Source organism: Microvirga calopogonii, from assembly GCF_003347665.1.
GTDB classification, from domain to species: Bacteria; Pseudomonadota; Alphaproteobacteria; order Rhizobiales; family Beijerinckiaceae; genus Microvirga; species Microvirga calopogonii.
This window is the reverse complement of the sequence record NZ_QDGA01000004.1, coordinates 57,524-113,771: the sequence shown is the minus strand read 5'-3', so window position 1 is coordinate 113,771 and position 56,248 is coordinate 57,524. Positions and strand designations below refer to the sequence as shown.

Sequence of the window (56,248 nt, the reverse complement as noted above, 5' to 3'; positions counted from 1 at the left end):
CCAGCGGAGTGGCCTCATGCCTCGAGGGAAATCTCGATCCGCTGCTCACATGACATCCGGGCTTTACCGGCAAAATGGATCGGCATCATGCCTGGCCTTCAATCGAAGGCGTACCATAGTGCTTTCTTGGCACCCGAAGCGAAAGCGCTTCGTCTGCGGTGCTTGTGCCTCATTCTTTACGGGCACCCGTCCGTTGCGTCAAGCACAAAAAACATCGCCAATCGCAAAAAACGTCGTGTTTACAATTTGTTAACCATATTCGCCCGCACCCGATAAAAGAAAACGCCCAGCCACGGGGCTGGGCGTTTTCAGAGACGGCAGGATCAGCCGCCAGCAGCTCAACGGGCCCCGATGGCCACCATCTTCGGTGTCCTGGCGAGCGGCGTCTTCGTATAGAGACCACGATGAGCCGGATCGAGCGTCAGGGCATCGGTCACGCCGAGAACGGTCTCCGAGGCGCCGAGCAGGAGCGAGCCGTCCGCCGCCATCAGGTTGGCGATCCGGCGCAGCACGTCGGCCTTCAGGGCGGCATCGAAATAGATCAGCACGTTGCGGCAATAGACGATGTCGAAGGGTCCCAGGCGGCTGAAATCGTCGAGAAGATTGAGGTAGCGGAAATCCACCATGGCGCGGATCTCGGGCGAGATCTGCCACTGTTCCCCTACTTGCGTGAAGTACTTCACGAGAAGCCGGATCGGCAGCCCGCGCTGTACCTCGAACTGGTTGTAGACGCCGGCCTTCGCTTTCTCCAGCACGTCCGTGGAGATATCGGACGCGACGATGTCGATATGCCAGCCGGGCATCCGGGCGGACGCCTCCTTCAGGATCATCGCAAGCGAATACGGCTCCTGGCCGCTGGACGCCGCCGCGCACCAGATGCGAAGCCTGCGGCTTGCTGCCCGCTCCTTCAGGTATTTGGGCAGCAGGACGTCCTGGAAGAGATCGAAGGGCGTCTTGTCCCGGAAGAAGAAGGTCTCGTTCGTCGTCATCGCCTCGATGGTGGCCTTTTCGAGCGCCATCGCGCGGCCTGTCCTGATCTCGCGGATGAGGTGCGAAAGGCTCTCGAACTTGTACCGCGTGCAGACGGAGGAGAGGCGGCTCTCGACGAGGTAGCGCTTGTCCTGCGAAAGCGCCAGGCCCGAGCGGGCCTTGAGGAACACGCGCAGGGCTTCGAATTCGGCCTCGGTCATGTCGAAGCTCCGGTGATGAGGCCTTTCAGCGAACGGCCGATGGATTCCAGCGGAAGGACCTCGTGGGCGAGGCCCGCCTTCACGATGCTGCCCGGCATGCCCCAGACGATGCTCGTCGCTTCGTCCTGGGCGATCACGGTCGCGCCCGCCTTCGTGAGGTGGCGCGCGCCATGAGTCCCGTCAGACCCCATGCCGGTCAGGACGACGGCGAGCGCCGACGCGCCGTAGACGGCCGCAGCCTCGCGGAACAGCACGTCGACGGCCGGGCGGCAGAAGTTCTCCGGTTGCCCGTCATTCAAGCGGACCATCGCCTTGCCTCCCGACGAGACGACGCCCATGTGCCGCCCGCCGGGCGCCACGAGGATCGTTCCGGGCGCGACTGCGTCGCCATCGCGCGCCTCCCGGGCCGGAACGGACAGCAGGGTTTGAAGATGGTCCGCGAAGACGGCCGTGAACATCGCCGGCATGTGCTGGACGATCAGCACCGGGATCCTCGACAGCGCAGGCTTCATGTCCATGAGAACGCGCTCGACGGCTCGCGGGCCGCCCGTGGACGAGCCGATGAGCAGGCATTGCGGCTTCGTGGCGCCTGCCCGCGGAAGCGGCAGCGGCGCGGGAGAGGCCGGTTTCGGAGCAAGCGCCGCGGACACTCGGGGTGGCCGGGCCGTCGTTTCGCTCAAGGCCCGCATCTTCTCGACGAGCTCGCGGCGGAACTCGTTCGCGGCGCCCGGAGCGCGGGCGCTTTCCGGCTTCGCCAGATAATCGACCGCGCCGAGCGAGAGGCACTTCAGCGAGATCTCCGCGTTCCTCTGTGTGAGGGTCGAGATCACGATCACCTTGCTCGCCGGTTGCGCCTTCAGGATCAGCGGCAGGGCCGCAAGGCCGTCGACCTCGGGCATCTCGAGATCGAGCAGGATGATCTCGGGCGTTGCGCGAGCCGCCGCATCGACGGCCATCCGGCCGTTCGACGCCGTCGCGACGATCTCGAAGCCGCCCGCTTCGGTGAGCCATCGGCCGATCATGCCGCGAATGACCGCGCTGTCGTCCACGATCATCACGCGGGTGAGACGGCCGGGAGCCGGTCTCGTCCGGGTTACGGGAGAAAGAGCCATGATCTCACGCCGAATGCGATGCCGGAAGAACGCCCAGCTCTTGGAATTTTGCCGCGAGAATGTCCCTGTCGAAGGGCTTCATCACGTACTCGTCCGCGCCTGCTTCCAGAGCGCGCGTGATATGGTCGAGGCCGTTCTCCGTCGTGCAGAAAACGACCTTCGGCGCACGACCCTCCGGTGTAGCCCGAAGCGCCTTGAGGAAGCTGTAGCCGTCCATGACGGGCATGTTCCAGTCGAGGAGGATCACGTCCGGCATCTCGGTCCGGCAGGCTGCAAGACCTGCTTCGCCGTTCTCCGCCTCCGAAACGCGGAAGTCGAGGCTTTCGACGATGTCGCGGGAGACCTTTCGGATCACGCGGGAGTCATCAATGATCAGGCAATAGTTCATGAAAATCTTTCCAGGCCTCATCGCCCGGCCACTTCGGAACAGGCGTGGGTGCTATGAACGGATGTCGGATTTGTCGACGAAGTTGAAGTTCTCGACCAGGATCTCCTTGACGATCTCGGCCCCCAGCCGTTTGTTGATCTTTTCCCGGACGCTCGCGATCATGCCGTTGACGTTGTATCGGGAGAGCCTTTTGAAATCGAGCGTCTCGTCGGCATAGACGTGGCGGAAGACCTCGTCCTGGATGAAGGCCTCGGGCGGAACGGAAATCTCGCGCAGGGTCTTGGCGTCGGCCGTGAAGACCAGGTTCGCGACCACGTAGCCCCGCACGGCCCCCTCGGCAACGATCGGGATATTCATCGCGGGCAGCTTCTTGTACTGAAGCCCCTCGTAATTCCCCTTCTCCTCCGCGGGCGGCTTACCGACGGCCCAGGTCACGGCCGCATAGCAGGAAGCCAGCGTGACCGCGCAGACCCAGAATCCCGCCATGACGTTCTTGATCATGCGCCGAAGCCCGCCTTGTTCATGTAGGCCGAGTACGTGCTGTCGGACTCGGCCTTCTGAATGGCCGTCGAGATGATGCTCGCAACTTCCTGCACGGCCTGCATGTGCCGCCGCAGCATGTCCTGGTTCGTTTCGATCTTGGCCTGAAGACCCTGCAGGCGCTTCGTCGCCTTCTGATCCAGGGCGTGGATATCGGCCGTCCGGACCATCCGGCTGATCTCGAGAAGGCATTGGCTCTTGCGCCGGTTGAACTCGTCCAGATTGGACAGGTCGCGCGCCATGAGGGCAGCCGTTTCCAGATCCAGGGTTTCTTCAAGGCGATCGAGGGACTTCATCAGCATCGTGTTGCTTCCTGCTTAGGGACGATGGTCGGCACCGGCCGCGTCATGTCTTCTTGGATTCGATCTGGCCTGAAAACGAGGCAGGCGTCGGAGGGACCCGGATGTCGGACGAACGTGCGCCGTCCTGCGCGTCGAGAAGCCGCTTTGCGATTCCGATTCCGCCCGCCTTCGAGATCTGCGCGCCGATCTGCTCCGCCATCATGGATTTCCAGATGGAGCCTGCATTGCCTTTGCCGTACGTGTTCTCCGCATCCTTGGGCAGCATGGATTCGACGAACGTCTGGAGGATATAGGCTTCGAATTCCTGATGAGCCTTCTTCGCCTTGGCCGCGCCTGTTGACTCGGCGTCGTTACGAAGCGCGTTTCGCAGCATGTAGATGTCGGCGCCGGGCGCCATCAGAGGCTGGCCTGCCATGGACTTCATGGCGTCGTCGAAGCTGGCGCCGTCCAGAGCGGATGCGCCATCGGCAAGCTTTTGGGTCGCGGCCTGATAGCGTGCGGGATCCGCGGCCCTGGCGACGTCGTTGATAATATCTGAGGGCGGGCTGATCGCCATCTCGCATCTCTCACATTTCAGACTTGGGAGAAGGTTTAACCCGGCTAGCTTACGGGAAGCTTGCGCCCTCGCCTTTTGCAAGCAGCTCGATGATGGAAGCGAGATCCTTCTTCTCGCTGTCACGGCGTTCCTGCTCCTTGAGGCCGGACAACATCTTCTCCGCCCGCTTCGCCTGCATGGCCTTGTCGATGGCAACGGCTTTCTGGGCGACCTTGGCCTTTTCCACGACGCTGGCCTGGGACGCGAGCGCCTGCAGGCGCTTGGCCGCGACATCGACGAAGAGGCCGTGAAGCGTCTCATGATCGTTCATGGTGTGGATCAGCGTTTCCTGGGCAAGCTTGAGCTCGGACGCTTTCCGCTCGAGGGTGACGAGCTTCAGCTCGGCCTCCTTCTGGAGATGCTGCTGCACCTTCAGGATACGATCGATTTTCCGGATCCGCTGCTTCATCGGATTATCCGTTCCGAAGCCAGGCGGAGAACGCCTCCATGAAAAGGAGCACGTAGTCGGTCGCGGCGAAGTAGATGATCAGAAATCCGCCGAGCATGATGAATGGTGTCGCCAGGAAATAAACCGGGATCTGTGGCGTGAGCTTGTTGGTGAGCCCGACCGCCAGATTGACGATGACCGAATACAGAATGAAGGGGCTGCTGATCCTGAGCGCCAGCACGAAGGCAATGCCGATCTGATCGACCAGCTGCGTCAGCGAGAGGTTCATGGCCAGCCCTTCGCCCACGGGCAGCCGCGAGTAGGAGGCAATGAGTCCACGAAAGAACTCCCAATGCAGGTCGGACAGGAAAAGAACGGCCGTCGCCACCATCATGATGAAGGAGCTGATCGGCGGAAGAGGCTCCGCCTCGTCGATCGGCGTTCCCGGCATGCCGCCGAGGCTCAGGGCCAATGCAACGGCGCTCAACATGGTCTGCAGGGCGAGGAAATAGACGCGCCCGAGGAGACCGATCAGGAGACCGGTCAGGGTTTCCTTGCCGATATAGATGAGGATGGCCGCAGGAGCCTGCGACGTGATGCCCGCCTGAACCTTCTCGAGAAGGACCGGCGCCAGCGCCAGGCTGGTGGCGAGGCCGATGAAGAGCCGCACATGCACCGGGATCCGGTTGCTCGAGAAGCCCGGAGCGATCATCAGGCATCCGCCGATCCGGCAGAAGATCAGGAAGATCGCCAGCAGGATCTCGGGCGTGACTTGGTTCACGAGATCGTCCCGAGCGAATTGACCTCGACGCCGCGGGCGATTTCCAGATGCGACAGGACAGGCAGGGACGAGAACATGCGCTCGATGATCATGCGCACATAGGGGCGCGCGTCCGGCGCGGTGACGACGGCAAAGGTCTGAACCTGGCCCATGCGCGTCTTGATGGCGTCCGATGCCTCGGCGCCGAACTGTTCCACGAGACGGGGATCGATGTCGAACTCGACCACGTCGCCTTTTGGATCCCGCTTCAGGCTCTGATGGAACGCGATGTCCCATTTGTTGCCGAGCCTCAGCACGTTCAGGGCTCCACCTTCTGCAAGGTCGCCGCAGATCTGCTGGGCAATGCGAACCCGCACGTGCTCTACCAGCTGCTCGGCCCGGCGCGCATGGGGAGCGATTTCGGCGATCGCCTCCAGGATCAGACTCAGGTTGCGGATGGACACCCGCTCGGCGAGCAGGAGCTTCAGAACGGATTGAAGGCCGGAATAGGAAATCTGCGAGGGACAGATGTCGTCGAGCAGACGCTTGTACTCCGAATCGAGGCCGTCCAGAAGATTGCGCACGTCCTTGTAGGACAGGAGCTGGGGCAGGTTGTTGCGGATCACCTCGCTCAGATGCGTGAGGAGGACCGATGCTCCATCGACCGCCTGGAAGCCCTGCCGCTTGATCTCGCTCATATAGACGTCTGACACCCACAGGGCCTTCATGCCGAAGGCCGGCTCGCGCACTTCGTCCCCCGGAACGTCGGGGATCGGTCCGTCGCCGAGCACGACGAGAAGATCGCCGGGCCGGACTTCCTGTGTCGCCACGACGGTCCCGTGGATTTTGATCTGGTAGCTTTTCGGCGGGATCATCAGGCTGTCGGAGAGCTTCACGTCCGGCAGAACGAAGCCGTAATCCTGGGCGAACTTCTTGCGCATCTTGCCGACGCGGTGCGCCAGATCCCCGTGTGAGCTCGCAAGGTAGGAGGCCAGATGCTTGCCGAGGCACAGCTCGATCTCGGCGAGCTTCAGGGTTTCCTTGACCGATTCCCGCGATTCCAGGAGGTTCTTCTGCTGCTCCTGCGCCAGCTTGGCCTGGACCTTCGCCTCCTCCTCGGCTCTCTGCTTCGGAATCGTGTAGGCGATGAAGCTCATGCAGCCGCCGAGCACGAGGAACGGGATCATCGGCAGGCCGGGCACGATGGAAAAGACGAACATCAGGGCGGCGGCCACCATGAGGGCTCGCGGATAGGCGCCGAGCTGCCCGAGCACGGCCTGCTGGGCTTGTCCCCTCGTTCCGCCTTTCGAGACCAGAAGGCCTGCGGCCAGGGAGACGACGAGAGCCGGGATCTGGCTGACCAGACCGTCGCCGACCGAGAGTTGGACGAAAACGTCCGCCGCCTTGGACAGGGGCATTCCGTGGCGCGTGACGCCGATGACGATGCCGCCGAAGATGTTGACGGCAATGGTGATCAGGCTCGCGACGGCCTCGCCGCGGACGAATTTCGAGGCGCCGTCCATGGATCCGAAGAAGGCGCTCTCCTCCTCGAGCTCACGCCTCCTCTTCTGGGCTTCCTTCTCGTCGATCAGGCCCGCAGACAGGTCCGCATCGATGGCCATCTGCTTGCCGGGAATGGCATCGAGCGTGAAGCGGGCGCCGACCTCGGCGATACGGGTCGCACCCTTGGTGATGACGAGGAAGTTGACCGTGATCAGGATGATGAAGACGACGATGCCGATGACGAAATCGCCGCTCATCACGAATTGGGAGAAGCCGCTGATCACGTGGCCCGCGGCATCGACGCCTTTGTGACCATCGGACAGGATGAGACGGGTCGACGCGATGCTCAGCGCGAGCCGCAACAAAGTTGCGATGAGAAGGACGGTAGGAAAGGCCGAGAATTCGAGGGGCTTCTGAATCCAGAGCGCCACCATCAGGATCAGGACGGACAGCGCGACCGAGAGGGCAAGGCCCATATCGATCGCCATCGGCGGAATGGGGAGAAAGAGAATGGCAAGGATGCCGACCACGGCACCGGCGAACGCCAGATCCCTGCCGCGCCCCTGGGCTGTAACTTCACTTGCTTCCATGTGCCTGCCAGCTCAACGGATGAACGATGAGACTGACACATGAACCATGAAGCTTGCGCGAGGGTCGCCGCTCTGGCCCAAGCCCCATTCGGCAGGCTAGAACCCTGTTACAATCTTGCCGTAGACGAGTTCCGTGAAGGCGAAGATCTGCGAGCCGACGAACGAGCCGGTCACGAGAGCCACCACCAGGATGGCGATGATCTTTGGGATGAACGTGAGAGTGACCTCCTGGATCTGCGTCAGGGCCTGAACCAGGGCGATGACGATGCCGATGATCATCGCTGCGGCGACGGCCGGTCCCGCGGCGATGATGACGGTCCAGATGGCGGCCCGAACGAGTTCCAGGGCGTCGACTTCGTTCATCGTCAGCTCACGATGACGCCCGGGCCCAGAAGAACCTGATCCCCGTTGGTCAATTTGGCGACGGCGCCTTCGCTGACGATCGTGACGGACGTGACCTGACCGGAGATCTTGCCGTCGGCCGTCGAGATCGTGCGGCCGATGACGCTGTCAGCCTGCGAGAGAGCCGACGAGGCCAGGAGGGCGTCCAGCTTGGAATTGCTCTTCACGGTCTGCTCGACCTGGGAGAAGGTCGCGAGCTGGGCCATGTAGTCGGTCGACTTCATGGGCTCGGTCGGATCCTGATTCTTCATCTGCGCCATCAGCAGCTTCAGGAAGTTGTCGTAGCTCGCCGTGGAGGACGTGTCGCTCGTCGACGTGGACCGCTGAGCGGCGACGGGGCTGGAAACGGAGGAGACGTTCATGATGAGGCTCCAGGATTACGCCGCTTGAACCGCGGCTTCCACCGGTGCGGCGGGGCGAGCCTCGACCGGCTCGAACAGGGTTCGGATGAGCTTGAGAGCCTCGAACGTCCGATCGGCTTCCACCAGATCGGCGACCTTGCTCAGGGCTTCTTTGGCCGGTTCATCGGTGGCGACCTGGATCAGCGCCTCGTGCAGCTTACGGAAGGCTCCCATGACCTTGCCCGCCTCCTGCGGGTTGATCAAGAGGGACTGCACGACGAAATAGAGCTGGCGCATCGGAGTCGTCGCCTCAGAAACCTGGAGGACATGGCTCTCGAGCAGAAAGCGCGCCTCGTTCAAAAGGCTCAACGTCACCTTCTGGCTGACCGTCAGGACGGCACCGTTGATGAAGATGCGCTCGCCGGCCTTAAGGGAGAACCGCATTTTGGCTTTCATTTCAGCCCCTCCTGGATCATGGAATTGATGTCGATCAGCGCGGTCAGATTGTTGTGTTCACCACAGGCGATGCGGCCGGTCTCCCGCATCACCCAAAAGCCTATCGAGATGAGCTGCGCCTTGAGTTTATCAGGAAGCTCGTTGTCGGGATGCGCCAGGTCCTTGACGAAGACCGTCCAGAGCCGCTGGAGAAACTCAACGGCGTGGTTCATCTCGGGAGAATTGGACGGAAGGCCGTCGGCAGCCTTGAGGAATCCGATTGCCTGCCCGAAGATTTCATACTCGCGTTGCCGACATTCCCTGGGAGCGTCTTCGACAACTTCTGCATACGAAAATCGATACATGGATAAGATCCGGGACTAGAGATAGTTGATCAGACTCAGCTGCTTGAGCTGGGCCGTGAGCGAATAGGATGTTTGGATCTGGGTCATGAGTTGATCGACGCGGATTTTTGCCTCCGCAGGATCGACGGCTTCGAGCTTGCCGATGCGCTCCTCGAAGATCGACTTCTGCAGATCCATTCTCACGTTGGCGCTCTCGGCCTTCGCCTGCGAGGTGCCGACGCTTGCCTGCACATCGATGACGCCGCTGACGGCGCTCGACAGGATCTGGACGGCTTTCGTGATCACCACATCTCGCGTCGCGGCGCTGAGCGACTCGATGCCGAGATCGAAGATCATCGTGTATGCCATTGCGATCTGACGAATAGGCGTCGTATTCGCGTTCGTGGATGTCTCGACCTTTTCCGTGGGCGAGATCAAGCTCTGGATATTCTGGTCGGAGGCATTCGAGAATGCGTCCCATCCCGATCCTTCGAAGATCTGCTTGAAGGGGCCGTCCAGAAAGGCTTCCATATCGGCCGGAGAAATCCCGGAGACGAGCGGGTCGCTCTGCGGGAAACCGAAGCCGCCGGATGTCGCCGGTGCGGAGAATGCACCCGCGACCAGGTCCTTGAGCGAAGCCGGTGTCCCGTTGGCATAGCCGTTGGCGGGCGCCGTCGTCGTATTGATGCCGCCGAAAACGTATCGTCCGCCGATGGAGACGTTGAGGTCGCCCACCAGGCTGCTCATGTAGGCGGCGGCCTGCCCTTTGATGGTTTCCACCGGAGGATTTGCGGGCAATCCCACCAGGGCATCCCTGAACTTGGTCGCGGTCTCACGGATGCTGTCGAGAGCTGCCGTCGTCGTCTTGAGACGCTGAAGGGCCAGACTGTTGCTGTCGGTGAGCGTGTCGATCTCCGCTCTCTGCTGGCGCAGGGAGAGCGATTCCCCGACCTTGTGCCCGAGAGCAAGCCCGATATCCGCGTGCCGGCCCGTCGTCAGCTCCGTGTTGGCTTTCGTGAGGCCGCTCTGGAGCTTGTCGAGGGTCGATTTGGATGAATTCCAAAGCGACATGGTTGAGACGAATGTCGTTCTCATGGCTTAGCCTATCGCGTTAAGGAGATTCTTGAGCATCTGGTCGATGACCGACAGCAGCTTTGCCGATGCCGAATAGGACTTTTCCAGTTGCAGCATCAACGCCGTCTCGTCGTCCATATTGACGTCGGTTGCGTTCGACAGGGCCTCCGAGGCGTGCCCAAGAAGCGTCGTCTGATACTCGACGCTCTGGCTGGCGCTCTGGCGTGTGGCTTCCAGCCAGCTCCCAGTCAGGGAGGCGAAGCCCTGCAGGGACGCGCTGGGACCGAAGCCGAAGGACGGATCGAACGGGCGCTCCGCCACCATGCCGTCCGTCAGGGCATAGAGCCGCCCGGAGAAGGCCGCGTTGCCAGTCACATTGTAGCCGTAGTTGGCACCATTGATCCCGCCATCCCGGATCGCCTCGAAGGTGCCGCCCTTCGTCGGATCAATGGCGTCATTGACGCGGATCAGCCCGGCCAACCCGGCGGAGGCTGGCATGGTGGGGACGCTTGTGGCTCCCGCGAAGGTGAAGACGCCTGGCTTGTCGACATCTTTCGGAACGCCGATCTGGTCGCTTTCGGCGAAGGCCTGGATCAAACCTCGGGCGAGTTCGTCGAGCTGCTTCTGGTAGGTCACGGCGGCGCCGTCGCGCACCTGTGCGAGCCCGACGAGATTGCCGGAATTCAACGGCATGAGAGCCCCGGGCCCCGTCACGCGGATTCCGTCGATGAAGACGTCTCCTCCGGTGGTGGCCGGTCCGAAGGCCGTGGTCGGGCTGAAGGTCACCGGCCGCGCCGTCCGCTCGAACAGCGGCACGCCGCTGTCCGTATAGAGTGCGATGTCGTTGCCAGCGCGCGGCACGACCGTGATTCCGATCTCCTCGGACAGTTGCGCGATGAGATTGTCGCGCGTGTCCATGGCATCACTGACATCGGCTCCAAGGGCCGATCCGCTCATGACCTGCTGGTTCGCCTTCTCGAACTTGAGAAGAAGATCGTTGATGCGGTCAACCGATCCGGCCATGCCCTTGTCGGCTTCCAGGCGCACGGACTGGATCGCCGTGGTGGCGCGGTTCAAGGTATCGGCAAGATCCGTTGCAGCCTTGACGAAGGCGCGCGCCAGCGTCGGATTGTCCGGCGCATTGGCATATTGCTGCAAGGCGCTGTGCAGAGCACCGACGCGGGCTGCCGCGGACTGGTCCAGCTGCGTGTCGCCGATCGTCTGACTGAGCTTTTGCAACCCATCGAGCAGCGCCTTCTGGGTCGCGGAAGCGGAGGTCGTTTCCAACATCTTCGTCAGAAGCGCCTGGTCGCTCGCCCGAAGAACCGTGACGCGGGCGTACCCGCCCGTGGTGGTGAGGACGCCGATCTTGCGCGAATAGCTCGGGTCGGTGGCCCCCGATGTGTTGCGCGACACAACGGCCATCTGCGATTGCGACGCCTGCAACGAGGAACGCGCCGTGTTATAGGCTACGGACAGAGACATGGATCATGGACCCTTGAGCAGAAGGACGCGCATTACCGCTTCAGGTTCATCAGAACGTCGAGCAGTTCGGATCCCGTCTGGAACACCTTGGAGTTCGCCGTATAGCTGGTCTGAGCCTCGATCATCGCCGTCAGTTCGGTGCCGATATCGACGTTCGATCCTTCCAGGGCACCGGACGCGATGGACCCGAAGCCGGACATCTCCGGGAAGCCGACCTGATAGCCGCCGGACTGAGCCGTCGTCTCGTAGACGTTGCCGGCGCGGGGGCTCAGGTTGTCCGGGCTCGCAACATTGGCGAGCGGGATCCGATAGGCTCCGACCCGCGTTCCGTCCTCGTAGACGGCATAGACCGTTCCGTCGGATGCGAACTCGACATCCTTCACCGCCGACGGCGCATTGCCGTTGGCCTCACCCGTGACGTTGTATTCGCCAGCGAGTTGCGTCATGCCCGCCATATCGAGAGCGAAGGGCTCGCCGCCGGGAACGCCGAAGTTCAGGACGGACGGGCCTGTCAGCTGGCCATCCGCGTTGAAGGTCAACGTCATAGATGTCGTGGGTAAGGGAACGAGAGGATCGGCCGTCGTTCCGTTCGCTACACTGATGTTCCACTGCGTATCGCTGATCTTCGACAGCTCGATGTCGATTTTGATCGGGTTGCCGACCTTGTCATAGACCTGGAGCGAGGACTGCTTGCTGACGGCCGGAAGTGCGACGACAGCCTCACCGTCCGGCAGGTTTCCCTTGAAGGTGCCCTTGGTTGAGCCGCTGGCCTGCATGGCGAACGAAGACATGTTGACCGGCTCGACACCGTCGAGGCTGTTCAGCGATGGGCTCACCGCCCCTGCTCCCAGCTTGTACCCCATGAGCGTGAAGCCATAGGCGTTGACGAGGTTACCCGTTCGGCCGTCCTTGACGAAGTTGCCGGCGCGGGTGAGGTAGGGGGATCCGCCCGGATCGGTCACCACGAAGAACCCGTTGCCGGAGATAGCGAGATCCGACGAAGATGTCGTGTAGGCGATCGGCCCCTGATCGGCGATCGTGTAGCGAACGCGGCTCGTGACGGAACCGGAATTGTAGTTTCCTTCGCTCGACGGCAGGATCAGAGACGAGAACTCGGTCGAGGCGCGCTTGTATCCAGTGGTGCTCGAGTTCTGGATGTTCTCGGCGACGGTACCCAACTTGTTCGACTGGGCGTTCATGCCGGAAACGCCACTACGAAGAACGCCATAAAGACTCATCTGAAGCTCCTACGGTTTCAAACTGGACCTAACACCATGACGCTTGTGCGAAGCTGTGTTCCGTTCCAGGGATGATGATGTTGCGATACGTGAACGGCTCTATTGCTTGAGGGCCTGAGCCAGATCCATGAAGGCGTCGCGGCTCGCAGGCATGGACGGGTCCTGTCGCAGCGCCTCGTAGATCTTCGGGACGAGAACGACCGCCTGGTCCAATTCCTGATCGTTGCCCGGATGATAGCCACCCATCAGCCTGAGATCGCGCGTATCCTCGAAGCGCGCGATCATTCCGCGGAGACGGCGCACCAGTTCCTTCTGATCCGGCGACCACACATGATCGGCCAGTCGCGAGATCGAGCCCAGAACGTTGATAGCAGGATAGCGCCCCTGATCGGCGATCGCGCGATCCAGGACAATATGGCCATCGAGCGTTCCGCGAATATTGTCGGCGACAGGATCGTTGTGATCGTCGCCGTCGATGAGAACGGAGAAGATGCCCGTGATGGAGCCCCTCCCCTCCGCTCCGGGACCCGCTCGCTCCAGCAGACGAGGCAGGTCGCTGAAGACGCTGGGCGTGTAGCCGCGGGCCACGGCAGGCTCTCCGGCCGCCAAGGCCACGTCGCGGGCCGCATGGGCGTAACGTGTGACGGAATCCACGATGAGCAGGACGGAGTCCCCGCAATCACGGAAATACTCCGCGATGGACACCGCCGTGCGTGGCGCTTGGCGCCGCATCATCGGGCTCTCGTCTCCCGTCGACACCACCATGACCGACTTATGCAGGTTGGCGTGGATGGGCCCTTCGAGGAATTCCCTCACCTCGCGGCCGCGCTCACCGACCAGCGCGACAACGATGGTGTCGAAGCCTTCGCATTTGGCCAGCATGGTCAGGAGAGTCGACTTGCCGACGCCCGAGCCCGCGAAGATGCCGATACGCTGCCCCTGGCAGAGCGGGGTAAACAGATCGATGGCCTTGACGCCCGTTCTCAAAGGCATCGTGACCCTTGCCCGCGTCATGGCGGATGGCGGCTCGGCGTCGTTCCGGACCGGATCGTGGCCCGGCATGAGAGGCCCGAGATCGTCAAGCGGCTCGCCGAGAGCATTGATGACGCGCCCGCGCCAGGTCTGATCCGGCCGCAGACCCGTATCGCTCACGATGAAGACGGGCGTTCCGATTCCAGCTTCGATGCGGCCATTAAATGGTTTGACCGTGACGCCGCCGTCGTCGATGCGGACGACCTCTCCGATCTGCGTCTTTCCATCGGCGGAAAAGCCTACACGATTCCCGAGCTTCACGAATTGCGACAGACCCGCGACGCGGTAGTAGCTTGGGTTGACTTCACGGATGGTGCCGCTGACCTGGATCTTCCGGCGTCCAACCGCTTCGGACAGAACGAATTCTTCAAGCCTCTGGAGCGCGTTCATTGCGGCCGTCAGGTGCTGGGGCCAAGGGACCGGATGGCATCCATGAAGGTCGATTCGCTCTCCTGGATGGTCGTCGCAGCGCTATCGAAGTTCCTTTGAACCGCGATCATCTTCGTCATTTCCAGAACGGGATTGACGTTCGATCCTTCGCTGTAGCCCTGCTTAATGCCGTTGGAGTTGAAGTCCTGGACGACTTCACCCGGAATGCTGGACATGACGCCGGAATTTCCGAAGCGGCTGAGCCGGCTGTCGTTGCGCAGATTGAAGAGACCGATTGCCCCGACCTGATTGGTCCCCTGCGTGATCGTTCCGTCGTGGCCGATGGTCGGAGCACCTCCCATCGGATCGAGCGCGATGGGTGAACCGCCGGCGTCGAGAACCCGATAGCCCTCGACGGTGAGAAGATCGCCGTTCTCGTTCATCTTGAAGCGGCCGTCCCGGGTATAGACGGCGCCATTGGGGCCATCGAACGCGAACCAGGCCTCGCCTTGAACCGCGACGTCGAGCGGATTGTCGGTCTTCACGACGGGACCGGTCCGCCGGGACACGTAATTGTGTCCGGAAGACGCGAAGGACACGTTCTCCTTGGCCGCGAGCGAGAGGATTTCCTCGAATTTGACCTCGTCGGCCCTGAAGCCGCCCGTGTTCATGTTGGCAACATTGTTCGCAATCGTATTGAGTCGCTTTTCCATGGCCACCTGGGCGGACAATGCGACATAAAGCGAGGATTGCATCGAGGAGCTCCGGCCTTTTCTCTCATGAGGGTGGACAGTGGAGCCAGCCCTGATGGGGCGGCTTCCGTCTGCCGCATGAACCTGGCCGAGGGGTAGCCGAACAGCCTTGCATGAGGCTTGCCCCATCGTTTCCAGCTTCACGCAAGCCTCCGCGATTAAGACTGGTTCAACAGGTTGGACTTTCGCAAAAGGGACCACAACGTTGGGCGTTTTGATCGGATTGGCAGTCGCCATTGGCTCGCTCGTGAGCGGCTATGTCGCCATGGGCGGTCACTTGGCTGTGATATGGCAGCCTTGGGAATACGTGATCATCTGCGGCATCGCGATCGGCACGTTCATCATCGCGAACCCCATGCCTCTGGTGAAGGACACCGGCCGGGCCGCTCGCGAGGCGATCTCCGGAACAGTTCCGAAGAGAGACCATTACCTCTCTATCCTGGGCCTGCTCTACGCTCTCATGCGGGAACTGAAGAACAAGCCGCGCAACGAGGTGGAAGGGCATATCGACCAGCCGGAAGAATCAGAGATCTTCAAGGCCTTCCCGAGCGTGCTGAAGGACAAGGACCTCACCCTGTTCATCTGCGACTATGCGCGCCTCATCATCATCGGCAATGCTCGCCCCCATGAGATCGAAGCCCTCATGGAAGAAGAGATCGCGACCCTCAAACGGGACCGCACGAAACCCTATTACTCCATCAACACCGTATCCGAAGCGCTCCCGGCCCTCGGCATCGTGGCCGCTGTCCTCGGCATCGTGAAGGCTCTCGGCGCCATCGACCAGTCGCCCGCCATCCTGGGCGGCCTGATCGCCTCGGCGCTCGTCGGGACCTTCGGCGGCATCTTCATCTCCTATGCCTTCCTGTCGCCACTTGCGAACAAGGTGAAGGCCACCCGCGAAAAGCAGACCCGCGTCTACGTCATCGTCAAGCAGGCCCTTATCGCCTACATGAACGGCGCCCTGCCCCAGATCGCCGTGGAGCATGGCCGCAAGGGCATCTCCGTGGATTACCGCCCGACCATCGACGAAGTTGAAGCCGCCACGACCACCGGTGGCCGCAGCGAAGACTTGAAAGAGGCTGCGTGATGACGAGCGGGACACACAGCGCCACCGATATCCGCGATATGCTGCTGGACGCGGCGGGCCTTTCGCTCGACCGCCTGCCGATGCTCCACGTGATCTTCGACCGCATGTCGACCAGCTGCGCGGAGCATCTGCGTCACATGGCGGCCTCGCCCATGTACTACTCGCTTAGCGGGCTTGAAAGCGGACGCATCACCGAAATCCTTGAGATGTACGAGTCGAACGCGGTAGCGGGCATTTTCCACGCTCCGGAGTGGGACAGCCACATCCTGATCGGCTTCGACCGCGACTTCATCTACACGATGGTCGAGGTTCTCTTCGGCTCCGACGGCTCGGAGCCGCCGGTCGAGGAACCGCGGGGTTTCTCGAACATCGAACTCAAGATGGCCCAGACTCTCTTCGAGCAGGTCGCTAAGGCCCTCCAGGCCTCCTTCTCGCTGGTGGTCGATACCAAGTTCAAGCTCGAGCGCATCGAGACCCGCATGGACTTCGCGGTGATCGGCCGGCGGAACAATCAGGCCGTCGCGGCGAAGTTTCTTCTCCAGGCGCTCAATCGTGGCGGCGAGATGTTCGTTATCATCCCGCAATCGGTTCTCAACCCAATGCGGAAGGCTCTCTCGCAGGTGGTCACCGGCGAATCCTCGGGCCGCGATCCGCGCTGGATGAAGCAGATCGCCACCGAGGTGAAGAAGACCGAGGTGACGCTCAAGGCCGTTCTCGAAGAGCGGTTCCTCTCACTCGGCGAGATCGCGGATCTCAAGATCGGCGACGTCATCGAGCTGCAGGCGACGCCGCGCAGCCGCGTCAAGCTCGAGAGCAATCAGCAAGGACTCTTCTGGTGCCATATCGGGCAGTCGGAAGGATCCTACGTTCTCAAAGTCGATGAGCTCATCGATCAGGAAAAAGAGTTTCTCGATGACGTCCTCCCTCGCTAACGCCATTCTCTTCCTCGCGCTCGTCATTACCAGCGTCATGGTCGCGGTGATGTACCGGAAGCTGAGAAAGCTCGACCGTTATCATGCCGAGTATCAGCAGATCTTCGACAAGACCGGAACTGCCCTTCTGACCGCTCAGAACGCGGTGACGAACTTCGGCAGGGAAGGCAAGGAAACCCTCGTTCTCCTCAGCCAGCGCATCGAAGAGGCGCGGGCCATGTCCGAGCGCCTCGAAGGCCTCATTCGAGACGCACGTCAGCAATCACAGCCGCGCCCCGGCACCATCAACTCGTAAGGTCCGCTCCCATGACGAATCCATTCGAACCCAAGCAAGACAAAGCCGTGTGGCAGCAGGAAAATGCCTTCGAGGGCGCAGGCCTGAACGACGACAAGCTGGGAGGCGGGAAAAATCTCGACTCGATCCTGCGTATTCCCGTGACGATCCAGGTCGTCCTCGGCTCTGCGACCATGCCGGTCGCCAACCTGATGAAGCTCGGACGCGGCGCGATCGTTCCTCTCGACCATCGGGTCGGCGAGCCGGTCGATGTGGTCGTGAACGGACGCATCATCGCCCGTGGCGAGGTCGTGGTCGTCGAAGACGACAACTCCCGATTCGGCATCTCCTTGACCGAAATCGTCGGACCTCCCACCAACGATCTTAACGGCTGAATCGGCTTTACCGCATGGTCGCTCACATTCCCATGAAGTCGAATGGCACGAAGGTCCTGAAAGGGCCCGAGCGCGTCGCAACACTTCTCTTCGCCATGGGGAAGCCTGCCGCGAGCAGGATCCTCAAGCATTTCAGCGAAGAGGAGATTCGTCTCGTCACGAAATCCGCCGCGCAACTCGGGCCAGTCTCCCCGACCCAGATCGAGCAGCTCGTCGAGGAATTCGCGTCGAATTTCTCCGACGGGGCGGACCTGATCGGCGGTGCCGCCCATATCGAGAAGCTGCTGACCGGGATTCTGAGCCCGGAGCAGATCTCCAGCATCATGAGCGAGGTCGTCGGCAATGCGAACCGGAGCATCTGGGAACGCATTTCGACAGTCAGTGAAGGCGCGATCGCGTCCTATCTCATGAAGGAGCACCCGCAGACGGCGGCTCTCATTCTGTCGAAGGTCAAGCCGTCCTGCGCCGCGAAGGTGATGACCCAGCTGCCGCAGCCGTTGCGGAACAATCTCATGCGGCGCATGCTGAGCATGAAGCCCATCGTCGACGAGACGATGAAGAACATCGAGAAGACGCTGCACGACGATTTCATGGCGAACTTCTCGAAGAATGCGGGCTCCGACACGCACGCGAAGATCGCCGACATCATCAACAAGATGGAACGGGATCACATGGAGGATGTGCTGAGCAACCTCTCGTCCGTTCGCCCGAAATCGGCCGAAATTCTCAGAGGCCTGCTCTTCACCTTCGATGATATCGTGAAGCTGACGCCGAAGGATCGTACGACCCTCTTCGATCAGGTTCCGCCGGATCGGGTCGTCCTCGCCCTGAAGGGCACGAACGACGAGTTCCGCAAGGTGGTGCTGTCGGCCCTGTCCTCGCGCGTCCGCCGCATGATCGAGCACGAACTCAACAGCAAGGAGCCCTCGGCTCATCGCGACATCGCCGAGGCCCGACGCACCATCACGGATCTCGCGCTGGAGATGGCCGGTCGCGGAGAGATCGTCATCAACTCAGAGAACGAGGATGAAGCGTACTTCTAGCGAATCGCGCAGATCCGACGGATCGCCCGAACGATGCACTGCTTTAGGGATTGAGCATCGGATACTTTCCCGGAGGCGTATTCCGCTTCCGGGCCCGATACTCTAGCGGCCGAACCTCGGATCATGTCTGACACGGACGACCAGGACAGTAAAACAGAAGCGCCTTCCGATAAGAAGGTCAGGGACGCCATCGAGAAGGGGAACATCCCCTTCTCGAGAGAAGCACCCCTGTTCGCTTCCATCGTGGGGATCCTGATCGTCCTGGCATTCGCCGTCCGCGGCACCACCAAGACGCTGACGGAAAATCTGTCGCTCTTCGTCAACCGCCCGCAGGACTTCCGGCTCGATTCCGGTACGGACGCCATCGCGCTGATTCACGCCGTCGCGCTCGAAGCCGGTCAGTTCCTGATCCCGACGATCATCATTCTGGCAGCTTGCAGCCTTGCGGCGTCGATTCTGCAGAATGTGCCGTCACTCGTCACGGAGCGGATTAGGCCGCAATGGAACAGAATTTCGCCCGTGAGCGGCTGGAAGCGGATTTTCGGCCGGCAGGGGTTAGTGGAGTTTGCGAAATCGTTGTTCAAGTTCGCGACGATGACGCTCGTCAGCCTCCTGCTTCTGAAGTCGGAGCAATACAAGGTCCTGAATGCCATGTTCACCGATCCCTCCCTCCTTCCGGAGCTGATGCTGACCATGGCCATGCGGCTCGTCTCCGCCATCGCCATCGCGACGATCGTCCTTGTCGCCGCGGACCTGCTCTGGGCGCGCTTCAAATGGCACAGCGACCTGAAGATGACCAAGCAGGAGGTCAAGGAAGAGTACAAGCAGATGGAGGGAGATCCCATGGTCAAGGCGCGCATGCGCTCCCTGGCCCAGGATCGAAGCCGCAAGCGCATGCTGGCTGCCGTGCCCAAAGCCACCTTCGTGATCGCCAACCCGACCCATTTCGCCATCGCCATGCGCTACGAACGAAGCGAGGCCAACGCTCCGATCGTCGTCGCCAAGGGCAAGGACCTCATCGCTCTGAAAATCCGCGAGATCGCTGAAAAGAACGGCGTGCCCGTCATCGAAGACAAGCCTCTCGCAAGGTCCATGTATGATCATGTAGAAGTCGACCGGATGATTCCTCCCGACTTCTACAAGGCCGTCGCTCAGATCCTGTTCTACATCCTCACGAGGTCTAAATGAGAAGCCTTCGCCCCGTCGAAGCCGCTGCGCCGTCGAGAGAGCATTGGGATATTCAAGCGTTCGAGGAGGTGCTCGCCTGCAACCTCAAGGATGTCATCGCCGACTTCTGCCTCACGGATCCTGAGATCATCCGTTTCTATGCCGACAATCAGCTTCATGGAAACATGGACGAGATGCTGACCTCATCGGCCGAGCTCTATTTCAAGGGCAGAACGTTGTCGTACGGCTATGTCGCCCATGTCTGCTCCAGCCGCGAGGAAGCGTCCTGCATCGTTCTCGACATGGAATTCAATCACGAGTCGGTTACGGTCTTCTTCCAGCTGATTTTCGGCGCCTATTACATCGGCGTCAAAATCAGCGAGGTCCTTCTGGAAGCGGCTCTCCGCAAAGCGGATTTCGACCCGGCATCGTTCGGAAGAATTCTCTCGTCCGCCCGCCTGAGGCCGCTGCCGGCCCGGTTCAAGTCGCCGTACTGCTCTGCCAGCGCCATGCGCCACTGAGCATCAGAAAACGCGCTCCGATGCTGCACAAATTCTTCAACGTTGCGGGTCCGCTGACGATTACGGCCGCGATCTCGGCCTGCAGTTCCACCGACACGTCCTACCGCCCGGGGCCATGGGGACAAGGATATGTCCGCAGAGCTTACCCGGAATACGCCGCGCCTTGGGGCCGGCAGCTTACCGCCTCGCCGGTCTATATGGTTGCGGAACCTGACGTGCCCCCGATGGAAATCGTCGAGATCCCCGGCGCACGGCCTGGGAGTCGCCGGGAGCATCGCTTCGAACCGGATATGGGGCCGCTTCCCCCGTCGCCGGACATCTCTGTCGTGACGCCTCCCGAGCCCGAGTCTTTCGCGACGCCGCTTCCGGCTGCACCGAACCAGCCGTCATTTGCGGCAGGCTCAGCCCGCGCTGAACCCCAATCAAATCCTCCGGGGGTTTTCACCGCGCCGCAACGCGCCACCTCCTATGCCGGGACCTGGAATGCCAATGTCGGTGCAACCTCCTGCAAGGTACAACTCACCAGCGTCCCTTCCCTCGATCTCTACAAAGCATCGGCACAGGGATGCAAGGACGAGGCCGTCCGCAGCGTCAATGGGTGGAGCTTCCGCGAGAACCAGGTGGTACTCTTCTCGCGAGGGACCGTCGTCGGCCGCTTATCCGGAGCGGAAGCAGCGCTTGCCGGAATCCTGAGCGGCTCAGGATCCGAGATCAGAATGACGAGATAGCAGCTCGCCGTTTGGCGCATCGAGCCAGCGCAGAGAGCTGCATCGGCTCGATGCGCCGGCGAAAAAGAAGTGGCATGGGGCGGGATCCCGAAAGAGGGTCCCTTTTTTGCACCTGAAGCGTCAACCGTCCGAAGCCGTCTGCCCTCTGCTCAGGCCCGGCGCGTCCTCACAGAAGGTCTTGGCTGCCGGGGTCCATTGACCGAACCCGGTCGCGACCATGTTGGCGATCACGCGGCAAACATAGCGCTTCTGGGCCGGATCGTTGTTCGGGCCGGCGTGATAGCGCGCGACGGCCATCGTCCATGTCTCGTGACGGGTCTTGAGGTCCCTGAGAAAGCGGGCCGCATATTCCACGTTCATGCGGGGATCGAGCATGCTCGCCAGAGACGCGAAGTTCTCGCGATGATAGAGATGGTTGATCTGCATGCAGCCGAGATCGATCAGCTTCGCGCCGCTGCGGCTCGCCTCCTCGAATCGCTGCATCGCCTCCGCCGCGCTGTTGGAGAACACTGCCTTGCCTTCCACATTCATCGCGTAAGGTTGCAGGCTGCCGCGTCGTCCCGTTTCAGTCAATCCGACCGAGTAGAGCATGCCGATCGGCACACCGTACTTCGCCGAAGCGCGCATCATCTCCCGTTCGCACAGTCCAGACGGGGACTGAGCAACGGCCGAGGCCGTCATCCAGGCGTTAAAGGTAAATCCCGCCAGTGCGGCTGCCGCCAGAAGCCGAACCCTCGCCCCCGTCCGGATGGATCTCGGGTCCGCTGCCGCCATAACGGTCTCCCTGATGACGGGACGATTGGCCCTGCCCCGTGGCGGCACCCTGATCGAAGGACTGGCCCTGCGCCATGCTTCCCTGTTGCGGACGGTGGAACGATGAGCGGTCATGGGAGGCGGTTTCAGCAGATTGGATGGTGATCACGTCCGGACGATAGCCGGACACTTTGAGGAGGCTGGACAGCTTGTCCGCATCGTTTCGCAGAAGCTCGGCGGTGTCCTCGTGCTGAGCCTGGATCTCCATTTCGATGCTGTCGCCCGAGAGGCGCATTCTGATGGTCACGAGGCCGAGCTCGGCCGGCTTCAGCTGGAGATCCAAGACCCTGAGTACCCCGGCGGAGGCTCTTGCCGTGGCAACCCGGTTCAAGCCGTCATGCTGGAAGGAGGGTTGCTGTATCTCGGATGATGCCTTGGCATCCTCGATAATGGATCCTGCAAGATGCTGAAGCGTGGAGGACGGAAGAGAGCCCGGTTCGGCCTTCACCCCAGTCATCGGCGCCTGTTTTTGGACGTCCGAGCGATCGATCATGCGATCCGGGGATGCGGCTCTGACGGGTCCGCGGTCTTCACCATTCTCTGCGGCCTCTATATCGGCGGCTATCTCGGCTGATGCCTGGAATGCCTGATCGGCGTCGGGATGCAGGCCCTTCACTCCGTTGCTCTTGAGCTTCTCCTGAAGCATGTTCACGGGTGCCTGCCCGGCTTCCTCAATGGGAAGAGGCATTCCCGGCTCCGCTGGAGAGCCACTCAGGCCCTCGATGATGGGCTTGAAATGGGCCTCCTGATTCTGAACCGACACGGCGAGCTTCGATCCCAATCCGGTGTTGGCCGGACTCAAGTCTTCCAGATCCTGTTGCATCATGGGAAGGGAGGGCGACGCGAAGGATGCGCCAGAACGCCCTGAATCGGGATGGTTTCCATTGGCGGTTCGCGATAGAATACGGGGAAGAAGATTTTCGAGAATCGCATAGGCGGAACTTCCGGCCTCAAGGGCCGACCCGTCCTCGCAACCGTCGCGCGATGGCGCCTCGGGCAGAAGATCCTGCAACGGATCCGGGTCGGCTCCTCCGGCCATCGAAACAGTCTTTTCTCCCTCCGCACCCATCAGGACTGCTTCAAGCTGAGATGCCCCTATACCTTCGCTCGGCTGCCTTCCGGAGAATCCATCCAGAAGCGCGCCGAAGTCGGACATCGTGCCATTGCCTTTGCCGCCTTGGTTGTCCGAACCTGGAGAAGGATTGCGCGACGGAGCGTCCACAAGCCTCGGCGTTGTCTGTGACAGAAGGTCTAATCGGCTCATCTGCTTGCTAATGCCTAGTTCTTGATCAACTTGTCGACGCGGCTCAGGGCGTCACGTGCCTTGGATAGGGCCTGAAGCTGTTCCAGCCCTTGCGCAGGAGCGGAAGCGGTCGCCGGTACCCCGGTCGCGACCCTCGCCACCTCCGGCTTCGCCGAGGAAGCCTGCCGGGACTGAGCTTCAGGCACTCTGCGAATCTGATCCGCCATCGCGAGCGCGGAATCCAGCAGGCTCACGTCGCCGGCTGCGAGAATTGACCTGTCGATGCTGCGGAGGTCACTGACCGCGCCATCGATAAACTGCGGTGACGTGATCAGCGAAGCCGCCCGATAAAGCGTTGCCCTCGCCCCGCTCGCCTGATCCGATCCGGCCAGTTCCCGCGCCTTGTCGGCCAGCAATTGGGCCGATGTGGTAAAGCCCTGTTCGATCGACGACCGCGAAGCCAGAAGATACAGGTCGCGCCTTGCCTCGGGTTCGAGTTCGGCCATCATGGCCACGAGACCGTCGAAGCGCGACGCCTCCTTGCCAAAATCAACCCTGGTAAGGGCGGAAGCCAAGCGCTGACGGAAATTGCCGGCATAAATCGAGTGGCGGTAACGGCGCAGATAATCGGTGGCGAGCGCCTGGAACTTCTCCATCTTGTCGGTCTGGCTTGCGACGAAGACCTGCCTGCGCAGGGCTGCCTCTTCCAACAGGGTGCCGGGCGCCTGAAGCCTGACGAAATCCAGCAATTCGTCGGACTTCGCAGCATTCTTGCGCACGACGAGTGCCGATTGAGCCAGAGCCAGCTGCGCTCCCAGCATGGGAGGAAGGGAGCGAGGATCCAGGGATGCAAGCAGGCCTTGCGCCGCTTCCTCCCTTCCCTCGACATAGGCGAGGGCGCCTTCGATCAGCGGCCTGTCGCTGTCTGCAACCACGGAGGAGCCGAGCTCCAGAAGCTTCCTCAGAATGCTCGGGTTTCCGCCACTGAGCACCAAGGACACGGCAGCCTGCACGTTCTTGCTGGTCCGCCAGGTGTCCGGCTCCAGGTTCATGAACCTGTCATCCAGAATTCCCAGCAGGCCGCGCTGGGCAGCATGAGCCTCCGTCGAACCGACCGCGATCTGGTCCTGCATCAGATGCAACGTTCTCACGAGCTGCACCGGGACGGGAACTGCGATGGCCTCGACCTTCTGTTCCGCGATGGTCTCCGAATGCCCTCCGCTCTCGGCCAGGGCCGCGCCAGCGCCAAGGAATACGGATATCGCAATGAGAGGCAATGAACGACCTTTCATCGTGATCACTCCTGCAGAAGGATCTCGACCCGGCGGTTCTGATCCGCATTCGGATCGCTCGGGATCTTCGGATCCCGGTCCGCATGTCCCTCGACCCGAACGATCCGGCTCTCGTTCAGCCCGCCGCGAACGAGCATATACAGTGCCATCTGAGCTCGAGCCTGGGAGAGCCGCCAGTTGTCGTAATTTGCCGATTTGAACGGCCGGGCATCCGTGTGACCGCGGATGACGATCTTGCCCGGGCGCGACTGCAAAATTCTTGCGATCTCGGCCATGGCGCGCACGACTTTGGCGTGGGGCTCGGCAGAACCCACGGCAAACATCGTGAAGTCGAAATCATCCGTCAGGCTGATCAACGTGCCGGCGCCGGTCCGGCGCACTTCGATATGCGGCTTCGGCGACGCATCGTTGGTCGGTTGAACGGCTTTCATGATGTCCCGCTTGAGCTCCGCCGCCTTCTGGTCGGCCGCGTTGGCTGCGCGCGGATCGCTGCTCGAGGACTGCCCGGCCGCATCAGGCGTCGTGCCGTTCGATGCTGGCGAAGGCGCAGGTGCCTTCGGCTCGGGCCGGCTCCCGGCCGGCGCCTTCTGGCTCAAAGCGGCGACCACATCCATGATGGCCTTCGAAGGGGCAGGCGACGCGGTTCCGGGCTTCGGCGGCGTGTCCGTCTTCAGCTCCTCGACCGGCGCGACCTGCCAATACAGTGGATCGAAGGGATCCCTGAAGGCTTCGCCAGCCTTGAGCCCGGGCACCTCCGTATCGCCCGGCGTCGCGTCCGCGCCGAGCGTGTCATACGGGGTCACCTCAGGCTCATCGGCAATCCGGGCCAAAACCGCGTAGGGATCCTGGAAGAGGGCTCCCTCCTTGAACCGTGGCTTGCGCAGCTGGTGGGATTTTCCGCCCGTGCCCTCGCCGCTCCCCTTCTCCTTGCCGTCCTTGTCGTTGTCCGTCTTGTTGTCCGGCGGCACGTTCTGAGGGTCGTCGAGCCCCTTCTTGTTCGGGGTCGACTCCGCCAGTTGCACGGGATTGAAATAGTTGGCGACGCCGCTTCGGGTCTTCTCATCGGTCATGCCGATGAGCCACATGACGAGAAAGAACGCCATCATCGCCGTCATGAAATCCGCATGCGCGATCTTCCATGCACCACCCTTGACGACATCCTCACCATCGTCACCCCTGCGGACGATGACGATCTCCTGCTTGTCTGAACTCGCCATCGGTCGTCAGCCTTCCAGCGCCTGGGACAGCCGGGCCGTCCAGGCATTCAGTTGCGTTTGAGCAAGCGTATCCTGCGCCGTCACGCTCACCTCGACGTGCTCGCCGGGCGAAAACTCGATTAGGCTCCTGGAGGAGCCGAGACGGTCCTGCAATGCCATGAGAAGATCCTCCGGGCCGGAGACTTTCAAAAGGCGCGCCTCGTTGCCGGACAGCAATGTCGCAAGCACCTCCTTGAATTCGGTGAGGGTTTGCTGCCGGAAGGCCTCTGCAACGAACGGCCTGAGGATGTTGGCGACCTTCTCCGAGAGGTTGGCCTCAAGGCAATCGACGGCCGCCGCGAGTTGGGCTGAAAGCTGCTGGGCCTGCTCCTCGACCCAGATCGTCCTCTGCTCGCTCAGATCATCCATATGACGGGCCTTCTCGGCCGCTATGGCGTCCTCGATTCCCCTGCGCGCCGCTTCTCGCTCTTCGGCCCGGACTCTCGCCTCAATAGACGCGACGATTTCCGCGTGGCGGTCGACGACGGGCGATGGTGAGGGCTCCGGGCTCGGTTCAGGCGCGATCTTGACGGTGCGCAGAAGGCTGATCCCCGAGGAAGCGCCTGCGGCCGGACTTGAGAAATCCGCCAGGAGACTGGCTAGCGTTCCGGCCATTACGCGGCCTCCCGCCCGAGCCATTGCTTCAGAACGGCAGCCGCCTGCTCTTCACTCAGCTCGATGATCTGCTCCAGCTTGCGCTGCGGCGTCCTCGGCATCTCGATCAGGTTCTGCTCGTCCAGCTCGGATGCCACCTGCAGGGCAGTCTCACGGCTTGCTTCGAGAGCTTCTTCAGCCTCCGCCGCGGCCAGTGCGGCCGCCTGCTCGCGCTGGAGTTCGAGTTCGGCCTGGTGGCGGGCCATGAGCATCCGGACGGCAGGACGCAAACCGAACCAGATCATCATGGCGCACAGGGCGAGGATCGTCAGGGCGTTCACGACCGTTCCGAACTGACGCATGAGGATCTCGGTCAGAGACGGACCTTGGACCGGCTGGAGCATTCCGCCGTCGTCGACGAAGCTGACGGCCGCAACCTTGATCTGATCACCACGCCCCTTGCTGAAGCCTGCGGCCGAGGACACGAGCTGCTCGATCTCGGCAACCTTGGCATCCATCTCGGCAGGCGTTGCATTCTCCCCGAGGAGCGACGTGATGCGAGACCTGTTCACCAGAACGGCGACGGAAAGGTTCTTGATCTGGTATCCATCGCTGATCGTCTGGATCGTCTTCGACGAAATCTCGTAGTTCGTCAGCTCTTCGCGCCGCTGGTTGTCCTCGCTCGAGCTGTCGCCCGATTCACTCCGAACATTCTCGTCCGGCAGGTTCTGCTGGACGGTCGTGGGCTTTTGACCGCTCTTGTTCTGCGAGACCTCTGTTTCCTTGATCGTCCGGGTCGAACGTTCGACTTTCGATTCGGGATTGAAGATCGTCTCGTTGGTGCTGACCTTGTCTGTGCTCAGGCGTGCGGCCACGCTGACTTCGAAATTACCGGATCCGAGATAGGGCGCGAGCGTGCGGCGCACATTGTCCTGAATTTCGAGGCCGACCGTCTTCTCGAGGCGCGCCATCTTGCCCGTCGAGGCATTGGCCGCATCGTCGCCGGACATCAGGAGCGTCCCGTCCGTGTTCATGACGGTGACCTTGTCGACGGCCATGCCCGGAATCGCCGCCGCGACGAGATGCCTGATGGCCTGCGCGGACGATGCATCGTCGGAGGGCACCGTGCGAATGACCACGGAGGCCGATGGCGGCTGCTGCTCGCGGCGGAACGATCCGCGATCCGGCAGGACGATATGGACACGCGCCGCCTTGATGCCCTTCATGCCCTGAATGGTCCGAGCCAGCTCGCCTTCGAGAGCCCGGACCTTTGTCACCTCCTGCATGAAGGAGGTGAGGCCCAGCGAGCCGAGATCATTGAAGAGCTCGTAGCCGGACTTCGTGCTGTGCGGCAGCCCCTTCTCGGCGAGCAGCATGCGGGCCTGGGCGGTATTGCCGTAGCTGACCAGGAGCGCCGTTCCGTCGGTGCTCACGTCGAAGGGAATGCCCGCATCCTTCAGGACCGCTCCCATCCGCCCGACATCCTCGCGGTCGAGGCCGGTGTAGAGCATCTCCTGAGCCGGCCGGCTGAGGTAATAGGTGCCGATGCCGACGGACAGGAAAACGGCAAGGCCGATCGCGGCCAAGGCAGCCAGGCGGCGGGCGCCCAGCTGCATCAAACTACTCCACAATCTTTCGGCTTGCTGACGACCAGGCATAGAGAATCTCGGTACTGGTAAGAGGTGTCGAGATCACTTGTGCGTCGTCAACCTTGTGCGAAGGTTGCTGCGCCTCCGCCGGGAGTCCGTTTTCGTCCGTTGCAGGAAATACGACCGGTCAGAAATATGACCGCACCAGGCCGCTTACGAGGATGTTCCAGCCGTCGATCAGGACGAAAAACAGGATCTTGAACGGCAGGGCCAAAACGGTCGGGGGCATCATCATCATGCCCATGGACATCACGAGGGTTGCCACGATCATGTCGATGACCAGGAAGGGCAAGGCGATCAGGAAGCCGATCTCGAATCCTCGGCGCAGCTCGGAGATCATGAAGGCCGGGATCAGGATCCGGAGGTCGATCTTCTCGCCCTCGCTCGGCCGCGGATAGTTGACCGCGGCCAGATCGCTGAACATCTGGAGATCCTTGGGCCGCACGTGGGTCATCATGAACTCGCGGAAGGGCTCCGTCGTTCTGGTAAACGCCTCTGCCTCGGAAATCTGGTTTTCCGTCAACGGCCTGACCCCATCGTTCCAGGCCCGATCGAAGGTCGGCCCCATGACGAAGAAGGTCATGAAGAGAGACAGGCTGATCAGGAAGAGATTGGCGGGAGTGCTCTGGAGCCCCAGCCCCGAGCGCAGGAACGAGAAGGCGACGACGAAACGGGTGAAGCTGGTCACCATGATCAGCAAACCGGGCGCCAAGGACAGAACGGTCAGAAGAACGACGAGCTGAATGATCCGTCCGCTGACGGCGCCGTCACCGGCGGGGATGAGCGATTCGAGGCCGGCGATCTGCGCCTGGGCACTCGTTGCCGCCAGGAGGAATGCACCGGTGAATATGAAACGAAGGGGCATTGTCACTATGTCTTTCAAGAAAATGGAAAGGCATCCGCGAAAAGGTCCCGCGAATGCGGTAAAGGCTTGGTCCTATTGTACGACCAGGGTTTCAAGCACCAGCTCCTGAATCACCCCCTTCGAGCGCAACCTTGCACGCTCGTTGAGATCCTCACGCAAATGGAGGAGCCCGCTCGGTCCCTGGATCTGCGCCAGCGACACGGTGCGCATATAGGACAGGATGTCCTGTCTCGTCTCGGATGCCAACACGTCCGGGTGCTGTTCCTCACCTGGCTTGTAAACGATGGATGCCTCCAACCGGACCCAGTCGCTCTCCGAGCCTGCCAGATTGGTTACGACGGCGGCGAGCTTCTTGACTGCGATGTTGCCCTTGTAGGGACTGACGACCTCGGGCTTCTGCGGCAAGGCCTTATACTTTTCTTCGACCTGACGCTCGATCCCCGAGACCATGACCAAGCCGAATCCACCCCCGACGGCAGCGGACAGGAGGGTGAGCAGACCGAGCGTCAGGAGCCATCGGAGCGATCCCTCCTTGCTCGGTGCGCTGCCGGCGGGCGCAGGAAGTTCTAGGGCCTTGGCCATTCTTCTCTCGTCTCGATATTCTGCCTAGAAAGGCGCCACCACGTCGTAGATCTGTTGTCCGTAGGCAGGCTGCTGGACCTCCATCAGACGTCCGCGGCCACCGTAGGAAACCCTGGCTTCGGCAATCTTGTCGTAGCTGATCGTGTTCTTCGGCGAGATGTCCCTCGGCCGAACGATCCCGGCGATGTTCAGGATGCGGAGTTCGTAGTTCACGCGCACCTCCTGCGATCCGCTGATGACGACGTTTCCGTTCGGCAGAACCTCGTTGACGACGGCGGCTACGGACAGGCGCAGCTTCTCCGACCGGTCGATGGTCCCCTGCCCCGTCGAAGACGATGAAGAATTGACGCCGAAATCGCCGGTCCCGTCCGCATTCCACCCCTTGAAATGGAACGCATAATCCAGGCCCGCATTGATCGCGGACTTTCTCGAGCGGTCGCTCGCGTTGTCGAATTGGGCCTTGTCGTCGATCTGGATGTTGACGGTGACGATATCTCCGACCTGTCTGGCGCGCGGACTCGTGAACAGGTCGGCGCTGGCGTTGCTCCAGGTGGAATTCGCCGCCGTCGGCCCGTTGGCCTTGAAGAGATGGGGAAGTGGCTCGCGGTCGACGACCACCCCCGACCCGACCGGCGTCATTCCCGGTTCGCGTCCGATTTCCTCCGGCCGCGTCGCGCACGCGCCGAGGAAGCACAAGCCGGCGATAAGAGTAAGATGTTTCAATTCTGCCTCACGGTGTTCTTGTCCCGCTTGGGGGCATCGGTGATGACATTTGCCAGCTGCGCGGCGCGGGCCGGTTCCATTTCGTTCAGCACGGCACTGGCTACGCGGGGATTGAGCCTCGCGATGACAGCCGCCGCAATCTCTTCATCCATGTTGGTGAGCTGCAAGGCCGCCGCATCCGGGCGCATCCGCGAATAGATCATGACGATGGTCTCGTCGGCCTTCGTCAGGACTTCGTTCCGGCGGCGCAGCCACTCCTCATATTCGGCGCGCTTGGCTTCGAGTACCTTGATTCGGCCCTCGATCTCCTTCTCCATGTCGGCGAGAGCCTGCTTCTGGAGCGCGAACCGTGCGTCGGAGGCCGCATCCGCAATGTTGGCACAGTACTGGTTGTTCTTGGCGTCCGTCTTCGCTTCCTGCGCCACGGCAGCATGATGTGCGGCTGTCGCGATGATCAAGCCGGCAGCGAGGGCCATCTGCCTGAGAGATTTGATGATCGTGGATTCGGTCATTGGATCACCAGTTCCGCTTGAAGGGCTCCGGCCGTTTTCACGGCTTGGAGAATGGCGATGACATCGGACGGCTTGAGGCCCATCTGGTTGAGTCCCTTGACGAGGGTTTGGAGGTCCGATCCTCGAACGATCGCAAGCGGCACCCTCTCCTCGGCAGCCGTAATCTGGGTGCGGGGCACGACAACGGTCTGGCCCATGGAGAAAGGATCGGGCTGGGACACTTCAGGCGTTTCCGTCACTCGAATCGTCAAGGCGCCATGAGTGATCGCCACCGTGGAGATCTGGACGTTCTTTCCGATCACGACCGTGCCCGTCCGCTGATCCACGACGATCCGGGCCGGCGTATCCGGCCGGATCTCAAGGTCGCCCAACTCGGCGATGAAACGCGTCGCCGCCACGTTCTTCGGCTTCTGCAGAAGGACCGTGCGGAAGTCGCGTGGAGATGCGACCCGAACGCCGTAGCGCTCCTGGGCATAAAGGTTGATCGCGTCCGTGATGAGCGTCGCTGTCTTGTAATCGGGATTCTTGAGTTCGAAGGCCAGTGGCCCCATGGCATTGAACCCGCCCTGAACTTCCCGCTCGATCAGGGCACCATTTGGGATTCGTCCCGCGGTCGCAACGCCCGAGGTCAGCGTCTCGGCCTGCCCCTGGGCGGAGAAGCCGGAAACGGCGATGGCGCCTTGCGCGACGGCATAAACCTGTCCATCGCCGCCTTGCAGGGCCGTCAGCATCAGAGTGCCGCCCTTCAGGGAGGTGGCATCGCCCATGGACGTGACCGTCACGTCGATGCGGGAGCCCGATCCCACGAAGGGAGGCAGATCCGCCGTGACGATGACGGCCGCGACATTGCGCGTCCGCAAGTTAATGTCGCGAACGTTGACGCCCATCCGATCCAGCATCGACTGAAGGGACTGCTCGGTGAATTGCGAGTTGCGAAGCGTATCACCCGTTCCCTGAAGGCCCATGACAAGGCCGTACCCGATGAGCTGGTTGTCGCGCACCCCTTGAACGGAGGCGACGTCCTTGATGCGCGTCGCAGCCTGGCACTGAAACGAGACAAGAACGGTGAAAAGGATAAGGATCGCACGGAGCATCATCAGAATCCGATCCGAACCCGTCCGTCGGGCTGAACGCGGCCAGTGATGATTCGACCGCTGTCGACATTCTTGACCTGAATGGTTTCGCCCAACGTCCCGGACTGAAGCGGGATACCGATCCCCATGATCGACAGCCCACCTTCCTCGAACACGATCTGGGTTTGCGTGCCGCGCGTCACGAGCTTCGGGTCATCGACGGCATTCATCGGAATCGGCTCGCCGGGCAGAAGAGTCCGACGGGCCATCTTGCCGGCTAGAACCCGCGGAGACTCGATGACGGCCGTCCGATAGCGGTAGTTCTCCGGGAATGCCCGGTCCTTGAGCATCGACTCGTTGATCGTGTCGCCAGGATAAATGGTAACCGAGGGAACCGGGAGAATTCGCTCTTCAGCCACGGCTGCCTGGGAGACCGCCAGCGCCGCGACGCTCGCCGCAAGAGCAATATGGAAGAGATGCTTCATGAATCTTTCACCCGGCTTTCGCTCTTAGCGGATGCCCTTCGAGACCGTTCCGGCCATGTCGTCGGCAGCCTGAATGACCTTCGAGTTCATCTCGAAGGCGCGCTGCGCGGAGATCAGGTTCGTAATCTCCTTGATCGGATCGACGTTGGAAGCCTCGAGATAACCCTGATGGATCTTCCCGAACCCTGGATCCGACGGCATGCCCACGACCGGCGCGCCGGAAGCGAGGGTCTCGCGGTAGTAGTTGCTGCCGATCGGCTCGAGACCCGCATCGTTGGCGAAGTTCGCGAGCGTCAGCTGACCGAGGTTCTGAGGCTGGGCCTGCCCGTCGATCTTTGCGAACACCTCACCGGATTCATTGATGGTCACGTCGAGGGTGTTCGCCGGGACGATGATCGGCGGGTTAAGGGTGTACCCGTCGAGGGTGACGAGTTGCCCGTTGCCATCCTTGTTGAACGATCCTGCACGGGTGTAGACGATCTCGCCGCTGGGAGCATTGACCTGGAACCAGCCACGGCCGTTCAAAGCAAGGTCGAACTGGTTCGACGTATTCGTCAGCGATCCCTGACGATGCAGATTTCGGATCGCCGCCGTGCGGACGCCGAGCCCCAGCATGGCACCTTCCGGGACCGGGCTCGATCCAGCCTGATTGGGAATGGCCTGAGACCGCTCGGCTTGGTAGAGCAGATCCGTGAACTCGGCCCGCGCGCCCTTGAAGGCGGTGGTGTTCACGTTCGAGATGTTGTTTGCAATGACTTCGACATTCAGCTGCTGTGCATTCATGCCGGTGGCAGCGATCGCGAGCGCTCTCATTTCAATCCCCTTAAATCGTCATCCTGGCGATTTCTTGATACGCCGCGACGACCTTGTCGCGGATCGCAATGGCTGTCTGAAGCGTCTGCTCCGCCGACATCACCGCCTCGACGACCTGCTGCACCGAGGCTTTTCCTTGGATGCCTGCAATCGACGCTGCTTCGCCAGCCTTCATGGTATCGATGGCCGAGTTGGCGACTTGGCTCATCATGTCGCCGAAGCTCACCTGAGATGCCCCGGAGACGGCTCCTGCGGCTGGCGTTCCACCGAAGGTGGGAATGGCTGCGACCGCCGATGGGCGATCGATCATTGACGAGATCGAGGAAACTGCGCTGACCATATCAGCCTCTCATGAGATCGATTGTTGCAGTAATCATGGCTCTGGCCTGCTTCATCATCTGCAGGTTGGCCTGGTAGGATCGGTTGGCTTCGCGCATGTCCGCCATTTCGATCAGCATGTTCACGTTCGGCTTCTTGACCATGCCGTTTTCGTCCGCAGCCGGATTGCCGGGATCGTACTCGACCGGAAAAGCGGAATCGTCTTGCCCGATATCCTTGACGGCGACCGAGGCTGCACCGAGCGTGCGGTCGAGCTCGGATTTGAAGGTGATCGTCTTGCGCGTGTAGGGATCGGAACCCGGCGTGCGCCCTGTCGACTGGGCGTTCGCAACATTCTCCGAAATGACCCGGAGACGAGCCGATTGAGCCTCAAGGCCGGAACTCGATAATTTGCTGGATGCAACCAACGGGTCGATCATGACGAAGTCCTCACGCTTGACATCAGCATCCGATGGAATGACTTGACGATGCTCGTGTTCAACGAATGCTGCCGGTTGACCTCGCCAGCCTTGATGAGTTCCTGCTCGAGGCTGACGGAGTTCTTGGAATAGACCGTGTCCCAGCTATCCGCCTTCTTGACCTTGCTCGCTTCAGCCTTGGACGGAGTGAACCCGATATGGCTGGCGTTTGTCGCAGCCATGGTCAGCTTGGTTTTGTCCAGAACGTCCGCGAATGGCTCTACATCCCTGGCCCGATAGCCCGGGGTGTTGGCGTTGGCGACATTTCCGGAAATCGTGGTTTGGCGGGCGGCGAGCCATTGAGCCTGTCGCGATGCCAAATCGAACAGATAGACAGGTGCCGTCACAGGAATCTCCAGGCGAATATGGTAAAGAGGCGTTTAACCCGCCAACCTTGCACGAGGCTGACCTGTGGGCGGTGCACAGCACAAAGCTCGCTTTAGGTGGATAGCCTCCCCGACGGGGAGCCGAGCTTGTGCTCTCCGGAGGAGCTACAGGTCGGGACCGCTTTCTACGAAACGATTCAACGTTTCAAATTTATTCGATGCGGTTTTTGGCGCGACAATATAGCAGCGGTGTCGGTCGAAATTTTCGATTGCCGATTTTGGCCGACTGATGCAATCGCGACGGTGACATTGATAGCCGTCAGAGCATATCAATAGTATTGCTCGAGGCGATTCTTCGCCAGTAAGTTTAGATCCTGATTGCGACGCAGCACGTGGGTTGGGGGGAATGACTCATACTTCTGCGTTAAACAAGAGGTTGGCTGCGCGATCCGGGCAGGATGCTCGGGGGATCGTCGATGCCGGCCGCGTTCTCAACGCCGTTCGCGATTTCGCGCTGATCACGCTTGATCCTGATGGACACATTATATCATGGAGTAGCGGCGCGGAGCAGATCTACGGCTGGAACTCCGAGGAGGTTCTAGGTTCCCATTTCTCAGTTCTTTATCCATCGGATGGTCCGAGCCACAGCAAATCCGCGCAAGATCTGAGAGTTGCCGAGAACCTCGGCTATTATGCAGATCAGGCGCGATGCAGAACGAAGCAAGGCGTTCATCTCCTGTGCCGGGTCACGATTGACGCCGTCAAGGATGAAACGGGGACCATATGCAACTTTGTTCTGACGTCGCGAGACATCAGTCGTTTCATGGCCGCGGAGGCTGCTCTCAAGACGCAAGAGGAGCGATACCGGGCCTTGATCGAAGCGAGCGCCGCCATGGTCTGGCGAGCGTCGCCGAATGGCTCGATCATCGACGGCATATTGGGCTGGGGAACCTCGCACGGCAACTCCGCAAGTGATCTCAAGGATTTTGCATGGCTGGACCATGTTCACCCCGATGATCGTGAACGTGCGACGTCGTCTTGGTTGAAGACGCTCGCGTCCGAACAGCCCGGAACAAGCGAGTATCGTGTCCGCCAACCCAGTGGGGACTATCGGTGGGTTCTCATGCGGGCCGTTCCCCTCCGGGATGCCCGCGGCGCGGTGCAGGAATGGGTCGGCACGGTCACGGATATTCACGAGCAGAAATCCGCCGCCGAACGCCTCCGTCAAAGTGAAGAACAGTATCGCGCCCTGATCGAAGCGAGCGCTGCAATCGTTTGGCGCGCCACGACCGATGGATCCATCAGCAAGGTCTGGGGCTGGGAGGCGTTCAGCGGCGAATCCCGGGACGCCTATATGGGCTTCGGATTTTTGGATACTGTTCATCCCGGTGATCGAGAGAAGCTGCTCGCGCAATGGCAGGCTGTTCGCAGTTCCCAGGAACCCGGCATGTTCGAGTATCGTGTTCGGCGCTTGGACGGGGCATACCGCTGGGTGCTGACAAGAGCCGTACCACTCCTGAGTGAAGACGGCGCGGTCCAGGAATGGGTGGGCACCGTCACTGACATTCACAACCAGCGCCTGGCGGAAATGAAACTTCGCAGCAGCGAGGAGCGCCTGCGGCTCGCCATTGAAACCACTGCCCTCGGCATCTGGGATCAGGACCTTGTCACCGGTCGTCGCCAATGGACACCGGAAGCCCGCCAGATCCTCGGCCTCGGGTCGAACGTCGATGTCACGCGTGAGATCGTCCTCGGATGCGTCCATCCCGATGACCGCGACGATTTGGAAGAAACATTCTATGCCACTGAGGCCGGAGCCAGCCTGACCTATAGCGGCACGTTCCGGGTGTTTCGCGCGGACACCGGCGATGAGCGCTGGGTGACGGCGATCGGCCGCACGATGGTCGACGAAAGCGGCCGGCCCATTCGCAAGATCGGGACGATCCAGGACATCACGGAACGCAAGCTCGCGGAGAACGCCCTGCGCTCCAGCGAGGAGCGGTTGCGCACGAGGGAGGCTCACCTCAGATCCATTCTCGAAACCGTTCCCGATGCCATGATCGTCGCGGACGAGGGCGGCATTATCCGCTCCTTCAGCGCCACTGCGGTGCAGATGTTCGGCTATCATCCCGATGAGGTCATTGGGACCAACGTCAAGTTTCTGATGCCCCTCCCCTACAGGGAGCAGCATGACGGCTATATCCGCCGTTATCGTGAAACAGGCGAGCGCCGGATCATCGGAAGCGGTCGAGTGGCCGTTGCGCAGCGCAAGGACGGCTCGACCTTTCCCATGGAAGTTCAAGTCGGCGAAATGAAGTCCGACGGAGAACGTTTCTTCACGGCCTTCATTCGCGACCTGACCGAGCGCCAGAGAACCGAAACACGGATGCAGGAATTGCAATCCGAGCTTGCCTATATGTCGCGCTTCACGGCATTGGGAGAAATGGGATCGACTCTGGCCCATGAAATCAACCAGCCCCTGACGGCGATCACCAGCTATCTCAAGGGATGCGGAATGATCCTGAGCGGCATGGAAGGTGATAAAATCACGCTCGTCCGGCATGCGGTGAACGAAGCGGCCGAAGAGGCCCTGCGGGCCGGCGAGGTCATCCGGCAGCTGCGCGAGTTCGTGGCTCGTGGAGGCAGTGAGCACCAGATCGAAGGGCTGCAGAGGCTCGTCGAGGAGGCCGGCGCCTTGGCGTTAGTCGGCGCCAAGGAGCAGGAAGTGAAGGTCGAGTTCGACCTTCCCTCGGACAGCCCGTTGGTTTTCGTGAACCGCGTTCAGATCCAGCAGGTTCTGCTCAATCTCATCCGCAATGCAATCGAGGCCATGCAGGACGTGAGCCAGCGCGAGCTGAGGATCAGGGCCAAGACCTTAGCGACCGAAGCTCTCGTTCAGATCAGTGTACAGGATACAGGGTCAGGTATACCGCCGGAGATCTTGATGAACCTGTTTAAGCCGTTTACCACCACGAAACAGAGTGGCATGGGGGTCGGTCTCTCGATCAGCCGGACGATCGTGGAATCTCACGGCGGCAAGATCTGGGCGGAATCCGTTCCCGGCGAGGGAACAACCTTCCACTTCACTCTTAGAACTATCGATAGGGAGGACATGGCCAGTGTCGAACACGCCGATCGTGTATGTGGTGGATGATGACATTGGAGTGCGAAAGGCTCTTTCGTTTCTGCTGGTATCGGCCGGCCTGAATGTCCGCCTCTACGAGTCCGCGAAAGCATTCCTCGATGACGTTCAAGATCCGGGAAGATGCTGCATTGTTACAGATGTGCGCATGCCGGGCATCGACGGGCTGGAGTTCATTCGCCGCCTGAATGGTCGTGGTCTCAATGTTCCGGTTGTCGTCATGACAGGGCACGCGGACATCCCTCTCGCGGTCGAGGCTATGAAGGTAGGGGCTATCGATTTCCTCGAGAAACCCTTCCGGGAAGATCGCTTCTTGGAAGTGGTGCGCTTCGCATTGGTCTGCGATGAAAAGAGCGTCCGTAAGAACCAGGAGCTTCTTCGCACTCAAGCCAGACTGCAGTCGCTATCCCAGCGGGAGCGACAGGTGCTCGATGGGCTTGTCGCCGGAAAAGCCAATAAGATGATTGCCCACGAACTGAATATCAGCATCCGTACAGTGGAAATCCATCGATCCAATGTGATGTCGAAGATGGAAGCAAAGAGCCTGTCCGAGCTGATCCGTATGGCTTTGTTTCTCGAAGTCGCTACCGGCAGTTAAGCGTGTACGGCTGCATAGACGCCTTCGGCCGGATTTGCTGCTGATGTGTCATGCTCATCCATAGCTGTCCTGCAGCTCAGGTCTGGCTTGATGGAACGCGACGCGCTCCGGACTCATGATACCCCTCAATAAGGCTTTAAGACCCGCATGCCTGAAGTCAGACGAATTTCCTCGGTTCCACGAGACCAGGCTGCAGAAGACTCCAATGGCGACACTTATGTTGTCGCGAACCATAACCGCTGGTCGCGGATCATTTTTGACGTCAAGGACGTTTCCGGCGACGCTTGGTGTGAGGTCGGATTTCAGATCACTTGGCATCCTGAGGAGGAAGCCAGGACCGTTCACGACTTCGCGTCGGTCGGCATCGACTTCCTGGCGGAGGATGGGTCAAATATCGACTTCGCCTATGTCCCAGGACTATCAAGGGCGCAGATCGATCCTCATAGCCATCACATTGCTGGACCTGCCTACTACGATCGAAGCAGCGATCACTCCCATTCAGCCCGAGTGCTGTTCAATTTCTTCGTTCCGGCTCCGGCGCGTCACCTGACTCTCACGGTCCGCAGCTGGCGCAACTCGCACCCGTTTAGGATCAGCAACCTTAGCATTCAGCAAAGTATTCAAACACCACTGCCACCCCCTGTAGAACAAACCGATTCTCGGTCGGACGAGAGGCTGGTTCCGGCTTCGCGCCGCGCTTGGTGGGAGCTGAGCAAGACACCGCAATGGTTGAACTACGGTGTCGCTCCTGGTCATCCGCTCCTCGTCCGCGGGCAACTGATCAACGCAGGCAAAGCGAGCGATGGAGCCTTGGCCAGGGTGATCTTCCGGGACGAGAAGGGCAAGCAACTGCCGCCCCCGTATGAAGGGGTATCGTCATCGCCGGCTTTCGGATCCTTCCTCGACATTCCGATCCACCGACAAGCAAGGCGCTTCACGCTTGAATTGACGCCTCCATCAAGGGCTGCATCCGTCGAACTCGGCTTCCAAGTCCTGGAGGACGACTCGCGGATCAGTTTGGTCACCCCTCTTGAAGTTTCCATCGGCGACGATCTCCTTCTTGAAAACCTTCTAGGAGACGACACTTCAAATCCGCTTAGCTTCGTGGAGAGGGCATGCGCTCGCCTGCAACTGCATTCCGACATTCAGCGGTTGCGCGCGAGCCCGGTCGATCAGCTTATCGATCCAGAGAATCTTGGGCCTCTGTTCACCTTCCATGATCGTCTCAAAGACATCCAGCTCGGAGAAGCACTCGCGGTCGTCGACGACCATTTGACCTTATGTGGCTTTGAGCCATGGCCTCTTCCCGAAGTCATCCAGTGGACGGAAGATCCCTACAAGTCGCCGGCATGGCGTATGGAGTTCCAGTCTCTTTCGTGGGTTCTCGACCTCGCCGCCCGACCGGAACTCGGCGGCCCCGCGAGAGCCGTAGACTTCGCGCTGTCGTGGGCGCAGTCCAATCCGTGGGATGAGCCCAAAGACACCCTGAGCACATACCCACTGTCGATGGCTACCCGCGCCGAGGTGCTGCTGCATCTCCTCGCGCTGACAGCGAGTTCGAAAAACGGCAGGGACATCAAGCATCGGCAAGCGCTCTTCGCCGAGATCATTCGATACGGTTTCGCTCTTTCCGAGATCGTAAGTCAGAATATCTTCTCGCCCTCCATCATTCAGCTGCGTGCCGCATGCGCATTGCTTGCTGTTGGTCGCGCCAATCCTCTTTTTCCTTTAGCCTCATACTGGAAATCCATAGCTCTTGCCCAACTCCGCAGCGGACTTGAGCACTTGATCGGAGCCGACGGCTCGTCCGTCGAGCAATCTCTTCATGACCGGCTTGAGATCATCTCCGTTGGGCTGCTCCTGACGCACAGCCTCGAGGACGAGCCCGAGGCAAAGGATCTTCGGGAGCGCCTGACGGCCCGCCTGAGAACCGGGCTCAAAGTCATCGTTGGAATGACGGATCCTGGCGGAATGCTTCCGCCTTTGGGTGATACGCCGCGCGGCTACCATCATGCATCCTGGCTGAGACGACTGATCTCCGGATACGGCCGGTCTCTCCTGGCGGACGCTGAATTGGCAGAGGAGTTGTCCTATCCGACGGGTCCACGGATGTTTGCGTCAGAAGGAGACGGCATCGTCGTCTTCAGGGATTATGAGCGCAAACCACACTGGAGCTACTTGTTCGCTTCCTTCGGCGAGCAGCGCCGCGAGAACGGCCATTTCAACTGCTCATCGTTTGTGTACACGGCCCGCGGCACCCGATGGATCACAGATCCCGGAGGATTGAGCATCCATGACACGGGTTCGGTCCGACATTATCTGACATCGTCCCGAGCCCATAACATCACCAGTCCCGACGGGCGTGCTCAATCAGCCGGTCAGGGATGGATCGAGGCCAGAACGTCGCTCAAGAATGCGAATATCATTCGTATCGGGACGAACGTCTACGGCCCTAGCTACGAACACGCTCGCATTTTCCTATGTCTGGATAATCTCAGCGCGATTGCCATTTTCGATAGCTTCCGAGGCTCCAGTGCATCCATTTCAATTGATGGTCACCTTCACTTCGACGAGAACGTCGCGGTTGCTTTGACGAGCTCGAACCTGGCAGTCGGCTTTCGCGATAAGAACCGGCTGCGCATCGTCCCGTACGCAATAGCAGGCGAGTCCGGCGGCATGGCGGTTCATAACGGATGCAATGATCGTCGTGGATCATTACAGGGCTTTGTCTCCCATGCACAGGGGGGCCTGCGCCCGGCCAATGTCTTGACCTATAAGTTCTCGGGTTCGGGTGATATCTGTGGAGGAGTTATTCTCACGATCAACGACCAAAGTTTCCGTCGGATCATGGATCTCCTGGCGACACCGGAGATCAAGGAAGTGCTGCGGATGCCGGAAAATGAAAGCCCGGTTGCGCCGCTGCTCTCGACGATCTCCTGATATACCCCCCGGCCGCCGAGAGGCCGGGGGCGCTTAAGGCGACGAATGTGGACGCATCAGCCGAAGAGTGCGTCGATGGCATCCTGGGAGGTCACGCCCTTGTCGCTTGCGAGAGCGGGGCCGTTCAGGAGCGCTTCCTCCCCCTTTCGGCCTGCTTCGTCGACGGGCTCGATATCCTTGAAGCTTTCAAGACCACCCCAGATGTCGATCATGTGGTGGACCCGCTCCTCGACGAACTTCATCGCATTGACGACCTTGCTGATCCTCTGGCCTGTAATGTCCTGAAAGTTGCAAGCCTCGAAAATGCCGATCACGTGATCCAGGATCTCCCGGGCGATCTCCTGATCTCCCCCGGTCAGCCGCGATGACAGGTTGCTGGACAAATCGTCGATTTTCTCCGCCGCCGCCAGGATGTTATTGGTCGCCGTTTCGGTCCCGAGAACAATGGCCCCGAGTTCATCGGTCACCCTCGTAATTTCCTGACCCTGAGCGCCTGCATAGCGAAGTGTTGCAATCTCTCGCTTGGTGCGTTCAATCGCCTCGTAGATGGAATCGAGCTCCACCTTCAGGCGAAGAGCCTCCTGCATGTCGCGCCGATGCTCCTCGAGCAAGGATGCCGAGATCTCGCGCGCGGGCACGATGGATTCCTTGATCGTGCCGAGCATGCTCATGATCTCGGAATGCCGCTCCTGAACCCCTTCATCGGGGGGAAGTGCACCCATGCTCGCTTCGATGCGATAGCTTTTACGTGGATTCATGGTCCTGCCCACAGTCAGTTACCCGTTGAAAACGGCGCTGATCTTTGTCCGCAGCGTTTCGGCATTGAATGGCTTGACTATGTAGTTGTTGACGCCGGCCTTCTTGGCCGCAACGACGTTTTCCGTCTTCGCTTCGGCCGTGACCATGATAAACGGCAGAGCGTTCAGCTCAGCGTCGGCACGCACTTGCTGCAGCAACTCGTAGCCTGTCATCGGAGCCATATTCCAGTCTGAAATCACGAGGCCGTACTTCCTGGCCCGCAGCTTCTCCAATGCCGCTTGCCCATCCGAGGCATCGTCTACGTCGTTGAAGCCGATTTGTTTGAGGAGATTGCGAAGGATTCGAACCATCGTCTGATAATCATCGACGACGAGAACAGGCGTAGAAAGGTCAAGGCTCACGATATTAGATCCTTAGAGGGCCCGGTGCGGGCTTGAATCTCGAGTAGCTTACGCAGCTTCCCGCTCGGTCTCGAATGCCAGGACGGCATCGACGTCGAGGACGATCAGCAGCTTATCGTGCAGCTGATGCACGCCCTGCGACAGCCCGACCCAGCCTCGGTCCATGTGGACCGGGTTAGGTTGCATCTCATCTGGATCAAGCTTGAGGACCTCTCCGACCTCGTCCACCAGCAAACCGTAAGCCTCGCCATGATTTTCCAGGCCTACCGCCATGCGCCGTTCCGTCCCGGTGGAATCTCCCAAGCCCAGACGCCGGCGCAGCGAGACCGCAGTGACCACTCGGCCGCGCAGATTCAGGAGACCTGCAATCTCTCCGGGCGCTAGCGGCACGGTCGTCATCTCGCTGACGACGAAAACATCGTGAACTCGGCTTATCGGGAGGCCGAGCAGCTGCCCCGCAACCGAGACCGTCACGAACTCCATCTGCTTGGAGGCTCCTTTGGTCACGGTAGAAGTGATCGATTCGATCGGTTTCATGGTCATGCAGCCTCTTCAAGCGATGCGTTGAGCTCAGCCAATGCGGAGAGCAGTCCCCGCCGGTCGATCTTCGAAACGATTTCTGCAATGCGCAGCTTCCTCGCCAAGGCAATCTGCTGCGGTTCGGGCTTGACCGTCATGCCGATGACGGGCGTTGCGCTGTGATGCGGGTCCGCTCTCAGAGAAGCAACGAGGGCGAAGCCCGAATGGCCCGAAAGCTCCAGATCCGTCACGACCACATCGACCTGCAATCCGTTGGACAGCAGGCGAACGGCCTCCTGGGCCGTCGCGGCCGTCTGAACACGGTAGCCCGAGGCCTTGAGGACCGGAACGAGCATGTCACGGAAGAAAGTCGAGCTGTCGACCAGGAGCAGAGACCTGTCCGGCCCATCGCGCCGGTCCTTGCGGGACCATGTCTCGAGCACCATGGGGAGATAGTGAGCAATGTTGACGATCTCCGTGGTGCGACCGCGAACGACGGCGGATCCGACAAGATCCGAGCGCTCTGCAAGCAACTCCACATCGAGCTTGTCTTCGACAATGTCGACAATCTCGGCGACCGCCAAACCCATCGAGACTTCTCCGTCGGAGAATACCAGCAGGGATTGCATGCCCTGCCGCTTGATGGCGAGTTCCTCGTCGCAAGAGACCAAGGGCATCAAGCGTCCGCGGTACTGAACGACCGGACGTCCGCTCGACCACTCGATCGTGGAAGCGTCGATTTCCTCGAGACGCGTCACCAGAGACAGCGGCACTGCCTTGAGGCTCTCGCCTCCGCCACGGAAGACGAGAAGGCTCGTCAATTCCTCCGCCGCCGCGACCGTCTGTTCAAGGCCCGCGTCGGTCTGGAACTCGTTGGTGTCGGCACCGGATCCGACCATCCTGGCCAGTCCATTGGGATCGATGATGAGCACCACGGCCCCGTCGCCGAGAATGGTGTTGCCGGAGAAGAGCTGAATATGCCTCAGCTTCGACGACATCGGCTTTACGACGATCTCCTCGGTATGGAAGACGCCGTCCACCAGAATGCCGAAGCGCTGATGGGCAACCTGCGTCACGACCACAAAGCCATGGTTCGCATCTTCATTCCCGGAGAGGCCCATGACCTTCGAAAGCGGGACAATCGGCAGAAGCCGGTCGCGCAACCGAAGGATGGGGGTGCCGTTGATGCGTTCGATGGAATGCTCCGAGGAGGGAGAAACCCTGACGAGTTCGGACACCGCGACTTGCGGAATGGCGAAGCGCTGATCCTTGGAGGCCACGATGAGCGCCGCGACGATGGCAAGAGTCAGCGGGATCTTGATCGTAAACGTCGTTCCCCGCCCCTGTTCGGAGCGGATGTCGACGGTTCCGCCGATCAGTTCGATATTGGTCTTGACGACATCCATGCCGACGCCACGACCCGACACCGACGTGACCTTCGCGGCGGTCGAGAAACCGGGATGGAAGATGAACTTGGCCACTTGGGCATCGCTCATCCGCTCCACCTCGGCATCGCCCGCAATGCCGCGTTCGACAGCCTTCTTGCGGATCGCCGCGAAGTTCAGCCCCTTGCCGTCATCGGCGATCTCGATGGTGATCGATCCACCCTCATGATACGCATTGAGACGGATTGTTCCCTTCTCGGGCTTTCCGGCCGCCTTGCGATCTGCCGGACTCTCGATGCCATGGTCTGCGGAGTTGCGGACCATATGCGTCAGGGGATCCTTGATGACCTCGAGCACTTGCCGGTCGAGCTCGGTATCGGCCCCCTGCATCACGAGTTCGATCTTCTTCGAAAGCTCGTTGGAGAGGTCCCGGACGACACGCGGAAGCTTCTGCCATGCGTTGCCGATGGGCTGCATGCGGGTCTTCATGACACCGTCCTGCAACTCGGCCGTGACTTGCGAGAGGCGCTGCAAGGGCACCTTGTATCCGTGGTCCTCTGAGCTCCTCCGGGCGATCTCGAGCAGCTGGTTGCGGGTCAGAACGAGTTCCGACACCATCGTCATCAGGTGCTCGAGCGTATCGACATTGACGCGGATGGTTTGAACCTTCCCCGCAATCCCTTCGCCGCCCTCGCTCGCCTCCGAAGCCTCGGCATTCTTCTTGGGAGCTTGCGGCGCCGGTGCCTCTGCCTTCTTCGCAGAGAGCGCAGCCGGCTTCTCGATGACGAGCGGGGCCGGCCCCGGTGCCTCACGGAAAGCGCGCTCAAGTTCATCGAGCGACACTTCGCCCGGCTTCAGGGCTCGTTCGAGCACTTGGTATGTCAAGCTTCCGGCTGTCGAAGCCTTCTCGGGACCTGGGGCTTCCTGGAAAGCCCGCTCGAGTTCATCGAGCGAGACCTCACCCGGCCGCAGCTCCCGTTCGAGGACCTGATAGGCCATCTGCCCCGATGTCTGCGGTGGGGTCGGCTGAGGAGCAGCTTCGGGAGCGGGGGCCTCCTGTGAGGCCATCCTTTCCAACTGCTCGATCAGATCGTTGTCAGACCCTTCCGGCTCAGCGCCCTGGCGCTCCAGTTCACCCAGGATTTCCTTGATCCGGTCGAGAGTGGCCAGGATCAGCGAAACGGCAGGAGTCGTAACCGGCATGCCGTCGCGAAATTTTCCCATCAGGGTCTCGGCGGCGTGCGCGAGTGCCTCGAGGCGGGGCAAGCCGAGGAAGCCGCAGGTTCCCTTGATCGTATGAACCAGGCGGAAGATGTTGCTGAGAATCGCTTCGTTGTTCGGGTCCTGCTCGAAGCGGACCATCTCCACATCGACCGTCTCGAGATGCTCGTTGGTCTCGGTGAGAAACTCAAGAAGAAGGTCGTCCATTGCCGTGTCTCAACTCTTACTACGCGAACTGATCGGCATTGATCATCAAGCCGTTTCAGATGGAGAAACGCGCGGCCTTCACGCCGGCAATAAAGCGCTGAACTTCATGTCCACGCTCACGAATGCGGGGGAGCATCCCGGATCCGCACTCAGCGGCCTGGAGCATCGGCCCCAAAAGCGGACTTGCTTTCGGGACTGACCCGATGCTCATTTCCTCAAGCGGTGCATCGTACGGCGCAGAAAACGGGGTCCGCTTTCCGCTGGCGCGGCCCTTCGGATCCGCACAATGCGCTGGAAACATTTCGTACGATCGCGAATGTTTCCGAAATTGAGATCGGCACCGTTCTTATTGTCATACCCCGCCCCGATACGCCTTTCACTGCGTCAGACTCTTCGCTGCTGCTCTTTGGAGGGATGGCCTGGGCCCGCCCAGCGGCCTGTGTCGGTCGCGAGCATTGTTCCGGAGCGCTTGCCCTATCGTGACAGCTTTGATCATGACGCTGAGGAAGAATAGATCTACGTTTCCTGCAATAAAGTTAACGCGGTGAAGGGGATTGAGATTTATTTGAGGCGCTAAAGACGAACGGTCACCGTGAAGGATTATCCTTCAGTGGTGACCGCGCTGCTGTTTCGATGCTTGTCTCTGACCTGAGGGTTCGCGCCATATCTGACGCCCCCTCAAATGGTCGACTTAGGAGGACGCCCCGACGTAGGAGTACCCGATGTACCGCTTCGCATCGATCGGGTCATAGCCAAGGCGCTGCCGGAGCTTCTTGCGAAGCTTGCTGATATGCCCCTCGACGACGCTATCTTCCACATCGTCACTGTAGATTCCATATACGGCATCGAAGATCTGCTTCTTGGTCAGACGATGCCCTCTCTTGCGGACGAGATACTCGAGAATGTGCCGCTCGCGGCGCGGGAGCGACAGCGGCAGCCCGTCGATTTCCGGATCGCGACCATCGAAGAAAACCTTGAGGCGATCCGTATCGTTCTGCGTTTTCTTTCCGGCGCTCGCATTGACCCGTCTCCATATGGCTTCCGAACGGGCCAGGATTTCCCGGACATGGACGGGCTTGCGAACGACGTCATCGAACTTCGCCGTGAAGAGTTCCAGTGTCTCTTCCAGGGAGCGAACATCGCTCAACGCAATGATAGGTGCCTTGGAATAGCGGCGAATGCTTTCAGCGGAGTGAACCCGCTCTTCGAAGCTGCCTAGGACGAAGCCTTGAACCGCCTCGAGATCTGCATCGGACGCCGATTCCAACCAATCGGTAAATTCATCTGCATATAAGCCAAGGGAGGATATGCCTTCACGCTTGAAGCTCGCAACATATCCGGACGTAACCATCTGCCGGTCATCGACGACGATATACATGTTATTCTGCCCCGCCTTAATAATTAAGAGCGTTTTACGTATTTTTACATGCCGCTTTGAATATTTTACTCAACTCATTCATGCTTTGCGGCCACGTCCAGAAACTATATTTTGGCGGTTGCGCGGACAATACGTAAATAATGGGAGCGCTCGCGACGTTATGGTTAATGCCTCTTAACTAACCTTAAGCCGTCGTTAAGCTCGATTTTCGGCTGCTCAATCGCGGGAAGCTGTCGTGGACCGCCGAACCAACAAGCTGATAAAGCGAGCATTTTTCCGGAGAATGCGTTTCAGAGTTACGAACAGCTTCGGCCTAGAACTACATTTGCAAGATTATCACTACGTAGTTTCCGCAGATCGGCCGTACGTATAACCACCTATCCCGTCATGCTCCCATCTCCGGAACAAGGAGCTGGTTTGCACGAATCCCGCGACTTCGGCGCCGGAATATCGAGCGCCCTTCAGCCCTCCGAGCTGAGACCGAACTGCATCGGCTTCTCGAATCGACGCTTGAGGGCCAATCACTCGCGTAGGGCGTTCTGCCGCATGAAGATTGCGCGAGGCATACCTTCATCCGTGAGTCGACTTCGAAAATCCCTCTGCGATACCGCCCCCCCTAAGGGATGCTTTCCTCGAGGATCGCCACTCGCCCAGTTATAAGATTGTTAACCGTAACTTCTCGAGAGATTTTTCGCTTCTTGACCCCTCTCAGGAGAGAAAGTTATGCCATGGGTCGACTATAGTTCAGATGATTGCGGACAACAGGTCGGTCAGCACTATGGCGCGCCCTAATTTTTAGGGCGGCATGACGCTCTGCCATTTTACCGGTTGAGAGCCCGGATGTTCTGTGAGCAACGGATCGAGTTTCTCTCGATGCATGATGCTGTTCCGTTGCGTCGGTTAGATTCCGACATGCCCCACACAACCCAGACGCTCCGAGCGGATGAACTTTCAAATGATGGAATGTCTTGGTCCCGGCAATCTGCCGCCCTGGGAGGAGGTCGACCGTCTCGCTGCGCTCCAGAAGTACGATATTCTGGATACGGCGCCGGAGATTGAGTTCGACAGCATTGCCAAGATTGCGGCCCAGGTTTGCGATACACCGATTGCATTCATTTCCTTTCTCGATGAGCGCAGGCAATGGTTCAAGTCCAAGATCGGATTTGATATCGCCGAGACGCCTCGCGAATTCTCCATTTGCAACCACGCAATTCGTCAGACGGGGGTGTTCATTGTTCCCGACATTGCGGCCGATCCTCGGTTCGGGGGCAACCTCGCCACCCACGATCATCCAATGCCGTCGTTCTATGCCGGAGCACCTCTAACGACGAAAGGCGGATTGCCGCTTGGGATGCTCTGCGTGCTGGATCGCAAGGCTCGCCCCTCCGGCTTGAGCAAGAGGCAGGAAGAGGCTCTGACGGCTCTCGCCGATACCGTCATGACCCAACTCGAGCTTAAGCTCGCGACAAGGATCGCAGCCGACGGCGAGGAATTCACACGACGCCTGCTGGCAAGTTCAGACGACTGCATCACAGTCTTCGACCTTCAGGGGCGCCTCCGCTTCATGAGCCAAGCCGGGTTGCGCGCAATGGAGGTCGCGGACTTCGGCTCGATGGAAGGGCTCGACTGGACATCGTTGTGGAGCAGCGTCGCCACGAAGGACGCAGCTGAAGCGATTGAGAAGGCCAAAGCCGGAGGGACCGGACGTTTTCAGGCCCCCTGCGCAACGGCGACGGGAAGACAAAAATGGTGGGATGTCATCGTAACCTCCATCATGGGACGGGACGGGCTCCCTCAAGGGTGCCTATGCGTCTCTCGCGACATGACAGAGTTTCGACGGACGGAGCAGAGCCTGCGCGAAAGCGAAAGGCGTCTCCGTGCGCTCGTCGAGGCCATGCCGCTCTCTTTCACGTCACCGCAGATCGTCTGGTTCAGCGACACGGATGGCGAGTTCACATACTGCAGCGACGTTTGGTATGATTATACCGGATTAAGGGACGGTTTAGGATGCAAGGAGTGGCGCTCGCTCATCCAACCCCTCCACCGTGAAAGGATCCTGGAGCTGTGGGCGGGCTCCATGAGGCGCGGTGTACCCTTCGAAATCGAAATGCCATTTCGTCGCGCGTCCGATGGGATGCACCGCTGGTTCATCGTCAGAGGAGAGCCGCTCAAGAATGAGCAAGGCAAGGTTGAACAATGGTTCGGCATAGCCCTGGATATCCATGAACGTAAGCAGTCCGAGCAGGCCCTGACCGAGAGCGAGGAGCGCCTTCAACTTGCATTGAAGGCAGCCCGAATGATCGCATGGGAGTTCAACCCGCAGACAGGAACCACGACACGATCCGAGAATTCGCTAGCGCTCCTGGGTGTCCGACCTGGAACCGACAAGACCTTCCTGACCGGGCTCCACCCGGATGATCATCAGAAGGTGGAAGCTTTTCTGCAGCGGATCCAAGTAAGCGGGTCAGACTCCATCGAATGCCGATATGTCATGCCGAGCGGTGCGATCCGCTGGCTGCGCGCACGCGCAGAGAGAGCCGGACCTGATCGGATCGTTGGAGTGACTTTCGACATCAGCGAGCAGAAGGAGGCGGAGGAAGAGATCTGGCGTTCGGCCAATCACGATGCGCTGACACGTCTTCCCAACCGAAATCTCTTCCAGCGCCGGCTTGAGGCGGCTCTTACAGCAGCCAAGCAGAACGGCACATGCGTAAGCCTGTTGCTGATCGACCTAGATGATTTCAAGGACATCAATGATACTCTCGGCCACGACGCTGGAGATGCCTTGCTGCAGGAAACGGCACGTCGCCTATCCGCAATGGTCCGCAGCTGCGATACAGTAGCCAGGATCGGCGGCGATGAATTCGCCGTGTTGGTCATCGACCCACTGAAGCTTGAGAATGCCACACGTCTTGGCATCCTGATCGCCGAGATGCTGCGCCAGCCTTTCACTTATCAGAAACGGTCACTTGTAAGTCGGGTGAGCATCGGCATCGCGGCCTTTCCGGACCACGACGGAACGCCTGCGGAGCTGGTCAAGGACGCAGACATCGCAATGTACCAGGCAAAGTCCCAGGGGCGTAACCGGGTCATTACCTACTCGCCTGAAATGCGCGACGTCATCGAGCAGCGTGTCTCCCTCGGACGAGGTATGCGTGAGGCAATCGCCAACGACGAGATCATCCCATTCTACCAGCCGAAGGTAAGTCTTGCGACAGGTGAGATCGTGGGCCTCGAAGCGCTCGCGCGTTGGCGGCATCCCACCAAAGGTCTTCTGACGCCGGGCTTCTTCGGAGCCGTTTTCGACGACCATGAAATTGCGGTCTCCATCGGCAAACTCCTGACCTCGAAGGTTGCCGCCGACGTGCGTCAATGGATCGATCAGGATCTTCCGTTCGGGCGCGTCGCACTCAATTTGTCTGCGGCCGAGTTCAGCCATTCAAACCTCGTCGACAGCATGCTTCGGACCTTCGACTGGCTTAAGGTTCCGCCGACTTCCTTCGAGGTGGAGGTCACGGAGACTGTTCTTCTCGGCAGAAACTCCGACAACGTCTCCTCGACTCTTGCACAGTTCCGCGACAACGGTATCCAGATTGCACTCGACGATTTCGGCACCGGCTATGCTTCATTGACCCACCTGAAGCAATTCCCGGTCGATCACATCAAGATCGACCGCAGCTTCGTGCGAGATCTGGAGCAGGATTCCGACGATGAGGCGATCATCACTGCGGTGATCAGCCTGGGCAGAAGCCTCCAGCTCCAAGTGACGGCAGAAGGGGTGGAAACACATGGCCAAGCGCGGCGTTTGCGTGAGTTGGGGTGCGACCATGCCCAAGGCTATCTTTATGCGAAGCCGATGGCTGCTTTAAACATCCCGGATCTTGTGAAACGCTGGAACGCCATGCTCATAAAGCCGCGCCAGGCGCGTCTCGATAAGCTGCTAAGCGGACAAATCTCCCTTTCGTGAACGGGGGGTCCTGCCCATCGACCGGCGATACGGCGGCACGGTGACGGCAAGCGATGCTTCGCTGGACCGGGGCGCTCTTATGAACCGCGCTGCTCACCGGGGCAGATGAAGCCTGCCCCGGTGAGTCTCTCACGCTCTAGCTTGCACGGCCTTTAGGCGATACACCTTTCAGAATAGGGGTATATGGCAAGGAGTTGCCGAATGAGCGTCAATATTTCGAGTCCCCATCTTCAGGCTCAGGTGTCGGAAAAGGGCGCTGAGCTCGTGCGGCTTCAAGATGTGCACGGCAAGGATCTCTTATGGGACGGCGATCCGGCCTTCTGGACCGGCCGCTCCCCCTTGTTGTTTCCCGTCGTCGGGCGCGTGAGGAACGATCGCATCAGAGTCGATGGATCGGAATACGGACTGCCGAAGCACGGATTTGCCCGCACCTCCCTCTTCGAGGTCAGAGAGGTCGAAGCGTCTCAATGCCGATTTGGCCTGACTTCCGACAAGACCACGCTTCAACAATACCCGTTCCCATTCGAACTTGATGTTTCCTATAGGATCAAGGACGCTACGCTGACGATCACGGCTGCCGTGAACAATGCGGGGCCCTCGGTCATGCCGGTCTCCTTCGGCTTCCATCCGGCTTTTCGCTGGCCCTTGCCCTACGGAGCACCGCGGGAGGCGCACGCAATCCGTTTCGAGCGCGAAGAGACGGCGCCGATCCGTCGTCCTGTGGACGGACTCATCAGCCGGGATGTCGAGGCAAGCCCGGTTCAAGGGCGAATGCTTCGCTTGCAGGATCGATATTTCGAGACGGATGCTCTTGTCTTCGACCGTCTTGAGAGCAGGTCCGTTACCTATGGAGCGCCCGCTGGCGGTTCGATCCAGGTCGACTTTCCGGACATGCCGCATCTGGGCATCTGGACCAAGCCTGGAGCGGGTTTCATCTGTATCGAACCTTGGCAGGGCCATGCCGACCCCGAAGGATTCGATGGGGAATTTGCCGCCAAGCCCGGTGTTGTTCTCGTTCGCCCGGGCGAAACGCGAAACTTCGCAATGGCCATCACAATCAGCAGCGCCGGACTTTAGACCTGGCGGTACCCGTTCGAGCAGGGTGCGCGGAGCCTGCCGACCGTCAATGGCTCGTCACGAGTTCACGGATACACCTCACCACATCCTCGCTTGAATAGGGTTTCGGTACGAAGCGTCCGTCATCCGGGATCTGTTCAGGCAGCGGCTTGTGGTAGGCGGACGAAATCAGGAGCGAGATATGCGGCCAGCGCTGCTGGACGCTCTCGGCCAGATCCAATCCGTTCATGGATCCTGGCATATCGATATCCGTGAAGAGCACCTGCACGTCACGGGAACAGGCTTCCAATACGGCCAAGGCTACATCCGCATTGGCAGCCTCCAGCACGTGGAAGCCGGCATCCTGCAGATCTTCTGCCGCCGCCATCCGCACGAGAAGCTCATCCTCGACGAGGAGAACCACCGGCGTATCGTCTGAATAATTGTTCATCATGAGCGATGGAACGAAACTAACTTATGTTAGTTCCTACTGCTCAGGTGTCTTTTAAAGGGGAGAGACAGGCTATGGCGTCGCACAAGTTCAAGGTTGGGGATCAGGTGCGACTGGTCAAGCTTGCGAGCACGAATACCGTTGAGGCGTTTCTCAACCTCGTGACTGCCATCGATGTCACCCGTTCACAGGACGTATGGGAAATCACGCGCCTTCTTCCCGCCGACAGGAACGGCTTCCAATACCATATCAAGGGCGATCAGATGGGCCCGGAGCGCCTTGTTCGGGAAGAGCAGCTCCAATTCGCCTGAACCAGAAGCGGAGATCAAGATGCAGGCATCGCCTAGTGAACTCATCACAGGCGATGCCTTTTTTCACGCAGCCTAAGGATGGCTTGCTCAGCTTGCTTTGCGAAGCGGGTTTTCATCGACCGGCTTGACCGCAGGCATGTTCCGGCTGCGAAACTGGTGCAGCTCTTGCCGAACCGTCTCAAGAACGGGATCGAAGGCCGGCCCGTGCTCCTTGGCAATCTCGACAAGCACATCGATCGCCCGGAGCAGGCGCTCCTCGGTCACCGGCTCCCACTTGCGTCCTGACCAATCGTCCATCTCAGACCCTCCTCGTGGATTGGGAGAGACACTGGTCCATAGAATCTTGCATCCGGGTTAAAGGCACCACCCAAATTGCAGGCGTGCACAGTCCTCTCAAGCGCCCCAGCCGATGAGATTACACAGCGGCATGAAAACCCCTCGGGCTCCCGGGCCGGATAAGTGCGTGGAACCGCTGCGTTATTCGGGAGGTTTACGGTTGAACCAGGCCGTCAGGCCGGCAACCGATCAATGAGGCTGTGTCCGACTATGGCAGACAATCCGGCTATCCAGCAACCTGGAACGCGGCAATCCTCCTCCTCTTCGACTGTCACGACCATGTGGGCTGTGGTTCTCGGATGGGCCCTGGTGCGCCTTGTCGTGAGCGGGGAGCGCTCCGCTCCCTCCTCACCCCGAACTGGACGCTCCTCCTCGGCTCCGGCGCGGGCCACGGCACAAAGGCGGAATACCGGTTCGGATGTCGGCGAGAAGCAGCATGCTCCACCCCAGGCGGCCGCCGAAAAAGGCCGCGGCCGCAGCGCCGACACGCCGACCGAGATCCCGGCACAGGGATGGAAGGATATTTTGTGGCGCACCTATGAAGAGTTCAACAAGGATCGCGTTCTGTCTGTCGCCGCAGGGGTGACCTATTACGCCCTGCTAGCCGTTTTCCCGGCCATTGCCGCCCTGGTCTCAATCTACGGCCTCTTTGCGGATCCGGCCACGATCCAGGATCATCTGAACACTTTGTCCGGAGTCCTGCCTAGCGGCGCACTCGATATCATTCGCGAACAGGTGACGCGCATCGCCTCGCAGGGAGGTGGGACGCTCGGCTTCGGGTTCATATTCGGCTTGGTCTTATCTCTCTGGAGCGCCAATGCCGGAATGAAGGCGCTCTTCGACGCCCTCAACATCGTCTATGGCGAGGACGAGAAGAGAAGCTTCGTTCAACTGAACGTGCTGTCTCTCTCCTTCACCCTGGGTGCCATCGTTTTCATTCTCTTCGCTCTCGCGGCAATCATCGTTCTCCCAATCGTTCTGAACTACATCGGCTTGGGTTCGAGGACGGAGTGGCTTGTGTCGCTTGCGCGATGGCCGATCCTGCTGATCGGGGTCACATTCGGATTGTCACTGATCTATCGCTTCGGCCCCAGCCGCGACAAGGCGGAATGGCGCTGGGTGACGCCTGGCGGACTTATCGCCGCCGTCCTGTGGCTTGCCGTCTCCATGCTCTTCTCATGGTACGTGGCGAATTTCGGCAGCTACAACGAAACTTATGGCTCTCTTGGCGCGGTGATCGGCTTCATGACGTGGATTTGGCTGTCGACGACCGTGGTTCTGCTCGGTGCCGAGATCAACGCCGAGATGGAGCATCAGACGGCCAAGGACACGACCGAAGGCACCGATCAACCCATGGGGACTCGTGGTGCTGAGATGGCCGATACGATAGGCGTTGCCAAGAGCTGAATGCTCCGTTCTCGAACACAGGAAAGGCGCTCCCAACGAGCGCCTTTTTCTTTGCGCGCTTGCCCCGACAAGCAAAGAAAAATGCGCCGGCGAGTGCCGGCGCATTTCAGTTCGCCAGGGAGAGTGTAAGCCTCAGACTTATCCGGCCGAGATCGCATCACCCATATTGGGCATCTTGTGAGCCCGACCATCATCGGCATGATCTTCCGAGAACCACGCGATCGTCGACTTCAGACCTGCATCGAGAGATGTCCGCGGCGACCAGCCGAGAAGTTTCTTCGCAAGGGTGATGTCAGGGCGCCGGCGACGCGGATCGTCCACAGGGAGCGGCCGTTTGACAACTCGGGAGGACGATCCCGTCATTGCCAGGACCTTTTCAGCCAAGTCGCCGACTGTCAGCTCCACCGGATTTCCGAGATTCACCGCTCCTGGGAACGGTCCATCATAGGCCATGAGGCGTAGGAATCCTTCGACGAGATCGGACACGTAGCAGAACGAGCGCGTCTGACTTCCATCGCCGTAAACCGTGATTTCCTCGCCCGCGAGAGCCTGGCAAATGACATTCGAGACGACGCGGCCATCATCGGCCCGCATGCGCGGGCCATAGGTATTGAAGATCCGTGCCACGCGTACATCGGCTCGCCCTGCACGATCAAAGTCGAATGTAAGCGTTTCCGCAGCCCGCTTTCCCTCATCATAGCAGGCCCTTGGACCGGTCGGGTTGACATTTCCCCAATAGCTTTCCGTCTGCGGATGGACCTCGGGATCGCCGTAGATCTCGCTTGTCGAGGCGAGAAAGAAACGTGCATGGACCGATTCAGCGAAGGTGAGAAGATTGTGCGTTCCGACGACGCTCGTCAGCATGGTATGTTCTGGGTCCGCTTGGTAATGCGGAGGAGACGCCGCACAGGCAAGATTGAAAACCTCGTCGATCTTCAGGCGCTTGGAGCGCAGCCGGGCCGGCAATGGCTTGATGATGTCGCTGTCAATGATATCGAAGCGCGGTTCACGCTCGAGGTGCCGAAGATTCTGTTTTCGTCCCGTTTGAAAGTTGTCAAGGGCGATCACGTGAGCGCCTTCACTGAGAAGAGCATCGCAGAGATGGGACCCGAGAAATCCGGCACCACCTGCTACGAGAACATGCCTACTTTTGCCATTCTTCATGAGAACGCTCTCCTTTTCAGATCCTGACGGATCCAAAGGTACAAACTTGCCTTACCCCAAAACCACACGCGGCATTTTCCCAATGCCTTATTAGAATGAATTCATGAAGCTAGGACTCAACCGCCAAAACGAACGGCTGTTCCTGGCGCCGATGCCGAACGGCCTCATGGAGATCCTGCTCCATTGATGCGGCCCGATGTGCTGCGGTGTGCTCCGAGAGAATGCGGCGCCGTGCTCGATCGCCCAGAGCTCTTCTCTGATCTTCGGGCCGGGTCGCGAGCGCATCGAGGACCTCTTCGGCCCGAGAGGCCAGAATGATCTCGTGTCCCGGCTCAAGAAGCGTCTCGATACCGTCCCAAATGTCGGAAATGATCGGCGTCCCGCACGCGGCTGCCTCGAACAGGCGAACGCTCGGACTGTATCCGGCCCGGACCATGTCGGCGCGGGTGACATTGAGCGTATATCGACTCTGGGCGTAGAAGGCCGGATGATCGTCCGGAGGAACATGATCGATACGCTCGACATTCTCCGGCCACTCTATCCCCTCCGGATACTGCGGTCCGGCTACCGCGAAACGCAGATGAGGCGCTCGGCGAGCGGGTTCGATCAGAAGGCGCTCCAGCGTCGGCTGCCTGTCAGCACTGTAGGTGCCAAGATAACTGAGATCCCAGCGCTTCTCCCGGTCAAGAACCGGATAGGCCTCCGGGTCGACGGAGCAATACAGAGCTCTCGCGGCCGGCGATCCATACCGCCCCATGATCACTTCGAGTGTCGGGCCGCCGGTGAAAGAAAAGTAGACGTCGTAATCAGGAATGAGACCCGGAGACAGATATTCGTAATCACCCCGCTCGAGTTTTGCGAGCGTGACCGGTGTATCGATGTCGTAGAATGCCACGACGCCATTTGCCACCCGCTGAACGTAGCGACCGACCTCGACCCCCTCGGGCACGTAGGAGCCGACGATCACGGCATCGGCGTTCCTGATCGTGTCTCTAA

General features: G+C 60.3%; 58 protein-coding genes (1 of these 58 only partly in view). 15 read left to right on the top strand and 43 right to left on the bottom strand.

From position 1 onward, the window contains the following. Nucleotides 1-338: 338 nt before the first annotated feature. The 18 genes from DDF70_RS06235 to flgF form a co-directional block, all read right to left on the bottom strand. Nucleotides 339-1,190, bottom strand: coding sequence for a CheR family methyltransferase (locus DDF70_RS06235; protein WP_114943999.1), 852 nt, complete (start codon nucleotides 1,188-1,190; stop codon nucleotides 339-341). After that, entirely contained in the window at nucleotides 1,187-2,302 is a 1,116-nt protein-coding gene (locus DDF70_RS06230; protein ID WP_114943998.1) for a protein-glutamate methylesterase/protein-glutamine glutaminase, read from the bottom strand. Before DDF70_RS06230 ends, DDF70_RS06235 begins: the two co-directional genes overlap by 4 nt. A gap of 4 nt (nucleotides 2,303-2,306) precedes the next feature. Further along, nucleotides 2,307-2,690, bottom strand: coding sequence for a response regulator (locus tag DDF70_RS06225; RefSeq protein WP_114943997.1), 384 nt, complete (start codon nucleotides 2,688-2,690; stop codon nucleotides 2,307-2,309). Between the two features lie 51 nt (nucleotides 2,691-2,741). Then, nucleotides 2,742-3,191, bottom strand: coding sequence for a hypothetical protein (locus DDF70_RS06220; RefSeq protein ID WP_170316039.1), 450 nt, complete (start codon nucleotides 3,189-3,191; stop codon nucleotides 2,742-2,744). Next, a complete protein-coding gene (locus tag DDF70_RS06215; protein ID WP_114943996.1) occupies nucleotides 3,188-3,532 on the bottom strand; it encodes a magnesium transporter CorA family protein in 345 nt (114 codons plus the stop codon). Before DDF70_RS06215 ends, DDF70_RS06220 begins: the two co-directional genes overlap by 4 nt. A gap of 43 nt (nucleotides 3,533-3,575) precedes the next feature. Continuing rightward, entirely contained in the window at nucleotides 3,576-4,088 is a 513-nt protein-coding gene (locus DDF70_RS06210) for a rod-binding protein (RefSeq protein ID WP_114943995.1), read from the bottom strand. A 49-nt stretch (nucleotides 4,089-4,137) separates the two neighbouring features. Next, complete coding sequence (locus DDF70_RS06205) at nucleotides 4,138-4,536, bottom strand: hypothetical protein (RefSeq protein WP_114943994.1); 399 nt, start codon at nucleotides 4,534-4,536, stop codon at nucleotides 4,138-4,140. A 4-nt stretch (nucleotides 4,537-4,540) separates the two neighbouring features. Next, a complete protein-coding gene (gene fliR, locus DDF70_RS06200; RefSeq protein ID WP_114943993.1) occupies nucleotides 4,541-5,296 on the bottom strand; it encodes a flagellar biosynthesis protein FliR in 756 nt (251 codons plus the stop codon). Next, entirely contained in the window at nucleotides 5,293-7,368 is a 2,076-nt protein-coding gene (gene flhA, locus DDF70_RS06195) for a flagellar biosynthesis protein FlhA (protein WP_114943992.1), read from the bottom strand. The genes fliR and flhA overlap by 4 nt, the downstream gene beginning before the upstream one ends. A 96-nt stretch (nucleotides 7,369-7,464) precedes the next feature. After that, nucleotides 7,465-7,731 (bottom strand): flagellar biosynthetic protein FliQ, encoded by a 267-nt coding sequence (locus DDF70_RS06190; RefSeq protein ID WP_009493088.1) that lies wholly within the window; start codon nucleotides 7,729-7,731, stop codon nucleotides 7,465-7,467. Nucleotides 7,732-7,733: 2 nt separating this feature from the next. After that, entirely contained in the window at nucleotides 7,734-8,132 is a 399-nt protein-coding gene (gene flgD, locus DDF70_RS06185; RefSeq protein ID WP_114943991.1) for a flagellar hook assembly protein FlgD, read from the bottom strand. 15 nt (nucleotides 8,133-8,147) lie between these two features. Beyond that, entirely contained in the window at nucleotides 8,148-8,567 is a 420-nt protein-coding gene (gene flbT, locus DDF70_RS06180) for a flagellar biosynthesis repressor FlbT (protein WP_114943990.1), read from the bottom strand. Beyond that, entirely contained in the window at nucleotides 8,564-8,911 is a 348-nt protein-coding gene (gene flaF / locus DDF70_RS06175) for a flagellar biosynthesis regulator FlaF (RefSeq protein ID WP_114943989.1), read from the bottom strand. Before flaF ends, flbT begins: the two co-directional genes overlap by 4 nt. Nucleotides 8,912-8,926: 15 nt before the next feature. Next, a complete protein-coding gene (locus DDF70_RS06170) occupies nucleotides 8,927-9,985 on the bottom strand; it encodes a flagellar hook-associated family protein (protein WP_114943988.1) in 1,059 nt (352 codons plus the stop codon). Nucleotides 9,986-9,988: 3 nt separating this feature from the next. Beyond that, entirely contained in the window at nucleotides 9,989-11,449 is a 1,461-nt protein-coding gene (flgK, locus tag DDF70_RS06165) for a flagellar hook-associated protein FlgK (RefSeq protein WP_114943987.1), read from the bottom strand. Nucleotides 11,450-11,481: 32 nt separating this feature from the next. Then, entirely contained in the window at nucleotides 11,482-12,687 is a 1,206-nt protein-coding gene (locus DDF70_RS06160; protein WP_114943986.1) for a flagellar hook protein FlgE, read from the bottom strand. 99 nt (nucleotides 12,688-12,786) lie between these two features. Then, complete coding sequence (gene fliI / locus DDF70_RS06155) at nucleotides 12,787-14,109, bottom strand: flagellar protein export ATPase FliI (RefSeq protein WP_114943985.1); 1,323 nt, start codon at nucleotides 14,107-14,109, stop codon at nucleotides 12,787-12,789. Nucleotides 14,110-14,117: 8 nt separating this feature from the next. Beyond that, nucleotides 14,118-14,843 carry a flagellar basal-body rod protein FlgF gene (flgF, locus tag DDF70_RS06150; RefSeq protein WP_114943984.1) on the bottom strand — a complete coding sequence of 242 codons (726 nt, stop codon included), beginning with the start codon at nucleotides 14,841-14,843 and terminating at the stop codon, nucleotides 14,118-14,120. Between the two features lie 202 nt (nucleotides 14,844-15,045). On the opposite strand from flgF, the gene motA reads away from it, so the two are divergent. The 8 genes from motA (at nucleotide 15,046) to DDF70_RS06110 (ending at nucleotide 20,987) form a co-directional block, all read left to right on the top strand. After that, a complete protein-coding gene (gene motA / locus DDF70_RS06145; RefSeq protein WP_114943983.1) occupies nucleotides 15,046-15,927 on the top strand; it encodes a flagellar motor stator protein MotA in 882 nt (293 codons plus the stop codon). After that, entirely contained in the window at nucleotides 15,927-16,859 is a 933-nt protein-coding gene (locus DDF70_RS06140) for a flagellar motor switch protein FliM (protein WP_114943982.1), read from the top strand. Before motA ends, DDF70_RS06140 begins: the two co-directional genes overlap by 1 nt. After that, the gene (locus tag DDF70_RS06135) at nucleotides 16,840-17,154 is read left to right on the top strand and encodes a hypothetical protein (RefSeq protein ID WP_114943981.1); all 315 of its coding nucleotides are present in this window, start codon (nucleotides 16,840-16,842) and stop codon (nucleotides 17,152-17,154) included. Before DDF70_RS06140 ends, DDF70_RS06135 begins: the two co-directional genes overlap by 20 nt. An 11-nt stretch (nucleotides 17,155-17,165) precedes the next feature. Beyond that, the gene (fliN, locus tag DDF70_RS06130; protein ID WP_245435386.1) at nucleotides 17,166-17,528 is read left to right on the top strand and encodes a flagellar motor switch protein FliN; all 363 of its coding nucleotides are present in this window, start codon (nucleotides 17,166-17,168) and stop codon (nucleotides 17,526-17,528) included. A 14-nt stretch (nucleotides 17,529-17,542) separates the two neighbouring features. Continuing rightward, nucleotides 17,543-18,571 carry a flagellar motor switch protein FliG gene (locus DDF70_RS06125; RefSeq protein WP_245435385.1) on the top strand — a complete coding sequence of 343 codons (1,029 nt, stop codon included), beginning with the start codon at nucleotides 17,543-17,545 and terminating at the stop codon, nucleotides 18,569-18,571. 123 nt (nucleotides 18,572-18,694) lie between these two features. Next, entirely contained in the window at nucleotides 18,695-19,759 is a 1,065-nt protein-coding gene (gene flhB, locus DDF70_RS06120; protein ID WP_114943980.1) for a flagellar biosynthesis protein FlhB, read from the top strand. After that, nucleotides 19,756-20,259 carry a hypothetical protein gene (locus tag DDF70_RS06115; RefSeq protein ID WP_114943979.1) on the top strand — a complete coding sequence of 168 codons (504 nt, stop codon included), beginning with the start codon at nucleotides 19,756-19,758 and terminating at the stop codon, nucleotides 20,257-20,259. The genes flhB and DDF70_RS06115 overlap by 4 nt, the downstream gene beginning before the upstream one ends. A 20-nt stretch (nucleotides 20,260-20,279) precedes the next feature. Continuing rightward, the gene (locus tag DDF70_RS06110; RefSeq protein ID WP_114943978.1) at nucleotides 20,280-20,987 is read left to right on the top strand and encodes an AprI/Inh family metalloprotease inhibitor; all 708 of its coding nucleotides are present in this window, start codon (nucleotides 20,280-20,282) and stop codon (nucleotides 20,985-20,987) included. A 120-nt stretch (nucleotides 20,988-21,107) separates the two neighbouring features. Here the strand turns inward: DDF70_RS06110 and DDF70_RS06105 are convergent, their stop codons facing one another. From DDF70_RS06105 to flgB, 16 genes are all read right to left on the bottom strand, one after another. After that, nucleotides 21,108-21,668, bottom strand: a complete 561-nt coding sequence (locus DDF70_RS06105) for a transglycosylase SLT domain-containing protein (RefSeq protein ID WP_162820236.1) — start codon at nucleotides 21,666-21,668, stop codon at nucleotides 21,108-21,110. Between the two features lie 7 nt (nucleotides 21,669-21,675). Then, entirely contained in the window at nucleotides 21,676-22,839 is a 1,164-nt protein-coding gene (fliK, locus tag DDF70_RS06100) for a flagellar hook-length control protein FliK (RefSeq protein ID WP_162820235.1), read from the bottom strand. 239 nt (nucleotides 22,840-23,078) lie between these two features. After that, nucleotides 23,079-24,335, bottom strand: coding sequence for a chemotaxis protein MotC (locus DDF70_RS06095; RefSeq protein ID WP_162820234.1), 1,257 nt, complete (start codon nucleotides 24,333-24,335; stop codon nucleotides 23,079-23,081). Nucleotides 24,336-24,340: 5 nt separating this feature from the next. Continuing rightward, complete coding sequence (locus tag DDF70_RS06090; protein ID WP_114943975.1) at nucleotides 24,341-25,552, bottom strand: MotB family protein; 1,212 nt, start codon at nucleotides 25,550-25,552, stop codon at nucleotides 24,341-24,343. Between the two features lie 6 nt (nucleotides 25,553-25,558). Next, nucleotides 25,559-26,206 (bottom strand): hypothetical protein, encoded by a 648-nt coding sequence (locus DDF70_RS06085; RefSeq protein ID WP_114943974.1) that lies wholly within the window; start codon nucleotides 26,204-26,206, stop codon nucleotides 25,559-25,561. Next, nucleotides 26,206-27,843, bottom strand: coding sequence for a flagellar basal-body MS-ring/collar protein FliF (gene fliF / locus DDF70_RS06080; RefSeq protein WP_114943973.1), 1,638 nt, complete (start codon nucleotides 27,841-27,843; stop codon nucleotides 26,206-26,208). Before fliF ends, DDF70_RS06085 begins: the two co-directional genes overlap by 1 nt. Before the next feature lie 118 nt (nucleotides 27,844-27,961). Continuing rightward, nucleotides 27,962-28,699: a flagellar type III secretion system pore protein FliP gene (gene fliP, locus DDF70_RS06075; RefSeq protein ID WP_114943972.1), complete on the bottom strand. Its 738-nt coding sequence runs from the start codon at nucleotides 28,697-28,699 to the stop codon at nucleotides 27,962-27,964. A 72-nt stretch (nucleotides 28,700-28,771) separates the two neighbouring features. Next, complete coding sequence (locus DDF70_RS06070) at nucleotides 28,772-29,281, bottom strand: flagellar basal body-associated FliL family protein (RefSeq protein ID WP_114943971.1); 510 nt, start codon at nucleotides 29,279-29,281, stop codon at nucleotides 28,772-28,774. A 24-nt stretch (nucleotides 29,282-29,305) separates the two neighbouring features. Then, complete coding sequence (gene flgH / locus DDF70_RS06065) at nucleotides 29,306-30,004, bottom strand: flagellar basal body L-ring protein FlgH (protein WP_114943970.1); 699 nt, start codon at nucleotides 30,002-30,004, stop codon at nucleotides 29,306-29,308. After that, entirely contained in the window at nucleotides 30,001-30,516 is a 516-nt protein-coding gene (locus DDF70_RS06060; protein ID WP_114943969.1) for a MotE family protein, read from the bottom strand. Before DDF70_RS06060 ends, flgH begins: the two co-directional genes overlap by 4 nt. After that, complete coding sequence (gene flgI, locus DDF70_RS06055; RefSeq protein ID WP_114943968.1) at nucleotides 30,513-31,613, bottom strand: flagellar basal body P-ring protein FlgI; 1,101 nt, start codon at nucleotides 31,611-31,613, stop codon at nucleotides 30,513-30,515. Before flgI ends, DDF70_RS06060 begins: the two co-directional genes overlap by 4 nt. Next, entirely contained in the window at nucleotides 31,613-32,074 is a 462-nt protein-coding gene (gene flgA, locus DDF70_RS06050) for a flagellar basal body P-ring formation chaperone FlgA (RefSeq protein ID WP_114943967.1), read from the bottom strand. Before flgA ends, flgI begins: the two co-directional genes overlap by 1 nt. Before the next feature lie 24 nt (nucleotides 32,075-32,098). Next, complete coding sequence (gene flgG, locus DDF70_RS06045; RefSeq protein WP_114943966.1) at nucleotides 32,099-32,887, bottom strand: flagellar basal-body rod protein FlgG; 789 nt, start codon at nucleotides 32,885-32,887, stop codon at nucleotides 32,099-32,101. Between the two features lie 10 nt (nucleotides 32,888-32,897). Beyond that, nucleotides 32,898-33,227 (bottom strand): flagellar hook-basal body complex protein FliE, encoded by a 330-nt coding sequence (fliE, locus tag DDF70_RS06040; protein WP_114943965.1) that lies wholly within the window; start codon nucleotides 33,225-33,227, stop codon nucleotides 32,898-32,900. 1 nt (nucleotide 33,228) lies between these two features. Next, nucleotides 33,229-33,645 carry a flagellar basal body rod protein FlgC gene (flgC, locus tag DDF70_RS06035; protein WP_114943964.1) on the bottom strand — a complete coding sequence of 139 codons (417 nt, stop codon included), beginning with the start codon at nucleotides 33,643-33,645 and terminating at the stop codon, nucleotides 33,229-33,231. Continuing rightward, nucleotides 33,642-34,031 carry a flagellar basal body rod protein FlgB gene (gene flgB / locus DDF70_RS06030; RefSeq protein WP_114943963.1) on the bottom strand — a complete coding sequence of 130 codons (390 nt, stop codon included), beginning with the start codon at nucleotides 34,029-34,031 and terminating at the stop codon, nucleotides 33,642-33,644. The genes flgC and flgB overlap by 4 nt, the downstream gene beginning before the upstream one ends. A 385-nt stretch (nucleotides 34,032-34,416) precedes the next feature. Between flgB and DDF70_RS38990 the strand changes: the two genes are divergently transcribed. From DDF70_RS38990 to DDF70_RS06015, 3 genes are all read left to right on the top strand, one after another. Next, the gene (locus DDF70_RS38990) at nucleotides 34,417-37,164 is read left to right on the top strand and encodes a PAS domain S-box protein (protein ID WP_114943962.1); all 2,748 of its coding nucleotides are present in this window, start codon (nucleotides 34,417-34,419) and stop codon (nucleotides 37,162-37,164) included. Then, the gene (gene fixJ / locus DDF70_RS06020; protein WP_114943961.1) at nucleotides 37,130-37,750 is read left to right on the top strand and encodes a response regulator FixJ; all 621 of its coding nucleotides are present in this window, start codon (nucleotides 37,130-37,132) and stop codon (nucleotides 37,748-37,750) included. The genes DDF70_RS38990 and fixJ overlap by 35 nt, the downstream gene beginning before the upstream one ends. A 147-nt stretch (nucleotides 37,751-37,897) precedes the next feature. Continuing rightward, nucleotides 37,898-40,690 (top strand): heparinase II/III domain-containing protein, encoded by a 2,793-nt coding sequence (locus tag DDF70_RS06015; protein WP_114943960.1) that lies wholly within the window; start codon nucleotides 37,898-37,900, stop codon nucleotides 40,688-40,690. A 56-nt stretch (nucleotides 40,691-40,746) separates the two neighbouring features. On the opposite strand, the gene DDF70_RS06010 is transcribed toward DDF70_RS06015, so the two are convergent. The 5 genes from DDF70_RS06010 to DDF70_RS05990 form a co-directional block, all read right to left on the bottom strand. Continuing rightward, nucleotides 40,747-41,412 carry a protein phosphatase CheZ gene (locus DDF70_RS06010; protein ID WP_170316038.1) on the bottom strand — a complete coding sequence of 222 codons (666 nt, stop codon included), beginning with the start codon at nucleotides 41,410-41,412 and terminating at the stop codon, nucleotides 40,747-40,749. 54 nt (nucleotides 41,413-41,466) lie between these two features. Beyond that, nucleotides 41,467-41,850, bottom strand: coding sequence for a response regulator (locus DDF70_RS06005; RefSeq protein ID WP_114943958.1), 384 nt, complete (start codon nucleotides 41,848-41,850; stop codon nucleotides 41,467-41,469). Nucleotides 41,851-41,898: 48 nt separating this feature from the next. Further along, the gene (locus tag DDF70_RS06000) at nucleotides 41,899-42,387 is read right to left on the bottom strand and encodes a chemotaxis protein CheW (protein ID WP_114944130.1); all 489 of its coding nucleotides are present in this window, start codon (nucleotides 42,385-42,387) and stop codon (nucleotides 41,899-41,901) included. 2 nt (nucleotides 42,388-42,389) lie between these two features. After that, nucleotides 42,390-45,182 carry a hybrid sensor histidine kinase/response regulator gene (locus tag DDF70_RS05995; protein WP_114943957.1) on the bottom strand — a complete coding sequence of 931 codons (2,793 nt, stop codon included), beginning with the start codon at nucleotides 45,180-45,182 and terminating at the stop codon, nucleotides 42,390-42,392. A gap of 691 nt (nucleotides 45,183-45,873) precedes the next feature. After that, entirely contained in the window at nucleotides 45,874-46,560 is a 687-nt protein-coding gene (locus tag DDF70_RS05990; RefSeq protein ID WP_114943956.1) for a response regulator transcription factor, read from the bottom strand. Nucleotides 46,561-47,515: 955 nt separating this feature from the next. Here DDF70_RS05990 and DDF70_RS05985 point away from each other — a divergent pair. Further along, a complete protein-coding gene (locus DDF70_RS05985; protein WP_162820232.1) occupies nucleotides 47,516-50,527 on the top strand; it encodes a bifunctional diguanylate cyclase/phosphodiesterase in 3,012 nt (1,003 codons plus the stop codon). Nucleotides 50,528-50,728: 201 nt separating this feature from the next. Continuing rightward, nucleotides 50,729-51,604: an aldose 1-epimerase family protein gene (locus DDF70_RS05980; protein ID WP_114943954.1), complete on the top strand. Its 876-nt coding sequence runs from the start codon at nucleotides 50,729-50,731 to the stop codon at nucleotides 51,602-51,604. 46 nt (nucleotides 51,605-51,650) lie between these two features. Here the strand turns inward: DDF70_RS05980 and DDF70_RS05975 are convergent, their stop codons facing one another. Beyond that, complete coding sequence (locus DDF70_RS05975) at nucleotides 51,651-52,037, bottom strand: response regulator (RefSeq protein WP_114943953.1); 387 nt, start codon at nucleotides 52,035-52,037, stop codon at nucleotides 51,651-51,653. A gap of 71 nt (nucleotides 52,038-52,108) precedes the next feature. Between DDF70_RS05975 and DDF70_RS05970 the strand changes: the two genes are divergently transcribed. Beyond that, nucleotides 52,109-52,345 (top strand): hypothetical protein, encoded by a 237-nt coding sequence (locus DDF70_RS05970; RefSeq protein WP_114943952.1) that lies wholly within the window; start codon nucleotides 52,109-52,111, stop codon nucleotides 52,343-52,345. An 87-nt stretch (nucleotides 52,346-52,432) separates the two neighbouring features. Here DDF70_RS05970 and DDF70_RS05965 read toward each other — a convergent pair whose 3' ends face one another. After that, nucleotides 52,433-52,642: a hypothetical protein gene (locus DDF70_RS05965; RefSeq protein WP_114943951.1), complete on the bottom strand. Its 210-nt coding sequence runs from the start codon at nucleotides 52,640-52,642 to the stop codon at nucleotides 52,433-52,435. A gap of 249 nt (nucleotides 52,643-52,891) precedes the next feature. Between DDF70_RS05965 and DDF70_RS05960 the strand changes: the two genes are divergently transcribed. After that, nucleotides 52,892-54,088, top strand: a complete 1,197-nt coding sequence (locus DDF70_RS05960; protein ID WP_170316037.1) for a YihY/virulence factor BrkB family protein — start codon at nucleotides 52,892-52,894, stop codon at nucleotides 54,086-54,088. 138 nt (nucleotides 54,089-54,226) lie between these two features. Here the strand turns inward: DDF70_RS05960 and DDF70_RS05955 are convergent, their stop codons facing one another. Then, complete coding sequence (locus DDF70_RS05955) at nucleotides 54,227-55,252, bottom strand: UDP-glucuronic acid decarboxylase family protein (RefSeq protein ID WP_114943949.1); 1,026 nt, start codon at nucleotides 55,250-55,252, stop codon at nucleotides 54,227-54,229. A gap of 109 nt (nucleotides 55,253-55,361) precedes the next feature. Next, a protein-coding gene (locus DDF70_RS05950; RefSeq protein WP_114943948.1) for a CgeB family protein crosses the window boundary here: on the bottom strand, nucleotides 55,362-56,248 show its 3' portion. The gene runs 223 nt beyond the window's last position; 887 of the gene's 1,110 nt are visible here — the last part of the coding sequence; its start codon lies off the right edge, out of view; the stop codon is at nucleotides 55,362-55,364.

Coding starts and splice junctions, on each gene's coding strand:
- DDF70_RS06190 (WP_009493088.1), bottom strand. CDS start 7,731: ATGAACGAAGTCGACGCCCTGGAACTCGTTCGGGCCGCCATCTGGACC.
- DDF70_RS05960 (WP_170316037.1), top strand. CDS start 52,892: ATGGCAGACAATCCGGCTATCCAGCAACCTGGAACGCGGCAATCCTCC.
- DDF70_RS06170 (WP_114943988.1), bottom strand. CDS start 9,985: ATGAGAACGACATTCGTCTCAACCATGTCGCTTTGGAATTCATCCAAA.
- DDF70_RS06160 (WP_114943986.1), bottom strand. CDS start 12,687: ATGAGTCTTTATGGCGTTCTTCGTAGTGGCGTTTCCGGCATGAACGCC.
- DDF70_RS06000 (WP_114944130.1), bottom strand. CDS start 42,387: ATGAAACCGATCGAATCGATCACTTCTACCGTGACCAAAGGAGCCTCC.
- DDF70_RS06010 (WP_170316038.1), bottom strand. CDS start 41,412: ATGGGTGCACTTCCCCCCGATGAAGGGGTTCAGGAGCGGCATTCCGAG.
- flhB (WP_114943980.1), top strand. CDS start 18,695: ATGTCTGACACGGACGACCAGGACAGTAAAACAGAAGCGCCTTCCGAT.
- DDF70_RS06230 (WP_114943998.1), bottom strand. CDS start 2,302: ATGGCTCTTTCTCCCGTAACCCGGACGAGACCGGCTCCCGGCCGTCTC.
- DDF70_RS05990 (WP_114943956.1), bottom strand. CDS start 46,560: ATGTATATCGTCGTCGATGACCGGCAGATGGTTACGTCCGGATATGTT.
- DDF70_RS05970 (WP_114943952.1), top strand. CDS start 52,109: ATGGCGTCGCACAAGTTCAAGGTTGGGGATCAGGTGCGACTGGTCAAG.
- DDF70_RS06110 (WP_114943978.1), top strand. CDS start 20,280: ATGCTGCACAAATTCTTCAACGTTGCGGGTCCGCTGACGATTACGGCC.
- DDF70_RS06205 (WP_114943994.1), bottom strand. CDS start 4,536: ATGAAGCAGCGGATCCGGAAAATCGATCGTATCCTGAAGGTGCAGCAG.
- flgD (WP_114943991.1), bottom strand. CDS start 8,132: ATGAACGTCTCCTCCGTTTCCAGCCCCGTCGCCGCTCAGCGGTCCACG.
- fliI (WP_114943985.1), bottom strand. CDS start 14,109: ATGAACGCGCTCCAGAGGCTTGAAGAATTCGTTCTGTCCGAAGCGGTT.
- DDF70_RS06095 (WP_162820234.1), bottom strand. CDS start 24,335: ATGAAAGGTCGTTCATTGCCTCTCATTGCGATATCCGTATTCCTTGGC.
- fliF (WP_114943973.1), bottom strand. CDS start 27,843: ATGCCTGGTCGTCAGCAAGCCGAAAGATTGTGGAGTAGTTTGATGCAG.
- flgG (WP_114943966.1), bottom strand. CDS start 32,887: ATGAGAGCGCTCGCGATCGCTGCCACCGGCATGAATGCACAGCAGCTG.
- DDF70_RS05985 (WP_162820232.1), top strand. CDS start 47,516: ATGATGGAATGTCTTGGTCCCGGCAATCTGCCGCCCTGGGAGGAGGTC.
- fliP (WP_114943972.1), bottom strand. CDS start 28,699: ATGCCCCTTCGTTTCATATTCACCGGTGCATTCCTCCTGGCGGCAACG.
- DDF70_RS06235 (WP_114943999.1), bottom strand. CDS start 1,190: ATGACCGAGGCCGAATTCGAAGCCCTGCGCGTGTTCCTCAAGGCCCGC.
- flbT (WP_114943990.1), bottom strand. CDS start 8,567: ATGAAAGCCAAAATGCGGTTCTCCCTTAAGGCCGGCGAGCGCATCTTC.
- DDF70_RS05975 (WP_114943953.1), bottom strand. CDS start 52,037: ATGATGAACAATTATTCAGACGATACGCCGGTGGTTCTCCTCGTCGAG.
- DDF70_RS06105 (WP_162820236.1), bottom strand. CDS start 21,668: ATGACGGCCTCGGCCGTTGCTCAGTCCCCGTCTGGACTGTGCGAACGG.
- DDF70_RS06085 (WP_114943974.1), bottom strand. CDS start 26,206: ATGGCCGGAACGCTAGCCAGTCTCCTGGCGGATTTCTCAAGTCCGGCC.
- DDF70_RS06015 (WP_114943960.1), top strand. CDS start 37,898: ATGCCTGAAGTCAGACGAATTTCCTCGGTTCCACGAGACCAGGCTGCA.
- flgK (WP_114943987.1), bottom strand. CDS start 11,449: ATGTCTCTGTCCGTAGCCTATAACACGGCGCGTTCCTCGTTGCAGGCG.
- DDF70_RS06125 (WP_245435385.1), top strand. CDS start 17,543: ATGGTCGCTCACATTCCCATGAAGTCGAATGGCACGAAGGTCCTGAAA.
- DDF70_RS38990 (WP_114943962.1), top strand. CDS start 34,417: ATGACTCATACTTCTGCGTTAAACAAGAGGTTGGCTGCGCGATCCGGG.
- fliK (WP_162820235.1), bottom strand. CDS start 22,839: ATGGCCGGAGGAGCCGACCCGGATCCGTTGCAGGATCTTCTGCCCGAG.
- DDF70_RS06210 (WP_114943995.1), bottom strand. CDS start 4,088: ATGGCGATCAGCCCGCCCTCAGATATTATCAACGACGTCGCCAGGGCC.
- flgA (WP_114943967.1), bottom strand. CDS start 32,074: ATGAAGCATCTCTTCCATATTGCTCTTGCGGCGAGCGTCGCGGCGCTG.
- DDF70_RS06220 (WP_170316039.1), bottom strand. CDS start 3,191: ATGATCAAGAACGTCATGGCGGGATTCTGGGTCTGCGCGGTCACGCTG.
- DDF70_RS06215 (WP_114943996.1), bottom strand. CDS start 3,532: ATGCTGATGAAGTCCCTCGATCGCCTTGAAGAAACCCTGGATCTGGAA.
- DDF70_RS06115 (WP_114943979.1), top strand. CDS start 19,756: ATGAGAAGCCTTCGCCCCGTCGAAGCCGCTGCGCCGTCGAGAGAGCAT.
- DDF70_RS05980 (WP_114943954.1), top strand. CDS start 50,729: ATGAGCGTCAATATTTCGAGTCCCCATCTTCAGGCTCAGGTGTCGGAA.
- DDF70_RS06135 (WP_114943981.1), top strand. CDS start 16,840: ATGACGTCCTCCCTCGCTAACGCCATTCTCTTCCTCGCGCTCGTCATT.
- flhA (WP_114943992.1), bottom strand. CDS start 7,368: ATGGAAGCAAGTGAAGTTACAGCCCAGGGGCGCGGCAGGGATCTGGCG.
- flgC (WP_114943964.1), bottom strand. CDS start 33,645: ATGATCGACCCGTTGGTTGCATCCAGCAAATTATCGAGTTCCGGCCTT.
- DDF70_RS05955 (WP_114943949.1), bottom strand. CDS start 55,252: ATGAAGAATGGCAAAAGTAGGCATGTTCTCGTAGCAGGTGGTGCCGGA.
- DDF70_RS06090 (WP_114943975.1), bottom strand. CDS start 25,552: ATGGCGAGTTCAGACAAGCAGGAGATCGTCATCGTCCGCAGGGGTGAC.
- DDF70_RS05995 (WP_114943957.1), bottom strand. CDS start 45,182: ATGGACGACCTTCTTCTTGAGTTTCTCACCGAGACCAACGAGCATCTC.
- DDF70_RS06070 (WP_114943971.1), bottom strand. CDS start 29,281: ATGGCCAAGGCCCTAGAACTTCCTGCGCCCGCCGGCAGCGCACCGAGC.
- flgF (WP_114943984.1), bottom strand. CDS start 14,843: ATGCAATCCTCGCTTTATGTCGCATTGTCCGCCCAGGTGGCCATGGAA.
- DDF70_RS06140 (WP_114943982.1), top strand. CDS start 15,927: ATGACGAGCGGGACACACAGCGCCACCGATATCCGCGATATGCTGCTG.
- DDF70_RS05965 (WP_114943951.1), bottom strand. CDS start 52,642: ATGGACGATTGGTCAGGACGCAAGTGGGAGCCGGTGACCGAGGAGCGC.
- DDF70_RS06060 (WP_114943969.1), bottom strand. CDS start 30,516: ATGACCGAATCCACGATCATCAAATCTCTCAGGCAGATGGCCCTCGCT.
- fliN (WP_245435386.1), top strand. CDS start 17,166: ATGACGAATCCATTCGAACCCAAGCAAGACAAAGCCGTGTGGCAGCAG.
- fliE (WP_114943965.1), bottom strand. CDS start 33,227: ATGGTCAGCGCAGTTTCCTCGATCTCGTCAATGATCGATCGCCCATCG.
- flgI (WP_114943968.1), bottom strand. CDS start 31,613: ATGATGCTCCGTGCGATCCTTATCCTTTTCACCGTTCTTGTCTCGTTT.
- DDF70_RS06225 (WP_114943997.1), bottom strand. CDS start 2,690: ATGAACTATTGCCTGATCATTGATGACTCCCGCGTGATCCGAAAGGTC.
- flaF (WP_114943989.1), bottom strand. CDS start 8,911: ATGTATCGATTTTCGTATGCAGAAGTTGTCGAAGACGCTCCCAGGGAA.